Origin of the sequence: Microbacterium oleivorans (genome assembly GCF_001691565.1) — a bacterium.
Taxonomy (GTDB): Bacteria; Actinomycetota; Actinomycetes; order Actinomycetales; family Microbacteriaceae; genus Microbacterium; species Microbacterium oleivorans_B.
Map to the genome: position 1 here is coordinate 1266936 of NZ_MAYO01000003.1, position 55038 is coordinate 1321973.

59 protein-coding genes, 1 tRNA gene and 1 pseudogene (2 of these 61 running past the window's edge) are annotated in these 55038 nt (G+C 69.0%); 31 read left to right on the forward strand and 30 right to left on the reverse strand.

All coding sequences use genetic code 11. From position 1 onward, the window contains the following. The 3 genes from BBA86_RS08875 to BBA86_RS08885 form a co-directional block, all read right to left on the reverse strand. Nucleotides 1-940: the 5' portion of a YgfZ/GcvT domain-containing protein gene (locus BBA86_RS08875; protein WP_223247057.1), read on the reverse strand. 143 nt of this gene lie to the left of the window's left edge; 940 of the gene's 1083 nt are visible here — the first part of the coding sequence; the start codon lies at nucleotides 938-940; its stop codon lies off the left edge, out of view. Further along, nucleotides 937-1542: an FABP family protein gene (locus BBA86_RS08880; RefSeq protein WP_065571235.1), complete on the reverse strand. Its 606-nt coding sequence runs from the start codon at nucleotides 1540-1542 to the stop codon at nucleotides 937-939. Before BBA86_RS08880 ends, BBA86_RS08875 begins: the two co-directional genes overlap by 4 nt. A 171-nt stretch (nucleotides 1543-1713) precedes the next feature. Further along, nucleotides 1714-2007, reverse strand: coding sequence for a hypothetical protein (locus BBA86_RS08885; protein WP_065571236.1), 294 nt, complete (start codon nucleotides 2005-2007; stop codon nucleotides 1714-1716). A gap of 121 nt (nucleotides 2008-2128) precedes the next feature. Here BBA86_RS08885 and BBA86_RS08890 point away from each other — a divergent pair, with 121 nt between their 5' ends. The 8 genes from BBA86_RS08890 to BBA86_RS08925 all read left to right on the forward strand — a co-directional run bounded on the left by BBA86_RS08890 (nucleotide 2129) and on the right by BBA86_RS08925 (nucleotide 11262). Further along, nucleotides 2129-2815, forward strand: a complete 687-nt coding sequence (locus tag BBA86_RS08890) for a winged-helix domain-containing protein (RefSeq protein ID WP_065571237.1) — start codon at nucleotides 2129-2131, stop codon at nucleotides 2813-2815. 67 nt (nucleotides 2816-2882) lie between these two features. Then, nucleotides 2883-5051, forward strand: a complete 2169-nt coding sequence (locus tag BBA86_RS08895; RefSeq protein ID WP_065571238.1) for an RNA degradosome polyphosphate kinase — start codon at nucleotides 2883-2885, stop codon at nucleotides 5049-5051. Then, nucleotides 5048-5986 (forward strand): NUDIX hydrolase, encoded by a 939-nt coding sequence (locus BBA86_RS08900; RefSeq protein ID WP_065571239.1) that lies wholly within the window; start codon nucleotides 5048-5050, stop codon nucleotides 5984-5986. The genes BBA86_RS08895 and BBA86_RS08900 overlap by 4 nt, the downstream gene beginning before the upstream one ends. Before the next feature lie 136 nt (nucleotides 5987-6122). Further along, nucleotides 6123-7238 carry a phosphate ABC transporter substrate-binding protein PstS gene (locus BBA86_RS08905; RefSeq protein ID WP_065571240.1) on the forward strand — a complete coding sequence of 372 codons (1116 nt, stop codon included), beginning with the start codon at nucleotides 6123-6125 and terminating at the stop codon, nucleotides 7236-7238. Between the two features lie 82 nt (nucleotides 7239-7320). After that, nucleotides 7321-8283, forward strand: coding sequence for a phosphate ABC transporter permease subunit PstC (pstC, locus tag BBA86_RS08910; RefSeq protein ID WP_065571241.1), 963 nt, complete (start codon nucleotides 7321-7323; stop codon nucleotides 8281-8283). After that, on the forward strand, nucleotides 8283-9374 hold the full coding sequence (gene pstA / locus BBA86_RS08915; protein ID WP_065571242.1) for a phosphate ABC transporter permease PstA: 1092 nt from the start codon (nucleotides 8283-8285) through the stop codon (nucleotides 9372-9374). Before pstC ends, pstA begins: the two co-directional genes overlap by 1 nt. 30 nt (nucleotides 9375-9404) lie before the next feature. After that, nucleotides 9405-10184 carry a phosphate ABC transporter ATP-binding protein PstB gene (gene pstB, locus BBA86_RS08920; RefSeq protein WP_064003118.1) on the forward strand — a complete coding sequence of 260 codons (780 nt, stop codon included), beginning with the start codon at nucleotides 9405-9407 and terminating at the stop codon, nucleotides 10182-10184. Nucleotides 10185-10452: 268 nt separating this feature from the next. Next, nucleotides 10453-11262, forward strand: coding sequence for a type IV toxin-antitoxin system AbiEi family antitoxin domain-containing protein (locus tag BBA86_RS08925; protein WP_065571243.1), 810 nt, complete (start codon nucleotides 10453-10455; stop codon nucleotides 11260-11262). A 330-nt stretch (nucleotides 11263-11592) separates the two neighbouring features. On the opposite strand, the gene BBA86_RS08930 is transcribed toward BBA86_RS08925, so the two are convergent. The 4 genes from BBA86_RS08930 to sigK all read right to left on the reverse strand — a co-directional run bounded on the left by BBA86_RS08930 (nucleotide 11593) and on the right by sigK (nucleotide 14887). Beyond that, a complete protein-coding gene (locus BBA86_RS08930; RefSeq protein ID WP_065571244.1) occupies nucleotides 11593-12477 on the reverse strand; it encodes an aminodeoxychorismate lyase in 885 nt (294 codons plus the stop codon). 297 nt (nucleotides 12478-12774) lie between these two features. Continuing rightward, the gene (locus BBA86_RS08935; RefSeq protein ID WP_065571245.1) at nucleotides 12775-13413 is read right to left on the reverse strand and encodes a DNA-directed RNA polymerase subunit beta; all 639 of its coding nucleotides are present in this window, start codon (nucleotides 13411-13413) and stop codon (nucleotides 12775-12777) included. Between the two features lie 71 nt (nucleotides 13414-13484). After that, nucleotides 13485-14303, reverse strand: coding sequence for an anti-sigma factor domain-containing protein (locus BBA86_RS08940; RefSeq protein WP_065571246.1), 819 nt, complete (start codon nucleotides 14301-14303; stop codon nucleotides 13485-13487). Further along, nucleotides 14300-14887 carry an ECF RNA polymerase sigma factor SigK gene (gene sigK, locus BBA86_RS08945; RefSeq protein ID WP_065572238.1) on the reverse strand — a complete coding sequence of 196 codons (588 nt, stop codon included), beginning with the start codon at nucleotides 14885-14887 and terminating at the stop codon, nucleotides 14300-14302. Before sigK ends, BBA86_RS08940 begins: the two co-directional genes overlap by 4 nt. A gap of 215 nt (nucleotides 14888-15102) precedes the next feature. On the opposite strand from sigK, the gene BBA86_RS08950 reads away from it, so the two are divergent. The 4 genes from BBA86_RS08950 (at nucleotide 15103) to BBA86_RS08960 (ending at nucleotide 17409) form a co-directional block, all read left to right on the forward strand. Continuing rightward, the gene (locus BBA86_RS08950) at nucleotides 15103-15777 is read left to right on the forward strand and encodes a fasciclin domain-containing protein (RefSeq protein ID WP_065572239.1); all 675 of its coding nucleotides are present in this window, start codon (nucleotides 15103-15105) and stop codon (nucleotides 15775-15777) included. Between the two features lie 119 nt (nucleotides 15778-15896). After that, nucleotides 15897-16073: a hypothetical protein gene (locus BBA86_RS14580; RefSeq protein WP_189318445.1), complete on the forward strand. Its 177-nt coding sequence runs from the start codon at nucleotides 15897-15899 to the stop codon at nucleotides 16071-16073. Between the two features lie 39 nt (nucleotides 16074-16112). Next, a tRNA-Lys gene (locus BBA86_RS08955) sits at nucleotides 16113-16185 on the forward strand. Nucleotides 16186-16299: 114 nt separating this feature from the next. Then, nucleotides 16300-17409, forward strand: a complete 1110-nt coding sequence (locus BBA86_RS08960; protein ID WP_065571247.1) for an acyltransferase family protein — start codon at nucleotides 16300-16302, stop codon at nucleotides 17407-17409. A gap of 632 nt (nucleotides 17410-18041) precedes the next feature. On the opposite strand, the gene BBA86_RS08970 is transcribed toward BBA86_RS08960, so the two are convergent. From BBA86_RS08970 to BBA86_RS08985, 4 genes are all read right to left on the reverse strand, one after another. Next, entirely contained in the window at nucleotides 18042-18992 is a 951-nt protein-coding gene (locus tag BBA86_RS08970; protein ID WP_065571249.1) for a manganese catalase family protein, read from the reverse strand. Nucleotides 18993-19096: 104 nt separating this feature from the next. Next, nucleotides 19097-19807 carry a glycosyltransferase gene (locus BBA86_RS08975; protein WP_065571250.1) on the reverse strand — a complete coding sequence of 237 codons (711 nt, stop codon included), beginning with the start codon at nucleotides 19805-19807 and terminating at the stop codon, nucleotides 19097-19099. After that, nucleotides 19804-21153, reverse strand: a complete 1350-nt coding sequence (locus tag BBA86_RS08980; protein ID WP_083199517.1) for a PIG-L family deacetylase — start codon at nucleotides 21151-21153, stop codon at nucleotides 19804-19806. Before BBA86_RS08980 ends, BBA86_RS08975 begins: the two co-directional genes overlap by 4 nt. Further along, the gene (locus BBA86_RS08985) at nucleotides 21147-22217 is read right to left on the reverse strand and encodes an acyl-CoA dehydrogenase family protein (RefSeq protein ID WP_065572241.1); all 1071 of its coding nucleotides are present in this window, start codon (nucleotides 22215-22217) and stop codon (nucleotides 21147-21149) included. The genes BBA86_RS08980 and BBA86_RS08985 overlap by 7 nt, the downstream gene beginning before the upstream one ends. A gap of 154 nt (nucleotides 22218-22371) precedes the next feature. Between BBA86_RS08985 and BBA86_RS08990 the strand changes: the two genes are divergently transcribed. Further along, nucleotides 22372-22974 carry a hypothetical protein gene (locus BBA86_RS08990; RefSeq protein WP_065571251.1) on the forward strand — a complete coding sequence of 201 codons (603 nt, stop codon included), beginning with the start codon at nucleotides 22372-22374 and terminating at the stop codon, nucleotides 22972-22974. 28 nt (nucleotides 22975-23002) lie between these two features. Here the strand turns inward: BBA86_RS08990 and moaA are convergent, their stop codons facing one another. Beyond that, complete coding sequence (moaA, locus tag BBA86_RS08995; RefSeq protein WP_223247058.1) at nucleotides 23003-24088, reverse strand: GTP 3',8-cyclase MoaA; 1086 nt, start codon at nucleotides 24086-24088, stop codon at nucleotides 23003-23005. A 138-nt stretch (nucleotides 24089-24226) separates the two neighbouring features. On the opposite strand from moaA, the gene BBA86_RS09000 reads away from it, so the two are divergent. Then, nucleotides 24227-24616 carry a hypothetical protein gene (locus tag BBA86_RS09000; RefSeq protein ID WP_065571253.1) on the forward strand — a complete coding sequence of 130 codons (390 nt, stop codon included), beginning with the start codon at nucleotides 24227-24229 and terminating at the stop codon, nucleotides 24614-24616. Between the two features lie 65 nt (nucleotides 24617-24681). Here the strand turns inward: BBA86_RS09000 and BBA86_RS09005 are convergent, their stop codons facing one another. Both BBA86_RS09005 and BBA86_RS09010 read right to left on the reverse strand, forming a co-directional pair. Then, complete coding sequence (locus BBA86_RS09005; RefSeq protein ID WP_065571254.1) at nucleotides 24682-25020, reverse strand: hypothetical protein; 339 nt, start codon at nucleotides 25018-25020, stop codon at nucleotides 24682-24684. Nucleotides 25021-25056: 36 nt separating this feature from the next. Further along, entirely contained in the window at nucleotides 25057-25533 is a 477-nt protein-coding gene (locus BBA86_RS09010) for an SRPBCC family protein (RefSeq protein ID WP_065571255.1), read from the reverse strand. A 68-nt stretch (nucleotides 25534-25601) separates the two neighbouring features. On the opposite strand from BBA86_RS09010, the gene BBA86_RS09015 reads away from it, so the two are divergent. Continuing rightward, nucleotides 25602-26390, forward strand: a complete 789-nt coding sequence (locus tag BBA86_RS09015; protein ID WP_065571256.1) for an NAD-dependent epimerase/dehydratase family protein — start codon at nucleotides 25602-25604, stop codon at nucleotides 26388-26390. Between the two features lie 9 nt (nucleotides 26391-26399). On the opposite strand, the gene BBA86_RS09020 is transcribed toward BBA86_RS09015, so the two are convergent. Genes BBA86_RS09020 through BBA86_RS09035 form a run of 4 tightly spaced genes read right to left on the reverse strand, consistent with a single transcriptional unit; the run spans nucleotide 26400 to nucleotide 29365 of the window. Further along, the gene (locus tag BBA86_RS09020; protein WP_083199641.1) at nucleotides 26400-27440 is read right to left on the reverse strand and encodes an ABC transporter ATP-binding protein; all 1041 of its coding nucleotides are present in this window, start codon (nucleotides 27438-27440) and stop codon (nucleotides 26400-26402) included. Continuing rightward, nucleotides 27437-28219, reverse strand: coding sequence for a molybdate ABC transporter permease subunit (locus tag BBA86_RS09025; RefSeq protein WP_065571258.1), 783 nt, complete (start codon nucleotides 28217-28219; stop codon nucleotides 27437-27439). The genes BBA86_RS09020 and BBA86_RS09025 overlap by 4 nt, the downstream gene beginning before the upstream one ends. Beyond that, complete coding sequence (gene modA, locus BBA86_RS09030) at nucleotides 28216-28971, reverse strand: molybdate ABC transporter substrate-binding protein (RefSeq protein ID WP_065571259.1); 756 nt, start codon at nucleotides 28969-28971, stop codon at nucleotides 28216-28218. Before modA ends, BBA86_RS09025 begins: the two co-directional genes overlap by 4 nt. Nucleotide 28972: 1 nt before the next feature. Further along, nucleotides 28973-29365, reverse strand: a complete 393-nt coding sequence (locus BBA86_RS09035) for a molybdopterin-binding protein (protein WP_065571260.1) — start codon at nucleotides 29363-29365, stop codon at nucleotides 28973-28975. Nucleotides 29366-29479: 114 nt separating this feature from the next. Between BBA86_RS09035 and BBA86_RS09040 the strand changes: the two genes are divergently transcribed. Genes BBA86_RS09040 through BBA86_RS09055 form a run of 4 tightly spaced genes read left to right on the forward strand, consistent with a single transcriptional unit; the run spans nucleotide 29480 to nucleotide 32203 of the window. Further along, nucleotides 29480-30262, forward strand: coding sequence for a HesA/MoeB/ThiF family protein (locus BBA86_RS09040; protein WP_065571261.1), 783 nt, complete (start codon nucleotides 29480-29482; stop codon nucleotides 30260-30262). After that, a complete protein-coding gene (gene glp, locus BBA86_RS09045; protein ID WP_065571262.1) occupies nucleotides 30259-31488 on the forward strand; it encodes a gephyrin-like molybdotransferase Glp in 1230 nt (409 codons plus the stop codon). The genes BBA86_RS09040 and glp overlap by 4 nt, the downstream gene beginning before the upstream one ends. After that, on the forward strand, nucleotides 31488-31973 hold the full coding sequence (gene moaC, locus BBA86_RS09050; protein WP_065571263.1) for a cyclic pyranopterin monophosphate synthase MoaC: 486 nt from the start codon (nucleotides 31488-31490) through the stop codon (nucleotides 31971-31973). Before glp ends, moaC begins: the two co-directional genes overlap by 1 nt. Continuing rightward, entirely contained in the window at nucleotides 31970-32203 is a 234-nt protein-coding gene (locus BBA86_RS09055) for a MoaD/ThiS family protein (RefSeq protein ID WP_065571264.1), read from the forward strand. Before moaC ends, BBA86_RS09055 begins: the two co-directional genes overlap by 4 nt. A gap of 15 nt (nucleotides 32204-32218) precedes the next feature. On the opposite strand, the gene BBA86_RS09060 is transcribed toward BBA86_RS09055, so the two are convergent. The 4 genes from BBA86_RS09060 to BBA86_RS09075 form a co-directional block, all read right to left on the reverse strand. Next, on the reverse strand, nucleotides 32219-32647 hold the full coding sequence (locus BBA86_RS09060; protein ID WP_065571265.1) for a molybdenum cofactor biosynthesis protein MoaE: 429 nt from the start codon (nucleotides 32645-32647) through the stop codon (nucleotides 32219-32221). Further along, the gene (locus BBA86_RS09065; RefSeq protein WP_065571266.1) at nucleotides 32644-33132 is read right to left on the reverse strand and encodes a molybdenum cofactor biosynthesis protein B; all 489 of its coding nucleotides are present in this window, start codon (nucleotides 33130-33132) and stop codon (nucleotides 32644-32646) included. The genes BBA86_RS09060 and BBA86_RS09065 overlap by 4 nt, the downstream gene beginning before the upstream one ends. A 23-nt stretch (nucleotides 33133-33155) precedes the next feature. After that, nucleotides 33156-34715 carry a molybdopterin-dependent oxidoreductase gene (locus tag BBA86_RS09070; protein ID WP_065571267.1) on the reverse strand — a complete coding sequence of 520 codons (1560 nt, stop codon included), beginning with the start codon at nucleotides 34713-34715 and terminating at the stop codon, nucleotides 33156-33158. A 145-nt stretch (nucleotides 34716-34860) separates the two neighbouring features. Further along, on the reverse strand, nucleotides 34861-35688 hold the full coding sequence (locus BBA86_RS09075) for a MerR family transcriptional regulator (RefSeq protein ID WP_223247059.1): 828 nt from the start codon (nucleotides 35686-35688) through the stop codon (nucleotides 34861-34863). A 143-nt stretch (nucleotides 35689-35831) separates the two neighbouring features. Here BBA86_RS09075 and BBA86_RS09080 point away from each other — a divergent pair, with 143 nt between their 5' ends. Continuing rightward, the gene (locus tag BBA86_RS09080) at nucleotides 35832-36818 is read left to right on the forward strand and encodes an endonuclease/exonuclease/phosphatase family protein (RefSeq protein ID WP_065571268.1); all 987 of its coding nucleotides are present in this window, start codon (nucleotides 35832-35834) and stop codon (nucleotides 36816-36818) included. Between the two features lie 27 nt (nucleotides 36819-36845). Then, nucleotides 36846-37700, forward strand: a complete 855-nt coding sequence (locus BBA86_RS09085; RefSeq protein ID WP_065571269.1) for a PhzF family phenazine biosynthesis protein — start codon at nucleotides 36846-36848, stop codon at nucleotides 37698-37700. Here the strand turns inward: BBA86_RS09085 and BBA86_RS09090 are convergent. Further along, nucleotides 37697-38629, reverse strand: a complete 933-nt coding sequence (locus tag BBA86_RS09090) for an alpha/beta fold hydrolase (protein WP_065571270.1) — start codon at nucleotides 38627-38629, stop codon at nucleotides 37697-37699. The two genes, BBA86_RS09085 and BBA86_RS09090, sit on opposite strands and share 4 nt — an antisense overlap. Nucleotides 38630-38683: 54 nt before the next feature. Next, a complete protein-coding gene (locus BBA86_RS09095) occupies nucleotides 38684-39880 on the reverse strand; it encodes an NAD(P)/FAD-dependent oxidoreductase (RefSeq protein ID WP_223247060.1) in 1197 nt (398 codons plus the stop codon). Nucleotides 39881-39967: 87 nt separating this feature from the next. On the opposite strand from BBA86_RS09095, the gene BBA86_RS09100 reads away from it, so the two are divergent. Both BBA86_RS09100 and BBA86_RS09105 read left to right on the forward strand, forming a co-directional pair. Beyond that, nucleotides 39968-40480, forward strand: coding sequence for an adenylyl-sulfate kinase (locus BBA86_RS09100; protein ID WP_065571272.1), 513 nt, complete (start codon nucleotides 39968-39970; stop codon nucleotides 40478-40480). A 106-nt stretch (nucleotides 40481-40586) separates the two neighbouring features. Beyond that, entirely contained in the window at nucleotides 40587-41909 is a 1323-nt protein-coding gene (locus tag BBA86_RS09105) for an HNH endonuclease signature motif containing protein (protein ID WP_065571273.1), read from the forward strand. Nucleotides 41910-41963: 54 nt separating this feature from the next. On the opposite strand, the gene BBA86_RS09110 is transcribed toward BBA86_RS09105, so the two are convergent. Next, nucleotides 41964-42380, reverse strand: coding sequence for a YciI family protein (locus BBA86_RS09110; RefSeq protein ID WP_065572243.1), 417 nt, complete (start codon nucleotides 42378-42380; stop codon nucleotides 41964-41966). A gap of 92 nt (nucleotides 42381-42472) precedes the next feature. Further along, nucleotides 42473-43114: a TetR/AcrR family transcriptional regulator gene (locus BBA86_RS09115; protein WP_065571274.1), complete on the reverse strand. Its 642-nt coding sequence runs from the start codon at nucleotides 43112-43114 to the stop codon at nucleotides 42473-42475. Between the two features lie 180 nt (nucleotides 43115-43294). Between BBA86_RS09115 and BBA86_RS09120 the strand changes: the two genes are divergently transcribed. From BBA86_RS09120 to BBA86_RS09150, 7 genes are all read left to right on the forward strand, one after another. Beyond that, nucleotides 43295-44956, forward strand: a complete 1662-nt coding sequence (locus tag BBA86_RS09120) for an ABC transporter substrate-binding protein (protein WP_065571275.1) — start codon at nucleotides 43295-43297, stop codon at nucleotides 44954-44956. An 87-nt stretch (nucleotides 44957-45043) separates the two neighbouring features. Beyond that, on the forward strand, nucleotides 45044-45868 hold the full coding sequence (locus BBA86_RS09125; protein WP_065571276.1) for an ABC transporter ATP-binding protein: 825 nt from the start codon (nucleotides 45044-45046) through the stop codon (nucleotides 45866-45868). Beyond that, a complete protein-coding gene (locus BBA86_RS09130; protein ID WP_065571277.1) occupies nucleotides 45865-46674 on the forward strand; it encodes an ABC transporter ATP-binding protein in 810 nt (269 codons plus the stop codon). Before BBA86_RS09125 ends, BBA86_RS09130 begins: the two co-directional genes overlap by 4 nt. Beyond that, nucleotides 46671-47750, forward strand: a complete 1080-nt coding sequence (locus BBA86_RS09135) for an ABC transporter permease (RefSeq protein WP_065571278.1) — start codon at nucleotides 46671-46673, stop codon at nucleotides 47748-47750. Before BBA86_RS09130 ends, BBA86_RS09135 begins: the two co-directional genes overlap by 4 nt. Before the next feature lie 2 nt (nucleotides 47751-47752). Continuing rightward, nucleotides 47753-48766: an ABC transporter permease gene (locus BBA86_RS09140; protein WP_065571279.1), complete on the forward strand. Its 1014-nt coding sequence runs from the start codon at nucleotides 47753-47755 to the stop codon at nucleotides 48764-48766. Continuing rightward, nucleotides 48763-51003 (forward strand): glycoside hydrolase family 3 N-terminal domain-containing protein, encoded by a 2241-nt coding sequence (locus BBA86_RS09145; protein ID WP_065571280.1) that lies wholly within the window; start codon nucleotides 48763-48765, stop codon nucleotides 51001-51003. The genes BBA86_RS09140 and BBA86_RS09145 overlap by 4 nt, the downstream gene beginning before the upstream one ends. Nucleotides 51004-51065: 62 nt before the next feature. Next, on the forward strand, nucleotides 51066-51857 hold the full coding sequence (locus tag BBA86_RS09150; protein WP_065571281.1) for a DNA polymerase beta superfamily protein: 792 nt from the start codon (nucleotides 51066-51068) through the stop codon (nucleotides 51855-51857). On the opposite strand, the pseudogene BBA86_RS14780 reads toward BBA86_RS09150, so the two are convergent. From BBA86_RS14780 to BBA86_RS09165, 4 genes and pseudogenes are all read right to left on the reverse strand, one after another. Next, nucleotides 51853-51945: pseudogene (locus tag BBA86_RS14780) on the reverse strand (carbohydrate ABC transporter permease); the annotation flags it as partial. The gene BBA86_RS09150 and the pseudogene BBA86_RS14780 sit on opposite strands and share 5 nt — an antisense overlap. Before the next feature lie 55 nt (nucleotides 51946-52000). After that, nucleotides 52001-52474 carry a hypothetical protein gene (locus BBA86_RS09155; RefSeq protein WP_065571282.1) on the reverse strand — a complete coding sequence of 158 codons (474 nt, stop codon included), beginning with the start codon at nucleotides 52472-52474 and terminating at the stop codon, nucleotides 52001-52003. A 34-nt stretch (nucleotides 52475-52508) separates the two neighbouring features. Next, nucleotides 52509-53222, reverse strand: a complete 714-nt coding sequence (locus BBA86_RS09160; protein ID WP_065571283.1) for a response regulator — start codon at nucleotides 53220-53222, stop codon at nucleotides 52509-52511. Continuing rightward, entirely contained in the window at nucleotides 53219-54484 is a 1266-nt protein-coding gene (locus tag BBA86_RS09165) for an ATP-binding protein (RefSeq protein WP_223247061.1), read from the reverse strand. Before BBA86_RS09165 ends, BBA86_RS09160 begins: the two co-directional genes overlap by 4 nt. Nucleotides 54485-54620: 136 nt before the next feature. Between BBA86_RS09165 and BBA86_RS09170 the strand changes: the two genes are divergently transcribed. Further along, on the forward strand, nucleotides 54621-55038 hold the 5' portion of the coding sequence (locus BBA86_RS09170) for a tripartite tricarboxylate transporter substrate binding protein (protein ID WP_065572244.1). 599 nt of this gene lie beyond the right edge of the window; 418 of the gene's 1017 nt are visible here — the first part of the coding sequence; it begins with the start codon at nucleotides 54621-54623; its stop codon lies beyond the right edge, outside the window.

Genomic DNA, 55038 nt, shown 5'->3' on the forward strand with positions numbered 1-55038 from the left:
TCACGATGGCGAGGGCGATGGGCCCCTCCTCGTGATGACGGGCGACGGAGGTGACGGCGCCGACCTCGGCCCCGTCGAGCCGGACCGCGGCGCCGGGCGCCGGGAGTTCGGCATCCGATCCGTCCAGCTGCAGCGACACGAGTCGCCGCGGCGGATGACCGAGGTTGTGGACCTTCGCGACCGTCTCCTGCCCGCGGTAGCACCCCTTGTCGAGGTGCACGGCGGTGCGGAGCCAGTCGACCTCGTGCGGCAGCGTCCGCCCGTCGGCCTCGGTCGCGGCGCGGGGACGCCACGCGGCGACGCGGAGGGCGTCGGCGGCGAGGTATCCGGCGAGGCGCGCCTCGCCACGGCTCGCAGCGACGGCCAGCCCGTCGAGGACGGCTCGAGGCACGACGGCCTCCGCCCAGTCGAGGTCTGCTCCGGGGTGCGGGTCGACGGCGGCGTACCCCCAGCCGCCGATCCCGACGTTCGGCCACGGGTCGCGCCAGACGACCTCGCCACCGAGCGCGTCAGCGGCCGTGCTCGTTCCGGCGACGACGGCGAATTCCTCCGACACGTTCTGCGGATCGACGCGGAGGCGGAAACGCATGCGGGTCAACCAGGTGAGGAGCCCCTCGGCCCGGTCGCGATCGACGATGAGCCACGTGCGCTCCCCGTCATCGACGACGGATGCAGCATGCTCCACGTGCCCTTGCGGGTCGAGGACGAGAAGCTCGGTGCCCACGCCCGGAGCGAGCGCCGTGAGGGCCTGGGAGGTGATCGAGTCCAGCCACGAGAGCCGGTCCTCGCCCGCGACGGTGAGCACCGCACGGTCGGCGAGGGGCGCGACGGCCGATCCTGCGGCGAGGTCGCGCTGCTCGCGCACCGGGTTGCCGAGATGCGCCAACCCGCGCTCGTCGACGACGGCGCCCGGGACGGACGCGAAGCCGTCGGCGGTCACTGGACCCTGGCCAATCGGGCGGAGGCGTGCGATGACAGTGCGGTTCCCAACGCGGCGATGTCCCATGCCCAGAGCAGGTGGCCGTCGACGAGGCCGTACATCCGCGTCGCGGACGAGTATTCCTTCGCGCCGGCGGGGCGCACGATGGCGTCGGTCGCGATGTCGATGCGGGGGCCGCGAACCTGTCCGAGGTAGAGCTCGCTGATGCCGTCGGAGTGGACGAGTGCCACTTCGATCTCGAAGCCGCCGCCGTCGGCGCGCAGCGCCTCGACGTCGTCCACGGTCCGAGGCTCGTCGCGGGGAGCGAGGGCGGGCAGGAGCGCCGGCCCCGCATCCTGCTCCGTTGCGGGGCGCGCGAGGCGCCAGTAGCCGGTCTCGGCGACGAGGTCGTTGCGGTTGCCGTCGGCATCCTCGAACCAGGCGGACGCGGCGTAGTTGAGTGCGTTACCGCCGTCGTGACTGAAGCTCACCCGGTGCGAGAACTCGCCCGACATGGTCCGACCCTGCGCGTCGTACTCGAGGACTCCGGTGCCTTCCCAGACGCCGAGGAGCCAGGAGAGCGGGACCAGATCAGCCGGAAGGTCGGTCGGCAGATCGATCACGATGTCAGCGCTGACCGCGGTAGAGGTTCCACACCACGACGCCGGACACGAACGCGATCGCGAGCGATGCGAGGCCGAGCAGCCCGACGAAGAAGAGTTCGAGTGCGACGAGATCCATGCGGTCCACTTTAGCGGCCGCGGACGCGGGTGCGGTCGACGGATGCCGCCGGCTCAGACGGCGGCGAGGAGCTCGGCGAGCCCGAAGCCCGCACCGAGCAGGCCCATGACGACCAGGGCCCCGAGCACACTGGCCGAGATCCGCACGATGAAGCCCTGCGAGCGCCCCGAGGCGAGCTGAACGGCGAAGGCGACGAAGAAGCAGAGGCCGAGACCGACGAGCAGCCACGCACCGCGCCAGTCCGGGTCGACGAAGACGCCGACGGCGAGCGCGGCGAGAGCAGCGACGACCCAGACGGCCACGACACCGGCGATCCGACGACGGGGCAGGAGCTCGGGCGCGGTCATGCTCCCATTGTTGCGCACCGCCCGCGGACATGCGCGGGACGCGCACGGGCGGCGACACGGCGCGCACCGGGGCTACCCCTAAGATGAAACGGGTTTCCGAGTCTGCACCGGAGGGTTCTCCTTGGCACAGCTGCTCGTCTTGAGCTCCGCCCCCGGCGGCGACTCCGTCCTGCCCGCCCTGGAGCTCCTGAGCCACCGCGTCCGGCAGATCCCCGCAGAAGCCGCGCAGCTGGTCAACGCACCGAGCGCCGATGTCGTCTTCGTGGACGCCCGGAGGGATCTCGTCGGAGCGAAGTCCCTCTGCAAGATCCTCACGACGACCGGGCTCGACTCCCCGCTCGTGCTCGTGGTCACCGAGGGCGGTCTCACCGCCGTCTCCCCCGACTGGGGCATCGACGACGTCATCCTCGTCACCGCCGGTCCCGCGGAAGTCGACGCCCGCATCCGTCTCGCCGTCGGCAGGGTCGCCAAGGAGCAGGTGTCGACCCGCATCCAGACCTCCGGCATCAGCATCGACGAGTCCTCGTACTCGGCCAAGGTGCACGGCCGACCGCTGGATCTGACGTACAAGGAGTTCCAGCTCCTGCACTTCTTCGCGACGCATCCCTCCCGCGTCTTCACCCGCGAGCAACTGCTCAGCGAGGTGTGGGGATACGACTACTTCGGCGGCACGCGCACGGTGGATGTCCACGTCCGACGCCTCCGCGCGAAGCTCGGCGATCTCGAACAGCTCATCGGGACCGTTCGCAACGTGGGCTACCGCTTCAACGTGTACGACGACGATCAGCTGCCGGGCTCGCCCGCCTGAGGCCGACACAGCGGCATCCGTCCGTCGCGTTCACGCACGCGACACGTCCCCCTGCAATGATGTGGGGATGATCGACACCCAGGTTCACGACTCCGGACTGGGCGACGCGGACGACGACGACTTCGACGATGTCGTCGAGGCGTACGACTCGCAGCTCCCCGACAACCGCTACCTCGACCGCGAGCTCAGCTGGCTCGCCTTCAATCAGCGCGTCCTGGAGCTGGCGGAGGATCCGAACCTCCCGACCCTCGAACGCGCGAACTTCCTGGCGATCTTCGCGAGCAACCTCGACGAGTTCTTCATGGTGCGGGTCGCCGGGCTGAAGCGCCGCATCCTCACCGGACTCGCGATCCCCACCAACGTGGGGCGCGCACCGCTCGACGTGCTCACCGACCTCGCGACCGCCGCACACGCCCTCCAGGAACGCCACGCCGCGGTCTGGTCGGAGCAGGTGCGTCCCGCGCTCGCCGAGTCCGGCATCGAGGTCGTCTCGTGGGCCGACCTGTCGGACGAGGAGCGCGAGATCCTCTACGACTACTTCTCCTCGCAGGTGTTCCCGGTCCTCATGCCGCTCGCGGTCGACCCGGCGCACCCGTTCCCGTACATCTCGGGGCTCTCGCTCAACCTCGCGATCCGCATCCGCAACGCGCGCACCGGCCGCCAGGAGTTCGCGCGTCTGAAGGTGCCCCCGATGATGCCGCGACTCGTCGAGGTCAGGAAGGACGGGCACAGCGTCCGCTACCTGCCCCTGGAGGAATTGATCTCCGAGAACCTCGGCGACCTGTTCCCCGGCATGGAGATCCTCGAGCACCACACGTTCCGCCTCACCCGGAACGAGGACGTGGTCATCGAGGAGGACGAGACCGAGAACCTCATCCAGGCCCTCGAGGCGGAACTGCTGCGCCGCCGATTCGGGCCGCCGATCCGCCTCGAGATCACCGAGGACATGGATGACGTCACGCTCTCGCTGCTCCTGGACGAGCTCGACATCACCGAGAACGACGTCTACCGGCTGCCCGCTCCGCTGGACCTCCGCGGCCTGTTCTCGCTGTCGCAGATCGAGCGCCCGGACCTGCGCTACCCCGCGCATGTTCCGAAGACGGCGACGCCCTTCCAGCCCGCGGAGCAGAACGGCCGCGCGGACCTGTTCGCGGCCATCCGCAAGGAGGACATCCTCGTCCACCACCCGTACGAATCGTTCACGACGAGCGTCGTCTCGTTCCTGCAGCAGGCCGCGCGCGACCCGCACGTGCTCGCCATCAAGCAGACCCTGTACCGGACGTCGGGCGACAGCCCGATCGTCGAAGCCCTCATCAACGCGGCCGAGAACGGCAAGCAGGTACTCGCCCTCGTCGAGGTCAAGGCGCGCTTCGACGAAGCGGCGAACATCGGCTGGGCGCGCACACTCGAAAAAGCCGGCGTGCACGTCGTCTACGGCCTCGTGGGCCTGAAAACCCACTGCAAGCTGCTGCACGTGATCCGCGAGGAGGACGGCGCCCTCCGGAGCTACAGCCACATCGGCACGGGAAACTACAACCCCAAGACGAGCCGCATCTACGAGGACTACGGCCTGTTCACCTCGAACGAGCAGGTCGGTCGCGACCTCACGCGCCTGTTCAACGAGCTCAGCGGATACGCCATCGAGAAGAAGTTCAAGCGCCTCCTCGTCGCTCCTCTGCACCTGCGCAAGGGACTGCTCCGCCTGATCGACGCCGAGCGCCGCAACGCCCTGAACGGGAAGCCCGCCTACGTGCGGATCAAGGTCAACTCGATGGTCGACGAGCAGATCATCGACGCCCTGTACCGGGCGAGCCAGGCCGGCGTGAAAGTCGACGTGTGGGTCCGGGGCATCTGCTCGCTGCGCTCCGACCTGCCCGGGGTGAGCGACAACATCACGGTCCGCTCGATCCTGGGCCGCTACCTCGAGCACTCCCGCATCTTCGCGTTCGCCCACGGCGGCGAGCCCCAGGTCTTCATCGGCAGCGCCGACATGATGCACCGCAACCTCGACCGCCGCGTCGAGGCGCTCGTGCGCGTCACGGAGCCCACCCACGTGAGCGAGCTGCTCTCGCTGTTCGACCTCGCGATGGACGATGGCACGAGCTCGTGGCACCTCGGCGCAGAGGGCGAGTGGACGCGTCATCACCTGGCCGCCGACGACACGCCTCTCGTCGACCTGCAGGAGAAGACGATGTCCGACGTCCTGCGGCGGCGGCGCCAGCGGGCGGTGCGATGACGGAAACCGCGGTCTACGCCGCCGGCGGCGTGGTGTGGCGGATGCTCGACGGCAAGCTCCTCGTGCTCGCCATCCACCGCACCAAGTACCGCGACGTCACGCTGCCCAAAGGCAAGGTGGATCCCGGCGAGACCCTTGCCGAGACGGCCGTCCGCGAAATCCATGAGGAGACCGGCATCCGTGTGCACCTCGGTGTACCCGTCGGCATCTCGAACTACCGCCTGCCGAGCAAGCGGACGAAGATCGTCCACTATTGGAGCGCGCAGGCGACCGAGAAGGCGATCCGTGAATCCGCGTTCGTCCCGAACCGCGAGATCGCAGCGCTGGAGTGGATGCCTGCGCGCAAGGCTCTCGGGAAGCTGAGCTACCCGGTCGACGTCGAGATCCTGGAGCACTTCCTGCGCCTGGTCGACGACGGTGTGCTCGAGACCTTCCCCCTCGTGGTGCTGCGCCATGCGAAGGCGACGGCGCGGGAGGACTGGACGGATCAGGATGCCGCGCGCCCCCTGACCCCTCGCGGCAAGAAGCAGGCGAAGGCGATCGTCGGGCCGCTCCGGGCCTTCGGCGTGCGCCGGGTGTACTCGAGCGATGCCGTCCGCTGCGTCGACACGGTCGCTCCGCTCGCGAAAGCGCTGCGACGCGACGTCCGTCGTACGTCCGCGATCTCGCAGGATGCCTGGGATGCCGGGACCGCCGACGTCCGGACGCTCGTGGGCAAGCGCGTGCGCGCGCGCAAACCCGCCGTGATCTGTTCGCACCGGCCGCTGCTCCCCGACGTGATGCACGAGATCGCCCTGGCGACGGGCACCGTGAAGGGCTCGTACCTCGGCGATGCGTCGGCACTCGAACCGGCTGCCTTCTCGGTAGTCCACCTCTCGGCGACCAACCCCGGATCGGGGATCGTCGCGATCGAGACACACGTCCCCAAGGCGTGATCCGACAGACGAATCCGTTCGGACCGGGTTCGTTCACCTGTCGTTCACCTCCGGAGCGGAACCTGGTCACCGGCGGCTCTTAGCGTCGAGCCAGCCCCGCACCCGGGGTGTCCCGATCACCCGAAGGAAATCACACGTGAAGCTCAACCGCATCGCCCGCGTGGGCGCTGTCGCAGCAGTCGCCGTTCTGTCGCTCTCCGCTTGCGCGGCGAACGAGGGCACCCCCGCTGGCAGCAGCCAGCCCTCCGACGGCGGAACCGCTCTGTCGGGCACCGTCAAGGCCACCGGCGCCTCGTCACAGGGCGCTGCCCAGCAGGCGTGGACCGCCGCCTTCCAGAAGGCGAACCCGGACGTCACGATCAACTACCAGCCGACCGGATCGGGCACGGGCCGCGACAACTTCATCGCCGGCTCCAGCAACTTCATCGGCTCGGATCGCGCCTACACGGCCGACGAGATCGCCGCCGGCAAGTTCGGCGCCTGCGCGACCCCCGACATCATCGAGGTCCCCGCCTACATCTCGCCCGTCGCGGTCGTCTTCAACCTCGACGGTGTGAAGAAGCTCAACCTCACCCCCGAGGTCATCGCCGACATCTTCAACGAGAAGATCGAGAAGTGGAACGACCCGGCGATCGCCGACCTGAACAAGGACGTCACGCTCCCCGACCTCGCCATCACCCCCGTCTTCCGCGGTGACGAGTCGGGCACCACCGGCACCTTCACCTCGTACCTCGCCTCGGTCGCCCCGAAGGAGTGGCCGTACGAGGACGACGACGCCTGGCCCGTCAAGACGAAGCGCTCCGAGGCTGCGCAGCAGACTTCCGGCGTCGAGGCCACCGTCAACGGCGGCAAGGGCACCATCGGCTACATCGACGCATCGCGCGTCGGCGAGCTGGGCTCCGCCGCCATCAAGGTCGGCGACGACTTCGTACCGTTCTCCTCGGAGGCCGCCGCCGAGCTCGTCGCATCGTCGCCCCTCGAAGAGGGCCGCAACGGCGGCGACCTCGTCTTCCAGGTCGACCCCGCGAAGGCTCCCGCCGGCTCGTACCCGATCGCTCTCGTGAGCTACCTCATCGGTTGCGCCCAGTACGAGAAGCCCGAGACGGCCGACATCGTCAAGGCGTACTTCTCCTACATCGTCAGCGAGGAGGGCCAGAAGGTCGCCAACGAGGCCGCCGGTTCCGCCCCGCTGTCGACCGAGGTCGCCGAGAAGGCCCAGACCGCGATCGACATGATCAGCGCGAAGAAGTAAGACCCTCGCTGCTGGTGGCTCCCGCTCGTCGGGAGTCACCAGCAGCACTCACGTCCGCCCCGCTTCCGACCCGAGGACTGCGATGCCCCCCACCACCGAACTGGTCGCCGACCAGGACACCGCCCGGCGACCGATGCGTCGGCGCGGCGATCTCGTCTTCTCGAGCACCGCGCTGGGCGCGGGCATCATCATCCTCATCGTCCTCGCCGCCGTCACGCTCTTCCTCATCGTCGAGAGCGTGCCGGCCTTCACGGCGAACCCCGACGAGACCCAGTTCCTGAGCGGTGAGCCGTTCTGGCAGTACGTCTGGCCGTTCGTCTTCGGCACCCTCTGGGCTTCGGTGATCGCGCTCGTCGTCGCGACACCGCTCGCCATCGGGATCGCCCTCTTCATCTCGCACTACGCGCCGCGCAAGCTCGCCGCGGCGCTCGGGTACGTCATCGACCTCCTCGCCGCGATTCCTTCGGTGGTCTACGGCCTGTGGGGCGCCCTCGTGTTCTCTCAGCTCCTGCAGCCGTTCTACGTCTGGCTGAACGAGAACTTCGGCTGGATCCCCTTCTTCGCCGGTGCGGTCTCCCCCACCGGGCGCACGATCCTCACCGCATCTCTCGTCCTCGCCGTGATGATCCTGCCGATCATGACCGCGATCACCCGCGAGGTGTTCCTGCAGACCCCCGTGCTCCACGAGGAGGCGGCCCTCGCCCTCGGCGCGACGCGCTGGGAGATGATCCGGATGGCCGTCTTCCCCTTCGCCCGCGGCGGAATGGTCTCGGGCGCGATGCTCGGCCTCGGCCGCGCGCTCGGCGAGACGATGGCCGTCACGATGGTCCTCTCGGCCACGGGTGCGGTCACGTTCCAGGTGCTCAACTCGAACAACCCCACGCCGATCCCCGCGAACATCGCCCTGAATTTCGGTGAGGCGTACGGCGACGGCGTCAACGTTCTCATCGCGACGGGCCTCATCCTCTTCATCGTGACCTTCGCGGTCAACGCGATCGCCCGGTGGGTCGTCAACCGCCGTGCCGAGTTCTCTGGAGCGAACTGATGACCACCCTCACCCGCTCCGAGACCCGCACGCCCGTGGGCAACTCGCTCACCGCGGGACAGCTGCCCAAGTGGATGCCGTGGGTGCTGCTCGCCGGCGCGCTCGTGCTGTCCGGCATCCTGTTCGCCATCATGAACAGCGGCAGCGATGTGGCCGACTTCAACATCGCCGGTGCCACCTTCGTGGGCGTCGTCCTGTTCGCGATCGTCCTCGTCGTCCTGTCGGGCGTCGTCGAGACGCGGCGCCGCGCCGCCGACCGGCTCGCGACCGTGCTGGTGTCGATCGCCTTCACGATCGCCCTGCTCCCGCTCATCTCGCTGCTGTTCACGGTCATCGTCAACGGCGTCGCCCGGTTCGACCCGACCTTCTTCTCCAACTCGATGCGCAACGTCGTGGGCGAAGGCGGCGGCGCCGTCCACGCGATCTGGGGCACCCTCATCGTGACCGGCTGGGCGACCGTCATCTCGGTGCCGATCGGTCTCATGACCTCGATCTACCTCGTCGAGTACGGCCGCGGCCGGGTCGCGAAGCTCATCACCTTCTTCGTGGACGTGATGACCGGCATCCCGTCGATCGTCGCGGGTCTGTTCATCGTCGCCGTGTGCGCGCTGCTGTTCGGTCCGGGGCTCAACACCGGCTTCATGGGCTCGCTCGCCCTGTCGGTGCTGATGATCCCGGTCGTCGTGCGTTCCAGCGAGGAGATGCTGCGACTGGTTCCGAACGAGTTGCGCGAGGCGAGCTACGCCCTCGGTGTGCCGAAGTGGCTGACGATCGTGAAGGTCGTCCTCCCCACCTCGATCGCCGGCATCACGACGGGCATCATGCTGTCGATCTCGCGCGTCATCGGCGAGACCGCCCCGCTGCTCCTGACAGCCGGGTTCACCCAGTCGCTCAACATGAACGCGTTCGACGGCCCCATGATGACGCTCCCGGTGTTCGTCTACGACCAGTTCCAGAACCCCGGCACGAACATCCCCGCCGCGCTCGAGCGCGCCTGGGCCGGAGCGCTCACGCTCATCATCATCGTCATGGCGCTGAACCTCATCGCACGCTTCGTCGCGAAGAAGTTCGCCCCCAAGTTCGGCCGCTGACCCGCGGCATCCGACAGAAAGCACCCCGAAGTGTCCAAGAGCATCGAAGTCAACGACCTCAACGTCTACTACAGCGACTTCCTCGCCGTGGAGGGCGTGTCCCTCGACATCGAACCCCGTAGCGTCACCGCCTTCATCGGCCCGTCCGGATGCGGCAAGTCCACATTCCTGCGGACGCTCAACCGCATGCACGAGGTCATCCCCGGCGCCCGCGTCGAGGGCGAGGTGCTGCTCGACGGCGAGGACCTGTACGGTCCCGGCGTCGACCCCGTGCTCGTGCGCCGTCAGATCGGCATGGTCTTCCAGCGGCCGAACCCGTTCCCCACCATGTCGATCCGCGACAACGTGCTCGCCGGCGTGAAGCTCAACAACTCGCGCATCTCGAAGTCCGACGCCGACGCGCTCGTCGAGAAGTCGCTGCGCGGCGCGAACCTCTGGAACGAGGTCAAGGACCGGCTCGAGAAGCCCGGCTCCGGGCTCTCGGGCGGTCAGCAGCAGCGTCTGTGCATCGCGCGTGCGATCGCCGTCTCTCCCGACGTCCTCCTCATGGACGAGCCCTGCTCGGCCCTCGACCCGATCTCGACCTTCGCGATCGAGGAGCTCATCCAGGAGCTCAAGAGCGAGTACACGATCGTCATCGTCACGCACAACATGCAGCAGGCGTCGCGCGTCTCGGACAAGACCGCGTTCTTCAACATCGCCGGTACCGGCAAGCCCGGCAAGCTCATCGAGTACGACGAGACCGGCACCATCTTCACCAAGCCGTCCGTGCAGGCCACCGAGGACTACGTCTCGGGCCGCTTCGGGTGAGTCGGCTGTAGGGAGCGAGGGATGCTGTGCGGGAGCGCGGTGTCCCTCGTTCTGGTTTGTGGGGGTGTGCGGTGTGGGGTGGCGGGGGTGCGCGGTGGCGGATGCAATAGATCGCGGGCGACACGCGGCATCCCGAGCCTGAACGGCGGGGTGTCGCGGCGGGACTATTGCATTCACGGACTTCTCCCCCGCGGGGATGGGATGCCGGTTGTCCCCGGCATGAGCCAGGGCGGCTCGTGAGGGCCGAGAGCGGACGAGGCTCGCGGGTATGTGCGAGCTCCGGCATCCGATCGTCCGTCTGCGGCAGTTGTTCGATGCGGGGTGGTCGCAGCGGCGGGTGCAGCGGGCCCTGCGGCGCGGCGAGCTGGAGCGAATGCGGATCGGGGTCTACGCATGGCCTGAGACGTGCGCCGAGGCGCGACTCGCCGCGAAGCACGGCGGCTCGCTGGCGTGCGTGAGCGCGGCACGGCACCGCGGCCTCTGGGTGATGGCGGATGCTCGGATGCCGCATGTCTGGATGCGGCCCGGGCAGCGCACGTACGACCATCCGTGCGAGTGCACCGAGCATTGGGATGCCGCCGGCCCCGGAGAGGATCGTCGGGAACCGTCACTCGCTCGAATCCTGCGACAGATCCTCACCTGCTACGGCGGCGAGGCGTTCTTCGTCGCGCTGGAATCCGCGCGGCGTCAGGACCTGCTCGACGGCGACGACATGCGCTGGCTGAGCCGGAATGTGAATCAGGAGGGGCGCGATGCACTCGGGCTCAGCAGGGACGACGCCGACAGCGGACTCGAGTCGATGCTGCGGTGGCGGCTGCGCGACCTCGGACTGCGCGTGCGGACGCAGATGCGCATTGCCGGCGTCGGGGTCGTCGATGCGTTGATCGGCGACCGGCTGATCATCGAAGTCGATGGGCGCGACAACCACGATGGACCGTCGCTGCGACACAAGGACCTTGTGCGCGACGCCAACGCGGCCATGTGGGGCTACGTCACCCTCCGCTTCGACTACGCGCTCATCGTTCACGACTGGGACATGGTCGAGCGTGCGATCCTCGGGGCGCTCGCGCGGATGTGAGGGCTGGGTCGCGCGCGTGCGCGGATGTGAGGGCCGCGGCGCGTGCGCGGATGCAATAGTTCGGCGGCGACACGCGGCATCCCGAGGCAAACGGGCGGGGTGTCGGGTCGGGACTATTGCATCGGGCTACGGGGCGAGGGATGCCGGGGCGGTCCTGGGTCGCCGCGCGTCGATCCCCTGGCGCGTGCGCGGACGCAATAGTTCCACGGCGACACGCGGCATCCCGAGGTGGTTGGACGGCGTGTCACGGCAGGACTAGTGCATCCGCTGACGGGGCGAGGGATGCCGGGTGTCGAGCTCGTTGCGCCGCGCGCGAACGCCCGCCACAGGTCAGTCGCGCGGGCTGAGCAAGTACTGGTTGAAGGATGCCGTGAGCTCGGCGTCCAGGGCCAGGGGACGCTCGTCGACGGCCGTGATGGGCGCGGCGAGACGGACGCTCGAGACGAGCCAGGCGGCATCCGCTTCGCGGAGGGCCGACACGGGCAGGGTCTCGTAAGCGGTCTCGAAACCGCGATCGGCGAGGTGATCGAACAGGCTCAGCTGGGTGGTTCCGTGGAGGATGCCGCCGTTCGGCGCCGGGGTGACGAACGTGTCTCCGCGACGGATGATGAGCGACGCGGTCGGCGCCTCGAGCACGAAGCCGTCGGAGCTCACGAACACCGCGTCGTCGGCACCACGGCGCTTCGCCTCGCGGATCGCGGCCATGTTCACTGCGTACGACAGCGTCTTCGCGCCCAGGAGCAGCCACGGCGCACGCCCCGGCAGATCGATGCTGTATCCGCGGTCGAGGACGGCCACGGCGACGCCCTCGGTGCGCGCCTTCGTGAAGTCCGCCGCCGGCGCGACCGTCACCCACGCGGTCGGCGTCGGGCCGTGCTCCACGCCACGGCTCAGGATCAGCTTGATGACCGCCTCGCCCTCCCCCGACGAGGCCTGCGCGCGGATGATCGCCTCGCGCCACTGCTCGAGGTTCGGCGCCGGCAGCTCGCAGATCTCCGCGGAGTGAGCGAGCCGGGCCAAGTGCGGCTCGACCTCCTGCGCGTGACCGTCCACGACGCCGATCGACTCGAAGATCCCGTCGCCCCGCTGCGTGCTCAGCTCCCCCACCGTCAGCGCGGGGGTGGCGGGATCGATCTCGCTGAAGGTGTCGAGGAAGTCGGTACGCGGATCGTCGGATGCCGCGGGGTCGATCATGAGTGCGAAGCGCCAGGCCATGCCACGAAGCCTACGCGGCGGCATCCGTCGTCATCGGATGCAAGAGTCCGAGCGCGACACGCCGCCTGCCAGCCCCGGGATGCCGCGTGTCGCCATCGATCCATTGCATCCGCGCACGCGCCCCAAGACCCACACCCGACACGCCCGGCCGCAACGAAATCTCCGCTCGACCGGAATACCTCCGGAGCCCCTCCGTTACACTTTTCTAGCCGGGCCGCAGTAACCCCGGGCTCCATCTTCAGCCGCTGCGAGCGGCCACGCGCCGAGAGGCGTTCTGCGGTCCGGCACTTTTTATGCCTACGTGAGGCCGTCGCGTCGCCACAGCGCTGCGGCCGCGACGAGATCCCCCGCGTAGGTGTCGAGGCGCAGCGCCCGCGTCGTGAAGGTCGACGCCCGCACCGGTTCGCTCTCGTCGTAGTCGTCGGCGAGGTCGGTCGCCCCCGCCGCCACGACCCGGGAGAAGGATGCCGCCCGCTCGAGCGCGAGCGCGAAGTCGCCCGCGAACACTCCGCGCAGGATCAGGTCGATGAGCGAGACGAGCTCGTCAGGGCTCGCCGGAGCCGGCGCACCGGCGATCACGACATCCGCCGATGACAGACGTGTCCGTCCACGCTCGTAGAGCAGCGCCGCCGTCGCCGCGTCGTCATGGATCATCAGCTGCAGCAGGTACAGCCGCCACAGTGCGCCCGGCAGCGACCGCGCGGGCGAGTGCGCCCACAGCTCCGCGATCGTCGCGATGCCGTGCGCGTCGGTGAACGTGACGAGCCGGTCGATGACGTCGTCGTGAGGCTGCTCGCGAACGCGCGAGAGAAGAGCGGATGCCGTGGCGTGCGCTACGCGGCTGGCTTCAGCGGGATCGTCGGCGGCGAAGTTCCGGTCGAACGAGTCGGGTGAGCGGCGGACCGGCTTGTGGAAGTCGCGGGACGCGTCAGACATCGTTCCAGGCTACTCCGGGAGCAACGCACCCCGACCGGCCGGAGCCGAAGCGGGGTGCGGAGCGAAAGCTGTCAGGCCGTGGGGATCGCGACGATCGGCTCGGTGGTGGGCTTGCCGTCGGGCGACCCGCCCGCCTGCTCGACCGTGATCGCGATGACGTCGCCCGGCTTGAAGTCGCCGTCGAGGAGCGCGGTGACCTCGTCGGACGGATCGAATGTGCCCGCCGCGATTGGTTCGTCGCCACGGACGAACCAGAGTTCGAACGTGCGACCGTCCGCGATCTTCGGTGCGTCGTCGGTGGTCAGGACGACTTTCCCGAGCGAGGGCGACCAGTGCACCTCGGCCTCGCCACCGTCGGTGAACTGCCCCGTGGCGCTCTGCCCGTCGGGCGCCGCCTCGATCTGCTCGAGCGCCTGCACCTGAGCGGGCGTGCGCACCTGCTCCATGATCGAACCGACGCCCCAGCCGATGCCCACGAGGAGCGCGGCCGATGCGACGAGAGCGAACAGTCCGCGCGTCCAGTTGCGGCGCTGGACCGCCTGGATCGCCTCGGTGGGGGGTCCGGCGACGATCGGCTCGCGCTCCACGACGGGCTCAGGCGCGAAGGCGGATTCGGGCTGGACGACGTCTTCGGGAGTGGACGCGGCGGCCACCGGCATCCGCTGCGGGAGAGAGCCGATCTGCGCGAGGAGCCGGTCGCGGACGTGTGCGGGTGGGACCTCTTCTCCCGCACCTTCGGCGAGGAAGCCGGCGACCTGTGCGTCGGTGTCGACGAGCTCCTCCCATTCGGGGTGAGCGGCGAGGGCCTGCTGGTACGCCTGCTCGTCGTCAGCGGACAACGCGTCGAGCGCGTGCCCTGCCGAGAGTTCGGCGAAATCCTTCTCGTTCACAGCGTCACCCCCATTTCCTGTCGTAGGCGGTTCAATCCATCACGCATCCGTGTCTTGATCGTTCCGAGCGGCGCTCCGAGGAGTGCCGCGATTTCACTTTGGCTGTATCCCCCGAAGTACGCGAGGGTGATGGCTTCGCGCTGCGCGTCGGGCAGCGAGCGAAGCGCGCGTACGACGCGACGGCCTTCGATCCGCAACTCGACCTGCTCGGCGATGCCCTCTTGTTGTGTGTTCGCATCGCGAATGCCGACGCGAACGTCCCGGTCCACGCTGGACTGCGATGCGCGAACCCGGTCCACTGCCCGACGATGAGCCATCGTCAGGATCCAACTTCTTCCTTGCCCCTTGTTCGGAGCGAACCCAGAAGCGGATTGCCAGATCTCCAAGAAGACCTCTTGCAGCACTTCCTCGCTTTGGGAGGGGTCGACGAGGACCCGTCGGATCAGTCCGAACACCCGCGAGGAGAGCATGTCGTACAGCTCTGCGAAGGCCACCTGATCGCCGTCGGCGATGCGGACGAGCAATTCGCCGGCGTGATCCGCCGACTCCTCGTCCTCAGGGACGTCAACACCGTCGATAACCATTGCCCCCAGCATGCCACTCCCGCGCGCACGAACACGGATCACGGGGCGGGAATCCCTGGTGAGCAGGCCGGATCGAAAGGGATTTGTGACCCGCGTGACCCCCGGGAGATCGCCGATCCAAAAAAATCTCGACAGATGTGCAATCCGTTTGGCTAGCGGTTCCGAAGACCTGTCATCGCCGCCGCAGAGGGCGGTCCGAACACATGGAGGAAATCATGTTCAGCACGAAGAAGAAGATGACCGCAGCACTCTCTCTGACGCTGGTCGGTGCCTTCGCACTCGCCGGATGCTCGTCGAACTCGATGGACAGCGGCAGCGGCAGCGGCTCGAGCGAGGCTCCGTCCTCGCAGGCTCCCATGGAGTCCCCCGAAGCCTCGGACGGCGGCATGGACACCGCGTCGAACCTCGTCGGCCCCGGCTGCGCGGACTACGCGAAGGCTGTGCCGGACGGCGCAGGCTCGGTCGAGGGCATGTCGAAGGACCCGGTTGCGACCGCGGCATCCAACAACCCGCTGCTCAAGACGCTCACCGCTGCCGTCAGCGGCCAGCTGAACAAGGACGTCAACCTCGTCGACACGCTGAACGGCGACAAGTTCACCGTCTTCGCTCCCGTTGACGACGCGTTCGCCAAGATCCCGGCCGCCACGATCGACGGCCTCAAGACCGACTCGAAGACGCTGACGAAGATCCTCACCTACCACGTGGTCCCCGGTGAGATCGCTCCGGCCGACATCGACGGCACCCACAAGACCGTCGAGGGCCAGGACCTGAAGGTCACCGGCTCGGGCGACGAGCTCATGGTCAACGACGCCAAGGTCATCTGCGGTGGCGTCGAGACCGCGAACGCGACTGTGTACCTCATCGACACGGTGCTGATGCCCCCGATGTAATTCACGGTCTTTCTGACCGGCGGCGTCGTCGAAGCTCTGCGGGCTTCGGCGGCGCCGCCTCCTTTTGTTTCCGCCTTACGGGGGATGCCGATGGCCGACGCCCTGCGTAGCGTCGAGGGATGGCGAACAACAACATGCGGGGAATGTCGTTCGGTCTGTGGATCGCGTTTGGGATGCTCGGCGGCGCGATCGTCGGGATGCTCTTCCTCGACAACATCGGCCTCGGCGCTGCCTTCGGCCTGTCCTTCGGGATCATGTTCGGCATCGTCTTCAGCGCGCAGAAGAGCACGAAGTAGCGGATGCCGCCACCCTCGCCCATTAGGCTGGGTGGCTGAGGGCCTCTAGCTCAGTCGGTAGAGCATCGGACTTTTAATCCGCGGGTCGTGGGTTCGAGCCCCACGGGGCCCACCTCTGATGTACTGGGTTTGGACGTATTTCCGCGATCCTGGTCGACGACTTGCACCTCGCCGTGACGCACTCGTAAGTACATGTGCGCGGCTGCCACACAAGTAATATGCTCAGGTGACCGCACTGCCTCCTGACCCGATCACCCCCCCAGTGCGCGCGAACGCAGGGCGCCTCCGATTCTCGATGTTGGATGGTTTACGGTTCACCGCGGCGTTGGGAGTCGTCTTCTTCCACTTCACCGCTAAGCAGCATCAAGCCTGGGGTAGGCCGGTTGATGATGTATTTCCGACCCTCCATGTTCCCACGGCTCTGGGCTATTACGGCGTCCACCTTTTCTTCGTGATCTCCGGATTCGTCATCCTCATGACAGCGTGGGGAAAGGATCTCCCTTCCTACGTGTCCTCGAGGGTCAGCCGCCTGTACCCCGCCTACCTCGTTGCGGTCCCAGCCGCAGCGCTTCTGCTCGGAGTTATCTGGCTCAAGCAGAAGGAGATAACTCTTGAGCAAGTTGCGGTGAATCTCACGATGATGCAGGGAGCTTTTGGGGTGGACCACATCGACGGCGTGTATTGGACGCTGTGGGTCGAACTGCGGTTCTACGTGCTGATTGCGATCTTCATGCTGGTGGGGGTCACCAGACAACGCGTTCTCGCCTTCGCCGCCCTGTGGCCCACTGCGGCGGCCCTCGCACGAACCGCTAACGAGCGATTGGTCTCTGAAGCCTTGATCGCCGATTACGCACCGCTGTTCGCGGGGGGTATGGCAATCTACCTCCTTACGCGGGACCGGCGAGATCGTGCTGCCTGGGCGGTGCTCGCATTGTCGGCGATGCTGGCAGTCGTCGTTCCCGGCGAGCACAGCCAGGCGATTCTCAAGAGTTCTACAGGCGTCAGCTTCTCTGACTCAACGACGGCTGTAGTCATCCTCTGCTGCTTCGGCGCAGTCGCAATCGCAACGCTGACCCCTCTCGCTCGTGTACACCTCCGGTGGCTAACCGTCCTCGGATTGCTCACTTATCCTCTGTACCTTGTTCACCAGTGGTGGGGATGGTGGGTCATTCACCTCCTCTCCGGAAAGCTGCCCGACCTCATAGTCCTGGCTATCGCCATCGGTTTCGTTGTGTGTTTCGCGGCTCTGATCTACCGCTTCGTAGAGCGGCCGGTCGCCCCACGCGCGCGACGAGCCATCGAGAAGTCGCTCCGCCTTGGCGCCGGTCGAAGTTGATTCCCTGCTGAATTCGACGAGCAGCGCGTCCGAGGTGTTGGTACCGGATGGGCATATCACCGGCACTCTGCGCACGACCCTGGTCATGAGCCGAAGAGTAGCCCCGCGCATCTGCGCGCTCGTCGGAGTGAAGGAGGCTGCGTCGGAGGGGCCTGCGCAGCTATCAGAGGCAATGCCGCTCGAGTCGACGCTTTTCTCGTTCCAGTTGGTGCCTAGCGTCACCAACGTGCACACGAAGGACGAGATCGCGCGTTGAGTGGGATATCCGCCGGAGGCGGATCCGCACTTCTGTTGACAACCGCGGTGAGAGCGTTCCCCGAATCGACGACCTCGGTGGGGACCCTCCACCGAACGGCTGGGCGACAGCTCCCCCAACCTCATGGCCGGGGCGATCAAGAGATAGTCGACCGACCGAGCCAAATCCGCGAGCGCGATCCCTAGCCGACCGTCGAGCTAGTCGGGTTAGCAGCGCTTGACTACGTTTCGAGGCGGAACAACATCCGCGTTCACGGCGAGCCCGACATGCACACCCCAATCGAGTCCGAAACCCAGATGGCGCGATTGTCGCCCGGGCAGCGCATGTGTGATGTGCACGGGCTACCCGGGCTCGAGCTGCGTTTCGTCCCGTCGGACTACGCCATCCGGCCGAACGTAGCCTCGATGTCGGCCATCTCCATCGCAGCCGTCGCTTCGATGAGGGCCCGGAGCTCCTTGTCGGCTCCCGGCGAGAACTCTTCCGGACGCTCCGGCGAGATGGTCATGGGTGAACCTGCCGGTGCCTGCTCACTGGCATCCAGCTGCGTCCCGTCATTCGACGGCGACGCGCCCTGGAAGATGCGACCGGCTTCGGACTGGTTGCCCAGATCGAACGAGTACTGCTTGCTCTGCAGCCCGAGGTCGACGAGACGCTTGACCTCGGGGAACTGCTCGGCGTTCGTCTTCGGGATCGGGAGCGACGTACGCCAATTCACCCCCAGGGTCTCGAGAGCCTTGGCGTAGGCGTTCTCATGCGCCTGGTCCCGCACGATGAGGTACGAGATCGTGCTGCGCGCCATCTTGTTGTCGGTCATCTCGTAGAGGCGGCACTTCTGCAGGCGTCCCGTCGACTCGAGCATGAGGTTGTAGAGCAGGTCGAGCACGAGGTTGCCCGAGTTGTAGACGTAGCTGCCCATCCACGGGTTGCCCGCGGCATCCACTGGCAGCGCACCCTGCGCGCCGACGAGGTAGTGATGGATGTTGCTGTGGTCGACGGCGATGCTCAGCGGCGTCGCACCGCCCGCGCCAGGCTCGTCGACGGGATCGGTGGGCTTGCCCTTGTACCTGGGCGAGCCATCCAGCAAACGGGAGATCGTCGTGCCGATGAGCTCGACGTGGCTGATCTCCTCGGTGCCGATGCCCTGGATGAGGTCCTTGTACGGCTTCCCGGACGGGCCGCGGAAGTTGATGCTCTGGAACAGGTACTGCATCATCGTGCGCATCTCGCCGAACTGTCCGCCGAGACCCTCCTGCAGTGCGTTGGCGGCCGCGGGATCGGGCTCGTCCTGTGCGATCTCATTGATGAACTCTTGAACGTGGAAGTACATGGTTCCTCCGGGGGTTGGGAGCCCGACGATCCGCCTGTCTCCCCGCCCCGCCGCGCCCCTTGCCGACCTAGACGACACCCGCTACCTTCCGCCCGTGAGTCGATTCAGCCGACCCCGGCGATGCGTTCGTGGGTTGCGCGGACGAACGCGGCGTACCCTCCGGGTGTGCGCCCCCAGAGACGGCCGGACGTGACCACCTCGTTCTCGTCCGTCGCGACTACGCGTGCGCCGAGCGACCGTGCGGCGCGAACGAGCGCGACGTCCTCATGCTCGTCGAGATCGGGGAACTCCCCCGCCGCGACGTACACATCGGCACGCAGTCCGAGGTTCGCGCCGTGCACGTTGCCCGCAGGACGACCCCGCGGATGCGTCTGCAGCCAATGCTCCGCATGATCGAGAGTGAGGTCCGCGAAATCCGGACGGACGGTGCCGAGGACGACGTCGGCCCCCGCCGCGCGGAGGTCGAGCTGATGGCTGAGCCAGGTGCCGGGGACGACGGAGTCTCCATCCGTCGTACCGATCCAGACGTCGTCGGACGACCCGAGTTCGGCGAGGGCGGCGGCCACGCCGAGGCGTCGAGCCGTCCCCACATTTCGTGCGTCGATCTCGATGGTGCGCACCGGCCAGGACAGCGCGATCCGGGCCGAGGCATCCGTGCACGCATCGAGGACGACGACCGTCACGATCCGCGCTCCCGGGTGCGTCCGCCGAGTGTGCTCGACGGACGCGGTGAGCGCAGCGAGGCAGTCGTCGAGGAGCTCGGCTTCGTCGTGCACGGGGACGACGATCGCCACCGTGGGGCTGCCGGGCGTCACGGGACGAGCCGTGTCTCTGCGGCGACCGACCGGGCGCCCTCGAGTCCGTAGACCTCGAGGACGAAGTCCTCCTCTTCGTGCAGCACCAGGCGGACCAACCCCTTCGCCGCGCGCAGCGCCGCGTGCACGTCGTCGCCGGACTGCGGATATTCCGTGACGGGATGCCGCCAGTGGCAGGCGATGAGGTGGCCACCGGCATCCATGGCACCTCGTATGCGGTCGATGGCGACAGTCAGGTCAGCGGGGTTCCAGTAGTAGCCGACCTCTGAAAGGACGACGAGGTCGAACGTTCCGGCGGGCCACTCCCCCGGCAGCCCGAGGCGCTCGAGACGAACGTCGTCCCGACTGCCGAGGCGACGGCGTGCGATCTCGAGCGGAGCATCCGCGATGTCGACCGCGAGCACGGCGTCGCACCGGTCGACGAGGAGGTCGGTCAGGACACCCGTCGAGCAGCCCAACTCGAGGGCGGAGGCGTATCGTTCGCGGGGCAGGCTCGCCAGCGTCACGGCGCGCTTGCGCTGCTCGTACCAGCGCGACTCGAAGCCCCACGGGTCGTCGCCGTTGCGACGGTAGAAATCCTCGAAGAAGCCCTCCGCGAGGCTGGGCGCCGGTCGGACGAAGACCTCGAACGGGCGGTCGAAGTGCGCCTGCATCCTCTCGTGGAGCATCACCTCGTCGCCCGGTGCCGACGACAGCGGGGTGATCTGGCTGCGATGGTGACGCATCGCCGTGCGCTTGAGCTCGGCCGTCCACTCATCGAGCGTGACCACCTCGAGGTCGTCCCACGGCACGTCGTCCGTCGATCCCCAGTGCCAGAGCCAGATCGGATACTCCCGCCACGGGACGCCGAGCTCCGTACACACCTCGGCTGTCACTTCCGCAGCGACGCGGTGATCGCGGTGACTGTCGCCTGCCCAGGGCACGACGACGAGGTGCGCTCCCTGTCCCTGCAGCAGCGCGCGGAGTGCCTCCGCGATCGCGTCGCGATGGTCGTCCGTGCCGCCGTCCGGCAGACCGAGGAACCGAACGTCGATCGACGGGCTCAGGTGATCCAGCGCTGCGGCGACCTCGCGCCGTCGCACCGCGGCCAGGTCGGCGGGAGTATGCGACGGCGAGTCGGGGTGAGATCCCTCGCCGTCCGTCGCGATGAGAACCGTCACCTTCGCGTCACGGCTGACAGTGCGCGCCATCAGCCCCGCGACGCCGAGGGTCTCGTCGTCGGGGTGCGCCGCGACGACGACGAGGTGCTCGAAGGTCTCATCCAACGACGGAAGCGCGCGATCGGCGAACGCCTCACGCCAGACCTCTTCACCTGTTCCTGGATCGCGGTGACTGAAGCTCACCATGCGCCGCGCCCCTCCGCGATGTCGGCGCCGATGCGCGCCAGGTCGCGTTCGCCGTGGTGCTGACGCACATAGATCTCGAGGTCGGCCACCCGGCGGGCGTGAGCATCGTCAGCCACGAGGGGCAACGGTCCGAGGGCTCGGGCGGATTCGGCGAGCGCCGTCTCGACCGCACCCGCGACGACAGCTCGGACGCGTGCGGCGATTGCGCCGGGGTGGGATGCCGCCGGCAGCCCTTCCGTCTGATGCGCGGCCGATCGCAGTGCCAACCTCGCGGTCCACAGCGCGGCATCCACCCTGCCGAGGTGGACGCGCGACAGCTGATCGGCGCCCTCGCGCTGCGCTGCCTCGACGAGGGCGTCGCGGATCGGCAGGACGCCGCCCCACCAGCACGCGGCGACTCCAATGCCGCCGGCCGCGAACCCGGGGCGACGTAGGTACCACCCCGGTTCACCGACGGGCACGGCGGGAGCCGCCGCGAAGTCAACCGGCGCGCTGACGACCTGCGGGAGCCCTCGCGCGTGCCAGGGCCCCGTGCGAGCTGTCACCTCGGGGGTCTGCAAGGCCACGGCGAACAGGCGACGCTCATCGCCGACCCACGCGGTGACGAGCGCGTGGGTCAGGTGCTGCGCCAGCGAGCACCACGGTTTGGTCCCCGTCAGCCGCCACCCGGAACCGTCGTCGCGCGCCTCCAGCCGAGTCCCGGCACCCTCGGCGGCGAACACCCCCCACGAGGATCCGGAGTCCGCCTGGATCGAGGCGAGGTCGAGGTCGTACCCGTCGCGACGGGCCTGGTCGAGGATGTCGAGCGCGTCGAGGTGGGGTTCGAGGATGCGTGCCGCACCGACATCCCGGCTCGCGACCGCAGCGAGGAACGACCAGTCGTCGGCGAGCGAGCGCTGGTTTCCGCGCGCGTCGCCTGCGCCCACCGCCCAGGCGAGCGTGGCGGCAACGTCTGTCCCGAACGCGTCGACCCGGTCAGCCTCGTCGAGCGACCCTGCGGCCGCATCACCGAACGGGCCAGCGCTGAGGTGGAGGTCGGACGAGTGTTCTCGCAGGCGGGTCACCCCCGCAGTGTGCGCGCGGAGCGAGCTGTGAGGCAGAGCCTTGCGGTTCCGGCGACGTGTCAGGTACGGGACGCCGTCCGATTCCGCGACAGCCATGTCCGCTGCAGCCGTTAGGCTCACCCAGGCCGGATATCCGGCGATCACTGGGGGGAAAATGAAGATTCGTCACGCGCTCATCTCGTTCACTGCCGCTGGAGCACTTCTACTGGCGGGTTGCGCGGCTGTCGACGGTGAGGCGACAGCCAGTCCACCCGCCACGCCCGCCGCGGTCGAGGTCGACGAAAAACTGACGACGGTCGACGTCCGCGTGGCGAAGTCGATGCTCGACCCGGAAGGCGCGCTGTCCGACGATGAAATCATCGCGAGCGCGAAGGAGAACGGCCTCTCCGCGGTCGTCGAGGGCGACACGGTCGTCTACACGATGACGAAGTCTCAACGCGACGAGATGCTCGCCGGCATGCGGTCTTCAGCGCGGGAATCCGCCGATGATCTCGTCGCCGACGACGCAAACTCGGTCACCGCCGTCGACTTCGACGATGAGATGACGTCCTTCACGGTGTCGGTCGATCCCGCGAAGTACAGCGCGATGGAAGGATTCCTCGTGCTCGGCTTCTACATGCAGGGCGCGCTCTTACAGCAGTTCCAGGGAATCTCCGCCGACGACATCGACGTGACCGTCGACTTCGTTGACGACTCGACGGGCGAAGTGCTCGACTCTGGCTCGTTCCAGGACATGCGCAAGAACCTCGACCAGTAGGTCACCCCGTACGCCGGTCCGCCAGCGCTCAGCCTCCGATGGCGTTCATCCCTCGCGCGGGTTGCAGGAACGACGGGTCGTTGATCGCGTGACCCGGCAACTTGCCGAGCACGCACGCGTGAAGCGTCTCGGCGATGACACGGCGACGGTCGTCGGGCGCGGCGGCCACCGGCATCCCGCGCACAGCGCTCGTGACGTCGTACTCCGTCAGCGAGAAGAGGCAGTTGCGGAACTGACCGTCGGCGGTCAGGCGCAGGCGATCGCACGCTCCGCAGAAGGGTGCCGTCACCGACGCGATGACGCCGACCTCGTGCGGGCCGCCGTCGATCCGCCACTTCTCGGCGGGAGCACCGCCGCGGCCGGGGACCGGCTCGAGCGTCCATCGCTGCGACAACGCCTCGAGGATCTCCTCGCGCGTCACCATCGCGCTGCGGTCCCAGGTGTGCCCGGAATCCAGCGGCATCTGCTCGATGAAACGCAGCTGGGCCCCGACCTCCATCGCGAACGCCACGAGGTCCGCGAGCTGGTCGTCGTTCACGCCGCGCATCGCGACGGCGTTCAGCTTCAAAGGCTTCAGGTCGGATGCCGCGGCTGCCGCGATTCCCTCGAGCACGTCGTCCAGCCGGTCACGACGCGTGAGCGCGGCGAACCGCTCGCGGTCGATCGTGTCGATGCTGATGTTCAGCCGCGTCAGACCCGCATCGATCAGGTCGGGAAGCACCTCGGCGAGACGGATGCCGTTGGTCGTCATCGCGACCTCGACCGGACCGTCGGGTCCCGAGATCGCGGCGACGCGGCGCACCACGTCGACGATGTCGGTGCGGAGCAGAGGCTCGCCGCCGGTGAGCCGGAAGGTGCGGATGCCGAGGCTCGCGGCCACCTCCGCGATCTCGACGATCTCATCGGTCGTCAGGATGCTGGTGCGCGCGAGCCACTCGTTGCCCTGCTCTGGCATGCAGTAGGTGCAGCGCAAGGAGCAGCGGTCGGTCAGCGAGATCCGGAGATCGCGGTGGACTCGCCCGTGGGTGTCGACGAGGCCGACGGCGGGATCCGGAACGGCGCCCAGCGGGATCTGCGGCGCGGCGCGACCCAGCGAGATCGGAACGGCCGTCACCGCTCTCTCCCCTCGTGGCATCCCATTGTCCGAGCCTAATCGCCGCCACCTGCAGCCGGGGTGAGGAGGGCAGTCGCGGGCTGTGAAGTCGGCACCAATCCCCGGCTCAGTGCCAGATCGCACGCTAGTTTTCGGCACATGAGCCTCCGCCGCACCGCGCTACCACTCCTCGCGGCGACTGCACTTCTCCTGACCGCCTGCTCGCCGGCGGAGTTCGGCCGAGAGCAGACCGCCGCGGACCGACCAGACTCCGTCGTCACCGGAGCGGAAGGAAAGCTCGACGTCGCGACACTGCGCTACGTCGGCAAGGCCGACGCTTACGACGTCTACCTCTCGCGCGCGGCGGATGACGGAGACGCCTTGTGCCTGTCGCTCACCCTCGACGACGTCTGGCAGACCACCGAGTGCGAGAAGGACTACGTGTCCATCCCGATCAGCGACAGCGCCAGTGTCGCCGCCGACCTGAGCTACCGCAGCGGGGAGGTCCGAGACATGATCTCCGACAACGTCTGGGTCACCCGCAAGTAGCCGCGCGCCTCATCGCCACGAACAGCTTCGTAACAGCTCCCGACGTCTCACCGCCGCTCCAGCCGTCAGGGCCGGATGCTGAAGAAGAGAACGAAGGTCGTCGCACTCGCGATGATCGCAACGCCGAGTCCGAGAATCGTCCAGACCGCGATGCGACTCGCGCGCGACGGACGCTGCCCGCCCAGACCTGCATACGCCGCGGCGCACGAGAGGCCGACCCAGCCCAGGAGGCCGCCCACACCCATCGCTATCCCCAACGCACGTTCTGTGTCATCCGAATCGGACAGCTGCGCGACGACGAGACCGCCGTCCCAGTGGACGCCCGCCAGACCGAGCATGAGAACGCCGAGGAGCCCGACGATGGTGGCGACGAGAGCGAGGAAGAGGCTCCCGATGATGCGCATGACTCCATCCTTACGGACCGAGCGCTGCACGGAAGCTCAGCGCGCTGCGGCGAGGACGACCGGGTCCTCGCACCCCCTCGCGAAGCCTCGGATGCGCCGGTCCATGTCGAGCTGCAGCACGAACGCGCCGATCCGTTCGGCGAGCGGAGCGAGCCAGGCGGGGCGGCATGCGAAGTTGTACCGCCAGACGGCGAGCGTGCTGCCGGGCTCTTCGGCCACCGGCGTGAACTTCCACCCGCCGGCGAGACGCTCGAAGAACCAGGAGCCCTTCGTCATCTTCATCCCGACGTTCGACGGCGGGTTGTAGGAGACGTACTCGCTCTCCATCCGGAAGCCGAAGCGCTGCACGGTGAACGTGCGGACGCCCTTCCCCGGGGCGGTCGCGCCGTCGACGAAGTACTGACGGCGGATGAACGGATCCCAGCGCTTGCGGGTCTCGCCCGTGGTTTGCGACACCGCGAAGGCGACCTCCACCGGGACCGGCACGACGCAACGGGACTCGATGACGCGCATGGACTCATCGTTGCAGGTTCGACGGGCATGCCGGGACCGACGTCGTCACCCCCTGCCAGGATGAGCGCGTGAACACACTCGCGGGGTCTCGATGGGTCGTCACCGGCGCTGCCGGCACCATCGGAGTCGCCCTCCGCCGAGAGCTCCGGGCCGCAGGCGTCGAGCTCGTCTCGACCGACGTCAGAGACGTGGAGCCCGTCGACCGGACCGGCGATCGCGTCACCGTCGCCGACCTGGCCGACCTCGCCGCGCTCACGGCGATGTTCGAGGACGCCGACGGCGTGATCCATCTGGGCGGGTTGTCCGATGAAGCCGACCTCCACGACCTCGCGCAGGTGAACGTCGTCGGCACGTATCACGTGCTCGAAGCCGCTCGTCGGTCAGGCGTCCGCCGGGTCGTCTACGCGAGTAGCAACCGGGTCACCGGAATGTATCCCACGGACGCACTCGTCGACCCGGACATGCCCCCGCGACCCGACGGCTTCTACGGTGTGTCGAAGGTGGCGGCCGAGGCCCTGTGCCGCCTCTACTCCGACAAGTTCGACCTCAGCACGATCGCGCTCAGGATCGGGAGCTACGAAGAGGAACCCCGAACCCCCCGCGAGCGTGCAACCTGGCTCAGCCATCGAGACGCGATCGCCGCGTTCACCGCCGCGATGACGACCGACGAGCATTACGCCGTCTTCTACGCGGTATCGGCGAACTCGGAAGTCTGGTGGGATCGGGCGGCCGGGGAGCTCGTCGGTTTCCGACCCACGGACGACGCCGCGGAGTGGAACCTCCCCGGCGCCACCGTTGAGCCGCAGGGTGGGCCGTTCGCGACGCCGTCGTACTCGCTCGACCGGATGCGCGACTGACGCCCCTACTCACGACAGCGGCACGAACCGCACCCGCGACGGGTCGACCTGCAGCCAGACCGACTCTCCAGGCGACCACGACACAGTCGCGTCTGACACGTCCACCATCCCAGCCGAGGTGTGCACCCGCATCCCCGCCACCGTCGGCTCCACACGGACGACAGTCGCAGCCCACGCGTTCGACCCTGCCCCACCTACGATCCGCACGTCGCCCGGCCGGAACACGGCGGCGAGCGCGACGCCCTCGCGCGCGGCGGGTGCGGCCTCCGCCCCCGTCAGCACCCGGCCCGCGGCATCCGTCCACCCGCCGCGGGCCGAGACTCCCGGCATCCGGTTCATGTCGGCAACCGATGCGACGAAGGCGGATGCCGGAGCGCCCAGCACCCGCCGCACCGGACCGCTCTGCACCACGGCACCCGCCTCCAGGACGAACAGCCGCTCCGCCAGCGCGATCGCATCGCCGGCATCGTGCGTCACGGCGACCGTCGTCACCCCGGCGAGTTGATCCCGCAGCATCCCCCGGATCTCGGATGCCGTTACGGGGTCGAGCGCGACCAGAGGCTCGTCGAGCAACACCACCCGGGGCGAGGCCGCCAGCGCCCGCGCGATCGCGACGCGCTGCTGCTCTCCCCCCGACAGCTCGCGCGGCATCCGAGATCCCAGCCCTCCCAGGCCGACCCGGTCGAGCCACTCGTCGGCGTCGGCGCGCGCCTGCGGGGCGGGCGTTCCGCCGGCGCGCGGCCCGAAGGCGACGTTCTCACGCGCGCTCAGATGCGGGAACAGACGAGGGTCCTGGCCGAGCAGGACGACTCCGCGATGCATCGGCGGCGTGTGCACCCGGGGCGCGGTCGCACGCTCCACGGTCTTCCCGGCCACGACGACCTCGCCGCCGTTCAGGGGCACGAGCCCGGCAAGCGCGTCCAGCAGCGTCGACTTGCCCGCCCCGCTCGGACCCATGACCGCGACGGTCTCTCCCGCGCCCGCGTCGATCGCGACGTCCACGCGGAACCGCGGCCGGGCGACGACGACGTGCGCCTGCAGCCCGCTCATCGCGCCGCCCCGGGTCGCCACCCGCGCACCAGCATGAGGACGAGGACCGCGGTCGCGAGAAGCAGCAGGGCGAGGGCGACCGCGGTCCCCTGCGTCACCCCTGCGCCGTTGAACGCGGTGTAGATCGCGAGCGGCATCGTCTGTGTCACGCCGGGCCGATTGCCGGCGAACAGGGCCGTCGCACCGAACTCGCCGATCGCGCGGGCGAAGCACAGCACGACACCGGCGACGATGCCGGGTGCCGCGAGCGGCAGGGTGATGCGCCGCAGGATCGTCCAGCGCCCCGCGCCCAGGGCGGCGGCCGTCCGCTCGAAGTCCACTCCGGTCGACCGCACCGCGCCCTCGACGGCGAGCACGAGGAACGGCAGCGCCACGAACGTCTGCGCCACGACGACCGCCGGTGTGGTGAACGACAGCCCCCATCCGCCGAGCCACCCCTGACGACCGAACAGATACAGCAGGGCGATCCCGCCGACCATCGGCGGCAGCACGAGCGGAACGGTCACCGCCGCGCGCAGCACCGCCGCCAGCCGCGGACCCGACCGGGCGATCAGCAGCGCCAGCGGCACACCGATCAGGATGCACGCGACGGTCGCCGTCGCCCCGGTGCCGAACGACAGCCCGAGGGCCTCGAGGGCCGCGGACGAGGTCACATCGGCGACGAACGTCGACCACTCCACCCGCGCGATGAGGGCCAGCAGCGGCAGGATCAGGAAGGCGAGACCGACAAGCGCAGGGAATGCGAGGCTTCGCGGGACGTATCCCCGTGCGGAGCTCACGGCGCCCCGAAGCCGTGTCGCGCGAGGATCTTCTGCCCGGCCCCGGACCGCACGAACGCGATGAACGCGGCAGCCGCGTCGGGATTCGCGGCATCCTTCAGTGCGGCGATCGGATAACGGTTGACGACCTCATCGGCCCCCTCGGGCGCGATCGACGCGACGTCGCTGCGCCCGACGACATCGGTCGCGTACACGAGGCCCGCATCGGCTTCGCCCGCCGCGACCTTGGTCAGCACCGCCGTGACGTTCTGCTCGAGGCTCGCGGCGTCGACGGTCACGCCCGCTGCGGAGAGCAGCTTCGCGGATGCCGCGCCGCACGGCACTTCGGGAGCGCACAGCACCGTGACGAGATCCGCGAGGTCGGCCAGCGTCTCGACCTTCTTCGGGTTGCCCGCCGGCACCGTGATCACCAGCGTGTTAGAGGCGAACACCGCGGGGTCGAGCGCGAACGGCGACACCTTCGCCATCGTGGCCTCGTCGGCCGACGCGAACACGTCAGCCGGCGCACCCTCGGCGATCTGCGTCGCCAGGGTCGACGATCCGTCGTAGACGGGGCTGATCTCCACCTCCGGATGCTTCGCCGTGAACGCCTCAGCGATCTCGTCGAACGAGCCCTTGAGGGATGCCGCGGCATAGACCGTCAGCGAACCGCCGAGCTGGTCGCCGGAGGGCGACGGCACGGACGCCGCGCACCCGGTGAGGAGGAGCGCGAGCGCGCCGAGGGCGAGCGGCCGGAGCAGGGCACGACGCATCTCACTCCCCCGCCAGCTCGACGACGACGTTCGTCGCCTTGACCGAGGCCCGCGCGAGGGTGCCGACGTCGAGCTGCAGCTCGCGCACCGCCTCGGCGGACAGAAGCGAGACGACGCGATGGGGACCGGACTGGATGTCGACCTGCGCCATGACGCCGTCGATCTGCACGCGCGTCACGATCCCGACGAAGCTGTTGCGCGCGCTGGAGCGGTGCTCGTATCCGTCACCCGGGTCGTTCGCCACCGAGACCGCGAAGGCGGCGAGCGCCTCGCCGGGGATCTCGGCGGGCACGGCATCGGTCACCGGCAGCAGCCCCTGGTCGATCCAGCGACGCACCGAGTCGTCGCTCACGCCGAGAAGACGAGCGGCTCGCGCCACACGGTAGGTCGTCATGCGTCGATCATGCCGCATGCGCGGGTTGTGGAGGCGTTTGAAATCCGCATCCGCGGATTTCGAGCCGGGCGCGGATCCGATCCCGCGGCATCCACATCGCCGTAAACTCGGGACATGCGCCCCCTGGTCGATCCCGTGTCAGAGTTGGATCCCGACGAGCGCAGGCGGACCGCTCGCCACACGGTGCTCAAGGGCATCGGCGACGAGGGGCAGCGGCGTCTCGCGAACACGCGCGTCGCCGTCGTCGGCGCCGGCGGCATCGGGTCGCCCGCGATCCTGGCCCTCGCCGCCGCGGGCGTCGGTGCCATCACCGTGATCGACGACGACACCGTCGAGCTCCACAACCTGCAGCGCCAGATCGCGCACCGCATCGAAGACATCGGCGTCCACAAGACCGAGAGCACCGTGCGCGCCGTCGCGGCACTGTCGCCCGTCACCGTCGTCACCCCGGTCACGGCACGCCTCGATGACGACAACGCGCAGGAGTTCTTCGCGGGTGCCGACATCGTGATCGACACGAGCGACTCGTTCGCTACGCGTCGCGCCGTCGCGGCCGCCACCGAGGCGATGGGGCTCCCCCTCGTCTGGGGAGCGGTCCGCGAGTGGCACGCGCAGGTCACCGTGTTCTGGTCGCGGCCGTCCGAGGGCGACCCGGTCGTCCTGAACGATCTCTTCGCCGTCGGCACCGAGGGCGACCCGCCCACCTGTGCGCAGGTCGGGGTGCTCGGCGCCCTGTGCGTGCAGGTCGGCGGCATCCTCGCCACCGAGGTCGTGAAGCTCGCGATCGGCGTCGGCACGCCGCTGCTCGGCCGCATGCTCGTCCTCGACGCGCTCTCGAGCCGTCAGCACGAGATCCCGCTGCGGTCGGCCGCAACGGCTGCGGCGGCGAGCGCATGAGCGGGCTCCGCAGCGTCGAGGAACAGCTCGCGCGCGTCCTGGCCGCGGTCCGGACGCTTCCCACCGAGGTCGTCCCCGTCGGGACATCCGCCGGCCGCACGCTCGCGGCACCGGCCGTCGCCGCGCACGACATCCCCCTCTTCGACAACTCCGCGATGGACGGTTTCGCCGTGCGCGCCGCGGACGTGGCGGCGGCTGGGCCGGGGCATCCCGTCTCGCTGCGGGTCGTCGCGGACCTTCCCGCTGGGGTGTCGGACGACCCCGCGCTCTCGGAGGGCGAGGCGGCCCGGATCATGACGGGATCACCCACGCCCACCGATGCAGACGCGATCGTGCCGTTCGAGAACACCGCCGGCGGGCTCGCCGAATCGCTCGACGTCGTCGAGGTGCTCGAGGCTCCCGCCGCCGGCGCGTTCATCCGTCGCCGCGGCGCGGACCTGCGCGCCGGTGACGTCGTCATCGCCGCCGGCGAGCGGATGGGACCGTTCCAGGTCGCCGCTGCCGTCGCCGCCGGGATCGACGAGGTGATGGTCGCCCGCGCGCCTCGTGTCGCGGTCGTCTCGACCGGCAGTGAGCTGACGGGCCCGGGTGAGCCTGTCCGCCGCGGGCTCATCCCCGATTCGAACGGGCCGCTCCTCGAGAACCTCCTCCCCGGGGCCGATGCCGAGGTCGTGATGGTCGCCCGCGTCGCGGACGACGGCGACGCGGTCGCGGAGGCCACCGCCGATGCTCGCGCCGCAGGGGCCGACGTCGTCGTCTTCACCGGCGGCGTGAGCGCAGGAGCCTACGAACCCGTGCGGGCCGCGTTCGACGGGCACGGCGAGGTCGAGTTCGCGAAGGTTTCGATGCAGCCCGGCAAACCGCAGGCCTTCGGCACGGTGGGAGACGGATGCCTCGTCTTCGGCCTTCCGGGAAACCCGGTCAGCGTCGCCGTGTCGTTCGAGGTGTTCGTGCGCCCCGCACTCTTGGCACTGCAGGGCCGGTCGGTCATCCACCGCGCCCACCTGACCATGACGGCGGCGGAGTCGTGGACCACCCCGCTCGGACGGCGCCAGTACCTGCCGGCCGTGGTCGATCTCGCGGCGCAGACCGTGCGCCCCGCGACGGCGGGCGGCTCGGGCTCGCACCTGGCCGGCGGGCTGGCACAGGCATCCGCTTTCGCGATCATCCCCGCCGACGTCGCGAGCGTCGCCGTGGGCGACGCCGTGGATGTCATGCTGGTCTGATGAGCTTCCCCCACCTCGATTCGGCCGGCCGCGCGCACATGGTCGACGTCACGGCGAAGGCCCCGACGGTCCGCACGGCCACCGCGCGCGGGTTCGTGCGGTGCAGCGCCGACGTCGTCGCCGCCCTCCGCGACGGCACCGCCCCGAAGGGCGACGTGCTGGCCGTCGCACGCATCGCCGGCATCCAGGCGGCGAAGTCGACGGCGACGCTCCTGCCCCTCGCCCACGTCATCGGTGTGCACCGGGCATCCGTCGAACTCGACATCGTCGACGACGGCGTCGAGATCGAGGCGACCGTCGGCACTGCCGACCGCACCGGTGTCGAGATGGAGGCGATCACCGCGGTGTCCGTCACCGCCCTCGCCGTCGTCGACATGATCAAGGGCCTCGACCGCGCTGTGGTGATCGAGAACGTCCGCATCATCGCGAAATCGGGCGGCCGGTCGGGCGACTGGGTCCGGCCCGGCGAGGAGGACCCGTCATGACGCTCGTGCGCTACTTCGCAGCCGCCGCCGAGGCTGCCGGGACCGAGAGCGAGGAGCGCCCCGAGGCGACCCTCGCCGAGCTCCGCACCGCGATCCTCGACGAGCACCCCCAGCTGTGGTTCGTGCTGCCCGACTGCGCCGTACTCGTCGACGGCGTGCGGACCGACGGCGACACTCGGCTCGACGACGCACGCCTGATCGACGTCCTGCCGCCTTTCGCCGGCGGCTGACGCAGCGGCCGAGCCTCAGCCGCCGATGCCCTTCCACGCCGTCGTACCGTCGACCTCGAGCTGACGCTTCCAGACGGGCAGATCGGTCTTGATCGTCTCGATGACGGCGCGGCAGACCTCGAATGCCTCGGCCCGGTGCTCGGACGCGACGGCGATGACGACCGCGGCGTCACCGACGGCGAGGTTTCCGACGCGGTGGCTGACCGCGACGACGGCGCCCGAGGCGCCCGCCGCCTCGGCGGCGATACGGTGCAGGGTCGACTCGGCGTCGGGGTGAGCGCTGTACTCGAGCCCGATGACGGTGGTCGCGGCATCCGGATCGTTGTCGCGCACCCGGCCGACGAACGTCGTCACGGCACCGTACTTCGGGTCCTCGACGGCACGCAGGTGCGCATCGACGTCGAGGGCGGTCTCCTCGAGCCGGGCGATCCGAACGATGTTCACGAGTGGTCTCCGCCTCTCACCTGGTCGACCACGTGCGTGGCGACCGACACGATCACAGGGATGCCGGAGCTCACCGCGCGCGGCGACCCCGGCAGATTGACGATCAGGGCTCCCTCGGGGTCGACGACACCCGCGATGCCGCGGGAGATCACCGACAGCGGGGTGTCTCCCAGGCCGACACGACGGAGCTCCTCGGCGATGCCCGGGAGCGACCGGGTCACGACGCGTCCGGTGCCCTCGGGCGTCTGGTCGCGGGGACCGACGCCGGTGCCCCCGGTCGTGACGACGAGTCGGGCGCCGGTGGCGACGGCGCGGCGCAAGGCAGCCTCGACGGAATCGGCACCGTCGGGGACGACCTCGAGCCCGGCGACCTCAATGCCCGCGGCTTCGAGCAGCTGCACGGCGAGCGGGCCGCCGCGGTCCTCGCGCTCGCCCGAGGCGGAGCGGTCGGACACCGTGATCACGACAGCGCGAAGGGACGTCACGTGCTCACCCTAGGCCGTGTGGGTCACGACACGGTGACGAGCGAACGCTGCCAACCCGACGAGCCGTTCGGGGCGATCGCGGCGCGCTCCTCGATCTGCATGTCGCCGTTCTTGTTGATCGCGCGGACCGCCACGTAGTGCGTGCCGGGCTCGGCATCCCATTCGAGGACCCACTGCACCCAGGTGTCCTCGTTGATGGGGGTGGACAGCTTGGCCGGCATCCACTCGCCGTTGTCGATGCTGACCTCGACGCGTTCGATGCCGACGGTCTGCGCCCAGGCGACGCCTGCGATCGGAACCTTGCCGGCTTTCACAGGGCTGCCGCTCTTCGGGGTGTCGACGCGCGACGAGAACTTGATCGGCGCTTCGGCGCTGTAGCCGCGCGGGGTCCAGTACGCCTCGTCCTCGGCGAACGTCGTGATTTTGAGCTCCGTGACCCACTTCGTCGCGGAGACGTAGCCGTAGAGACCGGGGATGACCATACGGACGGGGAAGCCGTGCTCTGGCGGGAGCGGCTCGCCGTTCATCGCGACGGCGAGGATCGCATCGAGATTCTCGTCCGTTCCGGCCGAGAGCGGGGTGCTCGCGGTGTAGCCGTCGACGCTGGTCGAGAGGATCATGTCGGCGCCCGCCTTCGGGCCCGCCATCTTGAGGACCTCTCGGAGCGGCACGCCCTGCCAGATCGCGTTGCCGACGAGGTTGCCGCCGACCTCGTTCGAGACGCAGGTGAGCGTGATCGCGTACTCGTCGAGGCCCATGTCGAGCAGGTCCTGGAAGCTGAGCTCCACGCGCTTCTCGACCATGCCGTCGATGACGAGGCGCCAGGTCGAAGGGTCGACGTTGGGAACGGTCAGCGCCGTGTCGACGCGGTAGAAGTCGGCGTTCGGGGTGATGAGCGGGCTGATGCCCTCGACGTCGAGCTCCGCGCCCGACGGGATCGTCACCTTCGACTTCGGGGCGGGCAGCTTGAGGGCACGACGGATGGCGTCGGCGGATGCGGTGGCTGCGCTCACCGTGCGGGCGGCGATGCCGACGATGACGGCGGATGCCCCCGCGATGCCGGTCATCAGCAGGAAACGCCGACGATCCAGGCCGTCGTCACGGGTGTCGGCCGTCGACGTGCGCGCGTCTCGCCAGGCCCGCAGCCTGCGGCCCAGGAGGAACAGGATGGCCGCGCCGCCGATCGTGCCGAGCAGCGGCGGAAGGAAGGCGAGCGCAGTCGCTTCGGCGCGGGTGATGATGGCCGCGCCCGACAGGACTCCTGCCAGCACCAGCGCGATCGCTCCGAGCGGGGGCCGGACGTACTCGAGAATGCCGGCGATCGCCGAGGCGATCACGACCGCGAGGCCGAGCCCCGCGAGGAGCGCGATCTTGTCGTATTCGCCGAACGTCGAGATCGCGAACTCCTTCAGCGGACGCGGGACGATGTCGATCACGAACGCGCCGACGGCGAGGATCGGACTCGCCGTGCTCGCGAAGATCAGCGCGGCCAGCTCGGCGATCGCGAGGAAGACGGCGCCCCCGACCAGACCCGAGACGGCCGCCCAGAAGAAGAACCGCTTGCCTGTGATGTGAGTGCTCATGTCATCCCTTCAGGGTTTGTTCGTAGCGAACACCGATTCGGATGCACCGGGCTGCGGCGATGACATGCGTGACGGGCTTGCGCGTCTCACTCTGACGCAGATGGCGGCCTGAAACTCCCTCTTGCGGATGCGGGACGGATGACCTTCACCCCGCGAACGGCCACGCCACCGTCAGCCGCAGCGGCTCGTCGTCGCGCGGTGAGTTGTGCCAGATCTCCCGCGGCGGGCCGATGGGGGTGCGACCCGCATCCGTGATCCAGGCGTGCACCTCGTCGTAGAGGGCGAGGATCTCGGGGAAGTCGGTCTCGCGACCTTCGGCGTGACGGAGCGCAACCTGGCCGCCGGTCATCCGGTAGCTGCGCACGTCGTCGGCGCCGTCGATGAGCCCATCGACGGGCAGGACGATCTCGAGTGGGCCGTTCGAGTCGTCGGTGACGGGCGCGTGGAAGACCCCGAAGGCATCCCCCGTCACCTGCAGGCCCGCCCCCGCGGCGACCTGGCGCAGGTGGTGGACCTCGTCGTGAATGATCCAGTCCATCTCGTGCGGCGCCATCCGGCGCATCACGCTCAGGACGGGGCGATCGCCCTCGATGGCGGTGTCGACAGCGGACATCTGAGTCTCCTTCGTGAGATGAAGCCGCGCCCGAGCGAGCACGACATGGTGAGCCTGCGTCCGACTATCCATCGCCGCTTTCGCCTCGTCGAGCATGGCGACAGCGGCATCCGGATCCTCCTCGGACAGGCCGACGATCGCCGCGATCCGATCCAGCGACAGGTCGGCCGAGCGCAAGAGTGCGATCAGCCACCCCGTCTGAACCTGGTCCGCCGAGTAGTAGCGATACCCGGTGTCCGCATCCACCCGGCGGGGAGCCAGGAGCCCCCGCTCGGCGTAGATCCGGAGCGCCTTCGCCGACAGCAACGTCGACGCGCCGAACCGGCCGGCGGTCATCCACTCGTCGTCTTCTGCAGTCACAGGTTCACCTTCAGCCCTGCCCCAAGGGCGAGGTCAAGCGCCCGTTCGACACTCGGAGCATGGCACAAGGCCCCGCAGGCGCGCTCGGGTAGCGTGGATCTTCGGCGAACTCGCCGAGAGGTACCGCGCGGGGGGCGTAGGACATGCACACGGACGAACGACGTGCCCGAAGAGACTGGCTGACACGACTTCTGCTCGTCGGCGCGGGGCTGATCGCGGCCGTCGCGATCGTCTACATCGCCGGCCGCGAGCTCGGCTTCCTCGCGCGCTGGTGGCTGTTCAGCGGCGCGCTCGCCTTTCCCGGGTTCGTCTTCGCCGGGATGCTCGTCGGTTCTCTCGTCCTGACTCTTCTCGCACTTCTCCTCCGCCGACGCCGGAAGGTCGCGGTGCTCGGCACCGGGGGCGTGAGCCTCGGCCTTCTCGTCGCGCTCCTCGTGGTGGCGGTGTCGATGCCCGCCACCCTCACGCGCGACGCCGTCCCGGCTCGCCAGGACGGTCAGCTGCGAGTGCTCGGGTGGAACGTCCTGCAGGGCGCGGAGGATGCGGCATCCCGCGGTTTTCTCATCGCGACCCTGCAACCCGACGTCGTCGTCCTCAGCGAGCTCTACCAGGGAAACCTGCAGGCCGGCGACGTGCCGCCGGGGTATGTCAGCTACGGCGTGCGCGGCATCGCCGTGACCGTCCTCGTCGCCGAGGACCTGCCGCGCTACCGCGTCGTGGACGCCGACGAATCGGGCATGACGTCGGGCTTCGTCCTCGCGCCCGAGGTCGACGGCGCCGCACCCCGCATCGTCGCAGCTCACCTCGTGGCGCTCAGCTTCCGCGGCGACGCAGCCCCACGGGACTTCGGACTCGACTGGATCGCCGCGCACTGCGAATCCCCCGACACGATCGTCGCCGGCGACCTCAACGCCGTGCCCGCCAACATGCCCGGCGGCCGGCTCGGCACGTGTCGCACGGTCGGCACGTTCGCGCCGACCTGGCCGTCGATGGTGCCGCCCCTGTTCGGCGCTGCGATCGACAACGTCCTCGCGACATCGGAATGGGATGCCGCCAGGGTCGCGACCCTCGACATCGCCGACATCGCGACCGATCACCGCCCCATCGTCGCGGACCTCGTCCGCCGCTGACCGCCCGGACGGGCTTAGCCTCGAACGGTGCCCAACCCCGAGATCCTCCGCTACGCCGCCTTCACCACGCACCCGGACGGCGGCAACCCCGCCGGTGTCGTGCTCGACGCGTCCGCCCTCGACGATGCGTCGATGCAGCGGATCGCCGCGGACGTCGACTTCTCCGAGACGGCTTTCGTGACCGGCACCGACGTCGACGGCGCCCTGACGATCCGCTACTTCTCCCCTATCGCCGAGGTGCCGTTCTGCGGACACGCAACGGTCGCCACCGCCGTCGCCCTCGCCGATGTCGGCCGTGTCGACACCGGTGCCATCCGGTTCGCGACAGCCGTGGGCGTCGTCGAGATACGGGTGAGCACGGATGCCGCGGGTACGCACGCCTCGTTCACGAGCGTCGAGCCGTCGGTGTCACCGCTCTCCGCGGACGACCTCACCGCCGTTCTCGACGAGATTGGACTCGACCCGTCGGTCCTCGATGCGGAACTGCCGCCTCGGATCGCGCACGCCGGCAACCCGCATCCGGTCATCGTCGTCGCCGACCGTGCGGCGTTCGACGGCTTCACGTTCGACGCGGAGCGCATCCGCGCCCTCATGGACGACCGGGCATGGCCCGCGACGATCACGATCGCCCACCGTCTGGCACCGGACCGCTTCGTCGCTCGCAATCTCTTCCCCGTGGGGCGCATCACGGAGGACCCGGCGACGGGCTCGGCGGCGGCCTCGTTCGGCGCGTACCTGCGATCGCTCGACACCGTCGCACCTCCCGCGCGGATCGTGATCGAGCAGGGCGCGCACGTCGGCCGGCCCGGCGAGCTCACCGTCGACATCCCGGCATCGGGCGGCATCGTCGTCACCGGCGACGCGGTCCGTATGGACGTCTAGACGGACGCGCGGCGCAGCAACCGCAGGACGTCATCCGGCTGCTCAACTGCGGCGAAGTGCCCTGCACCCGGCAGCACCGTCTCCTCGACATCCCTGATCAGCGTCGAGAGCCCGGCTGCGTCATCTGGGCCCACGAATACGTCGCGAGCGCCGCGGACCGACCGCACCGGACAGCGGATGCCGCGCCACGACGACTCGTCGTAGGCGGCAGCCGCCCGCGAGGCGGCGAGGAAAGCCCGTGGCCGGATCTCATCGGCGAGCGTGTGCACGACCGACGGGTCGATCCGCCGAGGGGACGCGAAGAGGGGTGCGCTCAGGGGCCGCAGGAGACCGCCGCGGTCGAGCGCGCGCAGCAGCGGAGCGGACGCGTCGCCGAGGGCGCGGAGGATGCGCATCGCCAGCAGCATTCCCGCGAAACCGGGCAGGCGCAAGCCACCGCGCAGCGGCCGGCGCACCGCGTCGAACACGGCGGGTCCGGACGGCGAGACGAGGAACACCGACTCGGTCCGATCGGGGAAACGCGCGGCCAGGTCGAGGGCGAGCGCGCCGCCGAGTGAGTGCCCGATCACATCCCATCTCTCGTACCCCAGCTGCGTGACGACCTCGCGGATCGCCTCGCTGAACCGCCCGATGTCGACCCCATCGGACGGGAACGGGCTCTCGCCCCAGCCGGGCAGGTCGAGGGCCACGATGTTGCGCACCGGGTCGTGGCGCCGGGCGGCCGCCCGCAACAGCGGGGTCCAGGTCGTCCACGATCCCGCCGCGCCGTGCAGCAGGACGGTGGCCACCGGGCTCGCGGCGACGCCGACGCGGGCGATGACCGTCCCGACGGCCGTGGGAATCTCGATGCGGCGCAGGCCCAGGGCAGCGGCATCCGTCTCCAGTCGCGTCCGAGCGTGCGCGGATTCGGGTTGCCAGGTGATCGTCACGGAGGGTGTTCGGTGCCGACGCGGCTTCGGATCGGTCAGTCGACGCCGGTCGAATCACCCGATGCGCGTGCGGAGGGCGTCGGCATCCGTCTCGCCGTCGACGAGGACGGCGCGCGCGAGGTCGCGGGCGTCCTCGACGTTCCAGAGCAGCACGCCGACCGGCGCGCCGGATTCGTCGCGATAGTAGACGACGGTGCGGTCCTCGTCGAGGTCGACGACAAGGGGGTCCTTGTCGGGATCCAGCGCGCCGACGGCCTCCCATCGCACACCGAAGACGGCTGAGTAGAAGTACGGCGTGTGGGTGTACGGCAGCCGCTCCCCCGCCATCGACCGGCCGACGGCGGCGCCCATCTCGTTCGCGTTGTCGACGTGCTCGACGCGCGTGCGTCCGAGGATCGGGTCGGGGTACGAGGCGATGTCGCCGGCTGCCCAGATCGAGTCGTCGCTCGTGACGAGGTGCTCGTCGACGACGACACCCTCGTCGACCTGAAGACCCGCCTGCTCGGCGAGATCGGTCACGGGGTCGACGCCGAGACCCAGCACCACGATGTCAGAGGGGCGCTCCTCGCCGCCTTCCAGCACGACGTGCAGACGGTTGCCGGCGGTGCGCACCTCGTCGACGCGCGCGCCCGGCACGAGCTCGACACCGCCGTCGCGGAACAGCTGCTCGTATCGCTTCGCCAGCTCGGGCGGGAACGTGCCATCGCCGAGGACCTCGGACGGGAAAACGAGCTCGGTCTCGACACCGTTCTGCACGAGCGCTGCCGCGATCTCGGCACCGATGTAGCCGCCGCCGACGACGACCGCGCGCCCGCCGTTCGCCGCGAGGTCGCGGAGGCGCCGGTAGTCGTCTGCGGAGCGGAAGAACAGGATGCGGTCGTCCTCGGGAGCCGGGATCTCGCGGGGCTTCGAGCCGGTCGCGAGCAGCAAACGCCGGTAGGCGAGGTCGTTGCCCTCGCCGATCGACACGGTCTTCGCCTCGCGATCGACCCCGGTCACGAAGGTCTCGAGGCGGATCTCCGCGCCCGTCTCCTCGGTGCCCAGCGGCACCTGATCCCACGTGAAGTCCGGGTCGGTCCACAGCTTCTTCGACAGCGCCGGACGCGTGTACGGCGGGTCGACGTCCGCGCTGAGGATGCCGATCGTGCCGTCGGGATCCAGTTCTCGGATGCCGCGGGCCGCCGCATCCGCCACCATTCCGCCACCCACGATCAGATAGTCGTACGTCCGCATCACACGCTCCGTTCGCATCGTTTCGGCCACGGTATGCGCCTGCGGGTGGGCGCTGCGCGGGGTTGCGGGATGCGGCGAGGGGAGTTAGGTCGGGAGGATGAGCAGATGCACACCGACGTGATCTTCATCGGCGGGCGCTCCGGGGTGGGGAAGTCTTCCGTCGCCGCCGAGGCGTCTCGCCTGCTCGGACTCGCTGACATCCGGCACGCCGTGATCGAGGGCGACAACCTGGATCAGGCGCATCCGCAGCCCTGGCGCAGCGGCATCCCGCTCGCGGAGCGGAATCTCGCCGCGATGTGGGCCAACTATCGCGAGATCGGGTACTCGCGACTCATCTACACGAACACAGTCAGCGTGCTGCAGATCGCGGAACTCTCGGCCGCCCTGGGCGGTGAGGTCCGGTCGACCGCGGTGCTGCTGACGGCGACGGATGCCGCAGCCGCGGCGCGGCTCGCGAAGCGGGAGATCGGGACGGCGCTCGCGGCGCACGTGACGCGGAGCGCCGCGGCTGCTCGGCGCTTGGACGAGGGGGCTCCGGATGCCGTACGGGTCGCGACGGACGGGCGAGCGGTGGCCGAGATCGCGCGTGAGGTGCTGGAGCGAGCGGGGTGGATCTAGGAACCTCCGACGGGTGAGAGGTTTCTCATCTGCAGGCCTGTTCGCGACGTGTGATCTCGGTGGTTTTCGGGGTCTGGATGTCGGAGGCTGGTGCGATAGTGCAGGTATGACGGAAGCGATGGAAACCCCCGGTGGCGAGGCGTATCTCACCGCCATCACGGGGATCATTGCGGATGTCGAGGACGTGGCCCTTGAGCTCGCTCGGGCGCAGATCCGGGAGTTGCGCGTGCTCGCTGCCGCGGGCCGGTTGGCGGAGGAGCAGGGCGCGCCCCCGAACGCGAAAGTCACCCTGCACGACATGGTGCTCCGGTCGATTTCGGCCGAGGTCGCCGGGGTGATGCGGACGACCGATCGGACGGTGCAGCGTCGGATCGGCGAAGCGCGGCTGACGATCGAAGGATTCCCCGCGGCGGTCGCTGCGTGGGAGGCGGGGCGGATCGTGCAGGCGCACGTGAGGGCGATCGTCGACGCTGGGGTGAACCTGCCGGCTGAGTTGTGGGCGGAGTTCGAGAAGGTCGCGATCGAGCGGTGCGACGGTGAGACGCCGAATCGGGTTCGAGGTGAGCTCGAGATCCTCGCACATCGGATGCACCCGCGGGCCTTCGCGGAACGACACGAGGAAGCTGCGGCGGGGCGGTGCGTGCGGTTGATGCCCGGGCGGGATGGGATGAGCGATCTCATCGCGACCCTCCCGACAGTGATCGCCGAGGGAATCCAGGACCGGCTCACCCAGCAGGCTCGGGCGATCATCGACACCCGGGACGAACGCAGCACGGGCGAGAACGCCGACGCCGTCGCGACCGATGCGCGCTCGACCGATCAAGTGCGGGCTGATGTGTTCGCCGACCTGCTCCTAGCGGGAACCCCGGCGTTGGATGACACGCGCGACACCACCGCCGGGCCGCTCGGCGCGATCCGTGCGCGGGTTCAGGTGCTGGTTCCCGCGGCGACGTTGTCGGGTGCCGACGACGGACCGTGCGACCTGTCCGGCCGCTCCCCCATCGATCCCGCCACCGCCCGGATCCTCGCCGGCGACACCGGGGTCTGGGAGCGCCTGTTCCACGACCCCACCACCGGGGTGACCGTGTCGACGGATTCGTACCGCGTGCCCTCCGGGATGCGACGATTTCTGCAGGCCCGGGACCAGCATTGCCGGTTCCCCGGATGCCGGGTCGCCGCCATCCGGTGTGAGGTCGACCACACGCACGATCATGCGCTCGGCGGGCGGACAGAACTGTCCAACCTCGCCCACCTATGCCAACGGCATCATTCGATGAAGCAGTTCACCGCCTGGAAAGTGCGACAACTGAAGGGTGGTGTCCTCGAATGGACCTCACCCCTCGGCAGGATCTATCGCGAAGACGCACCCACCCCGGCCGTCGCCTTCACACCTGCCGCCACACACCCCGGCGACCCCGCACCCTTCTGAACCGCTCCGCCGCGCCCCGGATCGCATGCGCGGACCGGCGACCAGGTCGCACGCTCACGCGCCCTGCTCTGCGCGCCAGCCCTTCTCCTTCTCGATGTACTCGTTGTCGGCCAAGTCCGCGAAGTCGCTCTCGTCGGTCACCCGCCGCACCTCGAGCTTGCTGCCCGGCGTCAACGGTGCACGCTTCGCCCACTCCAGCGCCTCTTCGACGGTCGCCGTCTGCACGATCCAGAACCCGTTGAAGAGCTCGTGGATCTCGCCGTACGGGCCGTCGCTGACGACCGGCGTCTCACCGTCGAAGTCGACGACGAAACCCGGCTCGGGCGCGAGGCCGTCACCACCGACGAGGACACCGGCGGTCATCATCGACTCGTTGTACGCGCCCATCGCGTTGATCGCCGCCTCGACATCGGTCTCGGCGAACGTCTCGGCCGCAGCCTGGGTGCTCCGCATGATCAGCATGTGCTTCATGGTCATCTCCTGAGTTCCGGGGACGTTTCTCGTCCCTCTCACTATCGCGTCGAACAGGCGCGACCGGAATCGACATCGAGACCGAAAGAATCTCAGGCGGGCTCCGCCAGCACTGACGGGCGCGGCTCGATGACCGCAGCCACGATCGCCTCGATCGCGAACTCGGACGCCCGTCCGAGATCGACCGCCGTCGGGTCGAGCAGCCACTGCACCTGCAGGCCGTCCATCACGGCGAGGATCGCCGCCGAGCCGTGCTCGATCGAGCCGGGGTCGCTGATCCCGCGCTCCTGACACACCCGCTCGAACGCCTCGCGCAGGTCCTTCCGCAGCACGGTGTACCGGTGCACGAAGTACGGCCGCCCCGGATGGTCGTCGGTGACCGACTCCGCTGACAGCACGGCGTATGCCTGCACGATCCCGGCTCGCTGCATGTTCATGATCGCCGTGTGCACGAGGTGGCGGAACAGCTCCATTCCCCCCGGGATGCGACCGCCGTCGAGATCGACGACGTCCGTCTGATCCCGATGCTCGAGCACGTCGAGCAGCAGCTGATCCTTCGACCCGAAGTGATGGAGGATGCCGGCGTGCGTCATCCCGACCTGCTCGGCGATGTCCTGCAGGGTGCCGTTCGCGAAGCCCTTGGAGCCGAAGATCTCCTGCGCCGCGTCGAGGATCTCTCGACGACGGACGAGGGTCGCTGGACGCGACTTCGTCCGGTGTCGGCTATCGACCATGATCTGCCTTCTTCCCCAGATGCGGATCAGATCTTACGCAGATCGCGTCGCCCGCATCACTGGAGGGTTGTGAACTTACTTACTTGATTGTAAGTTTTCCCATGCAATCACACTCAGCGCCGAGTGGCACTCCTTCGGAGGTCTTTTCGCGGCGCCGGGACCACACATGAAGGAGAAGCAATGAGGCTGAAGACCTCCCTCGCCGCCGCCGGTCTCACCGCGGCACTCATCCTCACCGGCTGCGCCGCCGGTGGGGGCAACGACAACTCCAGTGGCAACGGTTCTGGAGCCGCTCTGACGATCGCGAAGCCCGACGGCGCGATCACCACCGAATCGCACAACCCGTACCTCACCGACTCGGCCGGCCAGCGCTACGGCTATGCCAAGGTCATCTTCGAGCCCCTCGCGCTCGTCAACCCGACCGGCGACCTCGGCACCACCCCGTGGCTCGCCGAGAAGGTCGAATGGAACGACGACTACACGCAGCTCACCGTCACGCCTCGCAGCGGCGTGAAGTGGAGCGACGGTGAGGACTTCACCGCCGACGACGTCGTCTTCACCTTCAACCAGTACCTCAGCGGAAAGCTGACCGACACCGGCGCGCTCGGCGTCACGGACGTCAAGGCCGACGGTGACACGGTCGTGCTGACGTTCGCCAACTCGAAGTTCACGGCGCAGGGTCGCGTCCTGCACACCCCGATCGTCCCGGAGCACATCTGGAAGGACATCGAGGACCCGAACACCGACCCCCTCACCGACGAGGGCAAGCTCGTCGGCACCGGCCCCTACGTCATGTCGAACTGGTCGACCGAGTCGGTCTCACTCAAGGCGAACCCCGACTACTGGGGCGGCGACCTCGCCGTTCCTCAGCTAAACTACGTCTCCTACGGCGACAACGCCGCCCTCACCACGGCGCTCGTCTCGGGCGACGCGGACTGGGCTCAGGCCTTCATCCCGCAGGTCGAGGAGAGCTACCTTTCGGCCGACCCGGACAACGTGTTCCTGGTTTCGCCCACGCCGGGCGCCGGCACGCTCTTCATGAACCTGCAGAAGAAGCCCTTCAACAACCCCGCGCTCCGCGAGGCGCTCGCCTGGACCATCGACCGCGAGGCCTACGTCGACATCGCCCGTGAAGGCGCGAGCGAGCCGATCTGGAACAAGACCGGCCTCAGCTCCGTGCTCGAGGACGAGATCATCGACGAGTACAAGGACGACAACTACTCCGTCGACGTCGACAAGGCCAAAGAGGTCCTCACCGAGGCCGGGTACACCTGGAACAGCGGGAAGCTGACCGACCCCGACGGCGAAGCCGTCGAGTTCTCGGTCTCGGTCCCCGCCGGCTGGAGCGACTGGAACACCGAGCAGGCCCTCATGTCCGAGGAGCTCGAGAAGGCGCTCGGCATCAAGGTGAACGTCGACCAGCCCGACTTCGGCGGCTGGGACGCCGGCAAACAGGAGGGCAACTTCGACGCGATCATCCACTGGCTCGAGGACACTGGGAACGCGTACGGCCTGTACACGTCGACCATGGACCCCAAGTGGATCGTCGACGGCAAGGCGTCCTTCAACTTCGGTCGGTTCGACGACCCGACCGTCACCGAGGCGCTGAACACCTACGCAAACGCGGCATCCGATGATGAGCGCGCCGAGGCCGGTGCAGTGCTGCAGAAGGCGTTCGTCGAGAACGTGCCCGCCATCCCGCTGGGCGCGCACCCGCTCCTCGGCGAGTTCAACACCCGTAACTACGTCGGCTGGCCCTCGGAGGACGACCAGTACGCCGCGGGTGACCCGACGCAGGCCGGCGTCGTTCAGATTCTCACGAAGCTGAAGCCCAAGGAGTAACCCGACCGACGATGGGGCGGATGCCGCATGGCCCGCGGCATCCGCCCCACCACCCCTGCTCCCCTCCACGAAAGCGAGCACGCACCGATGCGCGATTCGTTACTGTCCATCGACGACTTCTCGGTCGTCTACGACGTCGACCCCCCGGTCGAAGCCGTCACCCACGTCAGCCTCGAACTGCGCCGCGGCGAGATCCTGGGGCTCGCCGGCGAAAGCGGGTGCGGCAAGACCACCCTCGCCTACGGCGTCCAACGCCTGCTCAAGGCCCCCGCTGTCATCTCCAGCGGATCCGTCACCTTCCGCGACATCTCCGGCGAGGACATCGACGTCAACTCGCTCGGCCAGGAGGAGATGCGCCGGTTCCGCTGGGACAAGATCTCCATGGTCTTCCAAGGGGCCATGAACGCCCTCAACCCCGTCGCCACGATTGGGTCGCAGCTCGCCGACGTCTTCGAGGTGCACCGGCCCGACATGAACCGGGCCGCGCGTCGCGACGCCGTGAACGAGCTGCTCGAGATCGTCAAGGTCGGCGCCGCCCGTAGCCGCTCGTACCCCCATGAACTCTCCGGCGGCATGCGCCAGCGCGTCATGATCGCCATGGCGCTCGCCCTCCGCCCCCAGCTCATGATCATGGACGAGCCCACCACCGCGCTCGACGTCCTCGTGCAGCGCGAGATCCTCAAGCAGATCTCGCAGCTGCGTCACGAGTTCGGATTCTCCGTCATCTTCATCACGCACGACCTGCCGCTGCTGCTGGAGATCAGCGACCGCATCGCCATCATGCGCAAGGGCGAGATCGTCGAGATCGACACCGCCGAGCGCATCTGGACCGCCCCGCAACACGAGTACACGCGCACGCTGCTGTCCTCGTTCCCGCGACTCACCGGTGAAAGGGGGGTCGTCGTCCGATGACCACACTCGAATTCGACAGCGTCACGAAGGTGTACCACGTCCGCGGTGCCGGCCAGATGAAGGCCCTCGACGACGTCTCGTTCACCCTCTCGTCCGGCCAGACGATCGGCCTCGTCGGCCAGTCCGGCAGCGGCAAGTCCACGATCGCCAAGATCCTCACCCAGCTGGAGACGCCTACGAGCGGCGAGATCCGTCTCGACGGCACACCCATCCCGCGCCGCGGCAAGGGCCTGCGCGACTACCGGCAGCAGCTCCGCATGGTGTTCCAGGACCCGTTCGCCTCGCTGAACCCGTACCACTCGATCCGCCACCACGTCGAACGCCCCCTGCGGCTGGACAACGTCGTGCCGAAGAAGGAGGTCGAAGACGAAGTGCGGCGTCTCCTCGACCGCGTCCGGCTCGACCCCGACTCGGTCATCGACCGCCGTCCCCACGAGCTCTCGGGCGGGCAACGGCAACGCGTCGCGATCGCTCGGGCCCTGGCATCCCGCCCTCGGCTGCTCGTCGCCGACGAGCCGGTGTCGATGCTCGACGTGTCGATCCGCATGGGCGTGCTGAACCTCCTCGCCGACCTGCAGCGCGAAGAGGGCCTCGGGGTGCTCTACATCACCCACGACCTCGCGACCGCGCGCCACTTCAGCGACGAGATCCTGGTGCTCAACCAGGGCAAGGTCGTCGAGAGCGGCACCGCCGACGACGTGATCCTGCGTCCCCAGAACCCGTACACGCAGGAGCTCCGCGCTGCGTCGCCCGACCCCGAGAGCCACTTCGCCTCAGCTCCCGGACTCTCCGGAGGTGCCCGATGACCGCCGTCGAACCCCAGCTGCCCGTCGAGACGCCCGACGCGCTCGAGGTCGGCACGACCGCCACCACCGCCGTCAAGGGACGCTCCCGCATCCCGTGGCGCTTCCTCGGCAGCCGCGCCCTGTTCTACCTCTTCACGCTGTGGGCGGCCATCACGATCAACTTCTTCCTGCCCCGCCTCATGAAGGGCGACGCGGTCGACCAGTACCTCGCCCGCAACCGCAACGTCACGCCCGAGGCGGCCGACGCCCTCCGCGCGCTCCTCGGCATCGACACCGACAAGTCGATCTGGCAGCAGTACATCGACTACTGGGGCCTCATGCTCCGCGGCGACCTCGGCGTCTCGCTCCTGCACGGGCTCCGCCCCGTCGGCGAAGTCATCAGCGGCGCTCTGCCCTGGACGGTCGGGCTCGTCGGGTTCGCCACGATCATCTCGTTCCTCATCGGCACGATCGGCGGGGCCGTCATCGGCTGGCGTCGCGGCAGCCGCTCCGAGGTCATGATCCCGATCACGACCTTCCTCAGCACCATCCCGTACTTCTGGCTCGGCCTCCTCGCGATCGCCCTCTTCTCGGTGAACCTCAAGTGGTTCCCGATCGGGAAGGCGTACGGCGTCGGCTACTCGCCCGAATTCACCCCCGAGTTCATCGGGCAGGTGATCCACCACGGCACGCTCCCCGCGGTGACGATCATCATCGCCTCCCTCGGCGGCTGGATGCTCGGCATGCGCAACATGATGCTCACGGTCCTCGACGAGGACTACATCACGGTCGCGCAAGCCAAGGGCATGCCGAACTCCCGCGTGCTGTGGCGCTACGCCGCGCGCAACGCGGTGCTCCCCCAGATCCAGAGCTTCGCCCTGTCGATCGGCTTCATCGTCGGCGGCACGATCGTCATGGAGATGGTCTTCAGCTACCCGGGAGTCGGAAAGCTGCTGCTGGATGCCACCAACGGCAAGGATTACGCACTCATGCAGGGCGTCTTCCTGGTCATCACGCTGTCGGTGCTGGTGGCGAACATCCTCGCCGACATCGCCTACGCGTTCCTCGACCCGCGCACCCGCCAGACGGAGGCCTGACCATGACCACCACCGCCACCATCCGCATGGCCCGCACCGAGGACCCGACGCCCAACACGTTCTGGGCGCGCCTCGGATCGGCGTTCGCGATGTTCCGGAACGCCAAGTCGATCACGGGGCTCGCCATCCTCGGCTTCTTCGTCCTCATCGCGATCTTCGCCGACGTCCTCGCACCGTTCTCACCCACCCAGGTCGACAACACCGCACGGTTCCAGCCGCCGTCCGCCGAGCACTGGCTCGGCACCACCCACATCGGCGAGGACGTGCTCAGCCAGGTCATCTTCGGCACCCGCGGCGTCATCGTCGTCGGTTTCCTCGCCGCGATCCTGGCCACGGTCATCGCTATCGTCGTCGGGGTCGTCTCGGGCTACGTCCGCGGCTGGAAGAGCGAAGGCCTCTCGGCGCTGACGAACGTGTTCCTCGTCATCCCGGGTCTGCCGCTCATCATCATCGTCGCCTCGATGTTCGAGGAGCCGCCGCTCGTGCTCATCGCCGCTGTCCTCGGCATCACGGGCTGGGCCTGGGGTGCGCGCGTCCTGCGCGCCCAGACGATGTCGCTCCGCAACCGCGACTTCATCCAGGCTGCACGCGCCAACGGCGAGCCGCTTCGCCGCATCATCACCGTCGAGATGCTGCCGAACCTCATGGCGCTCATCGCCGCGAGCTTCGTCGGCACGGTGACCGCCGCGATCCTCGGCCTCACGACCCTTTCCTACATCGGCGTCATCCCGGTGAACACCTACAACTGGGGCACGATCCTCAACTGGGCGAGCGCGCAGGGCGCGTTCCGCCAGAACCAGTGGTGGTGGTACCTGCCCCCGGGGCTGTGCATCGCCGCCATCGGCGTGGCCCTGTCGCTCATCAACTTCGGCATCGACGAGTACGTGAACCCCCGCCTGCGCTCCGCCGGCGAGCGGGCCCGCGCGATGAAGAAGAAGGGTCTGAACGTCAACGACGCCGTCACCGTCGTCCGCAGCGTCGAGGTCCCCGCAACGCGCCGGGAGGCACGGGAATGACGAGGGTCGACACCGCCGAGGCCGCGTACCTGGATGCCACCCTGTCGGTGGACGAGCGGGTCGCCGACCTGCTGGCGCGTATGACGCTGCCCGAGAAGGTCGGGCAGATGATGCAGTTCGACGCCCGCGAGGAGCTCGAGCACATCGTGCTCGAGCGTCACGCCGGGTCGATCCTCCACACCTCCCCCGAGAAGGTGCTCCGCGCCGCGGATCTCACCGCGCAGACGCGGCTGGGGATCCCGCTGCTCGTGGCGGAGGACTGCATCCACGGACACTCGTTCTGGGAAGGCGCGACGATCTTCCCGACGCAGCTCGGCATGGCCGCGTCCTGGGATGCGGACCTCGTTCAGCGCGTCGCGAAGGCGACGGCCGCCGAGGTGGCGGCCACCGGCATCCACTGGACCTTCTCCCCCGTCCTCTGCATCGCGCGCGATCTCCGCTGGGGTCGCGTGGGCGAGACATTCGGCGAAGATCCGTTCCTCATCGGGGAGCTCGCCTCGGCGATGGTGCGCGGGTATCAGGGCGACGGCCTCGACGATCCCGACGCGATCCTCGCGACCGCGAAGCACTTCGCGGGGTATTCCGAGACGCAGGGCGGTCGCGATGCGAGCGAGGCGGACATCTCGCGCCGGAAACTCCGCTCGTGGTTCCTGCCGCCGTTCGAACGCGTTGCCCGGGAGGGATGCCGCACCTTCATGCTCGGCTACCAGACCACCGACGGCGTGCCGATCACGGTGAACGACTGGCTGCTCAGCGACGTCCTTCGTGGCGAATGGGGCTACACGGGCACACTCATCACCGACTGGGACAACGTCGGCCGCATGGTGTGGGAGCAGAAGGTGCAGCCCGACTATGCCAGCGCCGCCGCGGCGGCCGTGAAGGCCGGCAACGACATGGTCATGACGACGCCCGGCTTCTACGCCGGCGCCCTCGAGGCCGTCGAGCGCGGGATGCTGGCAGAGGCCGACATCGATCAGGCCGTCTCGCGAATCCTGTCGCTGAAGTTCCGCTTCGGCCTCTTCGAGAACCCGCGTCTGCCCGACCGGGAGCGCATCGCGAGCGTCATCGCCCAGAGCGAGCACTCGGACCTCAACCTCGAGGTCGCGCGGCGCTCCCTCGTCCTCCTCCGCAACGACGGCACGCTCCCGGTGGCGCCCGCGACGCAGCGGATCGCCGTCGTCGGTCCGCTCGCCGACGACGCGCAGACGCAGCTCGGCGACTGGGCGGGCTCGTCCGGACAGGTCGATTGGATGCCGCAGGGCCACCCGCGCGCGCAGATCACGACAATCCTCGACGGGCTGCGCGAACGCTCGAGCGCGGCGGTCGAGTACGCGCGGGGAGCGGAGATCCTCCGCCTGACCGACGACCCCGCCGGCGTCTTCCCCGACGGGCAGCCGCGACCGCCGATCGTCGCACCGAGCGAACCGGACGCCGAGCAGATCGCCGAGGCCGTCGCCCTCGCCGAGCGCTCGGACGTCGTCGTGGCCGTCGTCGGCGACCGCATCGAGCTCGTCGGCGAAGGTCGCTCGACCGCGACGCTCGACCTCATCGGCGGGCAGCGGGCTCTGCTCGACGCTCTGGCCGCGACGGGCACACCGCTCGTCGTCATCATGATGGCGTCGAAGCCGTTGATCCTGCCGGAGTCGGTCCGCGAGGCATCCGTCGTCTGGGTCGCCAACCCCGGCATGCAGGGCGGACGTGCGATCGCGGAGCTGCTGCTCGGCGAGATCGAGCCGTCAGGGCGCCTGCCGATCTCGTTCGCGCGGCATGCCGGTCAGCAGCCGACGTATTACAACCAGATCCGCGGCCAGCACGGCGACCGATACGCCGATCTCACGCAGGAGCCCGCATTCGCCTTCGGCGACGGCCTGTCGTACACGACCGCCGAGTACGGCGACGCAGAGGTCCTGACGCCCGTCGTCTCGGCCGGTGACACGATCCGCGCGCGGATCACGCTCCGGAACACCGGCGAACGCGCCGCGCACGAGGTCGTCCAAATCTACGTGCGCGACACGGTGACGTCGGTCAGCTGGGCCGACAAGGAGCTCAAGGCGTATCGTCACGTCGACGTCGCGGCGGGCGGCACCGCCACGGTCGAGATCGAGCTGGCGGCGTCCTCATGCACGATCGTGGATGCGGCGGGCCGCCGCATCGTGGAACCCGGGGAGTTCGAACTCCTCATCGGGCCGTCGTCCCGCGACGAGGTGCTGCGGGCGGTCTCGTTCGAGATCCGCTGACACGACGGAATCAGCGAGGGGCGGGTGTCGTGGTGTCACCCGCCCCTCGCTATCGTCAAGGCATGCGTGCCATCCCCGCCGACCTCGATCCGGACGTCGTCGCCGAGATCGACCGTCGACTCGCTGCGGTGTCGCGCGACCACGACGTCCGCATCCCCTGGGCGATCGAAAGCGGCAGCCGCGCGTGGGGGTTCCCCTCACCCGACAGCGACTACGACTGCCGATTCATCTTCGTGCGGCCACGTGAGCGCTACCTGTCCCTCTTCCCGGAGCGCGACGTGATCGAAACCCCGCTCGACGCCGTCTTCGATGTCAACGGCTGGGATCTCGCCAAGTCGGTGCGACTGATCGCGAAGGGGAACGCGACGGCCGTCGAATGGCTCCGCTCCCCCATCGTCTACGCAGGCGATCCGGCGTTCCGCGACGGCCTGCTCGATCTCGCCGACCGGATCGTCGAGCGCGGGTCCATCGGTCGCCATTATCTGCACGTCGCCCGTCAGCAGCAAGCGGGTACACGCTCGCTCAAGCGGTTCTTCTACGTCCTCCGTCCCGCTGCCGCCCTCAGATGGCTCGAGGTCCATCCGGCGCAGGCGGTCCCCCCGATGGACCTCCCGACCCTGATCGAAGAGGGGGACCTCGACGACGACGTGCGGATCGCGGTGCACGACCTCATCGCGCTCAAGGCGCAGACCCGTGAGCTCGGCACCGGGACTCCGCCGGCGGTCCTCGAGCGCTTCGTCACCGCGCAACTCGACCGGGCCGAACAGTACGAGAGCGTCGCCCCGGTCCGGGAGACCGACGACGTGCGAGCGATGGCCGACGAGTACTTCGTCTCGCTGCTCGGTTCTCCTTGAGGCCGGTCATCGTGATGCCCTGCACGAAGTAGCGCTGCAGGAAGAGGAACAACAGCAGGATCGGCGTGACCACGAGCACGGAACCCGCCTGCTCGAGATCCCGGCACCGCGTGAGGATGCCGCCGAGGAGCGCCGCTCTCCGGCTAGCCCTGAGTGAGCACCTCGGGTGAGGCGTCGTCGGACCCGTCCGACAGTTCGACGCGCGTCCACGGGACCGGTGCCTCCGCGAACACCGGCTCCAGCACGCGCCACATCTCGCCGGCGTCGTCGCCGTAGAAGAACACGTCGTAACCGCCGAGGCCCGCGCCACTGCCGTCCGTCTGACCGACACCGGCGTCGAGCAGCGCCTCGTCGGCGGCGAGCTCGGTCTCGAAGAGCGCGTTCATGAGGTCGACGTCGAACTCGCCTTCGGGCACCTCGAAGGAGACGATGACCCAGTCGTACTCGTCGGCTGTATCGATCTCCTCCTCGAGCTCAGCGGACGCGTCGGGTTCGGTCCGGCCGGTCACGTCCGAGAGCTGCATCTGGAGTAACGACATCGGCGAGCACGCGCTCAGCGCCACGCCCGCCGCCAGGAGCAGCATTGCGGCGGGCAGGGTGAGCGCGCGAGAGACCATGCCGCGATCGTATCGGCCACGGAGGCTCTCGCCCTCACCCCGGCGCGAGGCGATACAGCACCTCGGGACGACCCCGCTTGCCGTAGCGGTGCGAAACCGCGATCACGCCGGACTCCGCGAGGTGGGCGAGGTAGCGATGCGCGGTTGCCCGCGATATCTCGCAGGCCGCGGCGACCTCGGCGACGGAACGCCCGGCCCCGGCATCGAGCGCGGCCAGCACACGCTCCAGCGTCGGGGCGGCGAGTCCCTTCGGCAACGCCCGAGCCCCGCCGGCCGATGCCGCGACGGTGCGGATGCCGCCGGTCGCCAGCAGGCGGTCGATCTCCGTCTGTGCGAGGGGACGCTCACGCCCGGCGTCCGCTCTCGCGTCGCGCTCCTCGCGATACCGCTGGAGCCGCTCCCGCAGCGCAGGCTCGGTGAACGGCTTCACGAGATAGCCGACGACCCGACCGGCGAGCGCCTGACGGACGGTCGTCTGGTCCTGGGACGAGCTGATGACGAGGACGTCGGGACCGCCTCGCGCGACCGTCCGCAGCCGGTGCAGCACCTCGACGCCGCTGATGTCGGGCAGCCGCATGTCGAGGAGGACGAGGTCGACCCCCGAGGCTCCCTGCTCCAGAGCTTCGCGCCCCGTGCCGGCCGCGCCCGCCACGACGAACCCGGCCACCCCGTCGACGAACCGGCAGTGCAGCGCGCGGGCGCCGCGGTCGTCATCCACGACCAGCACGCGGATCGCCTGCCCGATCACACCCGCTCCATCTCGAACGCGAAGCGCGCCCCGCCCAGCGCGGACGCTCCGACCTCGATCGTGCCGCCGCGGGATGTCACCGTGCGCCGTACGGTATCGAGGCCGTACCCCCGGCCGAACCCGGTGGTGTCCGCTTTCGTCGAGAACCCCTGACCGAAGATCCGACCGATCACCGCCGGATCCACTCCGGGACCGTCGTCATCGACGGCGCCGATGAGGCGACCGTCGACGTCGCGCAGGACGCAGCGCACCCGCCGAGCCCCCGCCTCGCCCGCGTTGCGGCACAGGTTCGCGACGACCGACACGGCGCCGTCGTCGAGGTCCCCGTCGAGCGAGAGGTCGAACTCCGCCTGGGCACCGAAGTCGAGGAGCTCGGCGCGCACGGCGTGCACGGTTGCGGCGGCGACCGGCTCCCCCGCATCGTCGAGCCCGGCAGCGGAGCGGACCGGAGCGACCTCCTCGATGTAGCCGAGCGCCTCGGCGGTGTCGCCGCGCGAGACGAGCCCGTGGACGACGTGCAGTCGCGTACCGAACTCGTGCGCCTGCTCGCGGAGGGCCGCGGTCGTCCGCCGCATCTGCGCGTTCTCCGCCAGGGCGGCATCCGTCCGGCGGAAACGACGCTCGACCGCCGCGGTCAGTGCGGAACTCGCGAGCGACGCCACCACGAGCGCGCCGATCCCCCACGGCAGGAGCGCGGCGAGTGCGGCATCCCTGTCGGCGGCGATGCTCGACTCGAGCACGCCGACGGCGACCATGCCGACGACGACACCCCCGTCATCCCGCACCGGCACCTTCGCGCGCAACGACGGACCCGACGCTCCCCGCTCCGTGCCGAGGAAGGTCTCGCCCTCGAGCACGGGGCCGTTCGTGGTCTCGACCTGCACGCCGCGCTCCGACGCGAGCGGATGAGTGATGCGGACCCCTTCGTCATCGGTGATGACGACGTAGTAGACGCCGGCGGACTCCGCGACGAGTTCGGCGAGCGGCTGCAACGCCGACGTCGCGGCAGCGAGGTCGGCGGCGTCGGCGAGATCCTCCGGCCGACCGGCATCCGTCACGGTCGACAGGGTCGTCCGCACGTCGGCGAGGTCGGCGAGGCTCTGCGCGACGTCCATGACACGCTCGGCCGTCGCGTCGCGGATCGTGCGCTCCTGCACCGTCATCGCGACCGCGACCGTCCCCGACAGGGCGGCGAGCGTCACGACGGAGGGCAGGACGATCAGCACGAGCCGAAGCGCGCGGGGCCGCCGCGGAGACGCCATCGTTCACCACTCCCGTCTGTGCACGGTGCGTGAGCGTTTAAGAGAACAAAAGCCGGAGGATGCCGCTGCAGCACCGCGCGCTGTCATCCTATTTCGATCTCGCGGAGACGACGATGTCCGCGCGAATGGAGCAATGATGACCCAGACAGATACCCCTGCACCGCCGCCGAGCAGGCGACGGACCGTGATCGGCCGCGTGGTCGGCGGGGTGATCGCCGCCGCCGCGATCGGAACCGCGGCTGCCGGCTCGATCGCCTCGGCGAGCACCGGCAACGACATCAATGCGTCGATGACGATCGTCGCCCCCGCCGCCGCCGGCGGCGGCTGGGACGGCGTCGCCCGTGAACTGCAGCAGGCGCAGAAGGCCAACGGCCTGGTGAACAACGTGCAGGTCGTGAACATGCCGGGCGCCGGCGGCACGATCGCCCTCGGCAACGTCTCGGTCCTCGAAGGCCAGCCGAACAACATGCTCGTCGGCGGCACGGGTCTGCTCGCCGCCACGATCCAGTTCAACTCCGCCGCGACACTCGACGACGTCACCCCGCTCGCAGTGG

Bases quoted from the DNA above. Each gene is read 5' to 3' on its own strand.
- sigK (WP_065572238.1), bottom strand. From the start codon at position 14,887: ATGGTTATCGACGGTGTTGACGTCCCTGAGGACGAGGAGTCGGCGGAT.
- BBA86_RS08935 (WP_065571245.1), bottom strand. From the start codon at position 13,413: ATGTCTGACGCGTCCCGCGACTTCCACAAGCCGGTCCGCCGCTCACCC.
- BBA86_RS09070 (WP_065571267.1), bottom strand. From the start codon at position 34,715: ATGAGCACTCACATCACAGGCAAGCGGTTCTTCTTCTGGGCGGCCGTC.
- BBA86_RS09000 (WP_065571253.1), top strand. From the start codon at position 24,227: ATGAGCCTCCGCCGCACCGCGCTACCACTCCTCGCGGCGACTGCACTT.
- BBA86_RS08970 (WP_065571249.1), bottom strand. From the start codon at position 18,992: ATGTACTTCCACGTTCAAGAGTTCATCAATGAGATCGCACAGGACGAG.
- BBA86_RS08925 (WP_065571243.1), top strand. From the start codon at position 10,453: ATGTGCGAGCTCCGGCATCCGATCGTCCGTCTGCGGCAGTTGTTCGAT.
- pstA (WP_065571242.1), top strand. From the start codon at position 8,283: ATGACCACCCTCACCCGCTCCGAGACCCGCACGCCCGTGGGCAACTCG.
- glp (WP_065571262.1), top strand. From the start codon at position 30,259: ATGAGCGGGCTCCGCAGCGTCGAGGAACAGCTCGCGCGCGTCCTGGCC.
- BBA86_RS08885 (WP_065571236.1), bottom strand. From the start codon at position 2,007: ATGACCGCGCCCGAGCTCCTGCCCCGTCGTCGGATCGCCGGTGTCGTG.
- BBA86_RS09125 (WP_065571276.1), top strand. From the start codon at position 45,044: ATGCGCGATTCGTTACTGTCCATCGACGACTTCTCGGTCGTCTACGAC.
- BBA86_RS09040 (WP_065571261.1), top strand. From the start codon at position 29,480: ATGCGCCCCCTGGTCGATCCCGTGTCAGAGTTGGATCCCGACGAGCGC.
- BBA86_RS08895 (WP_065571238.1), top strand. From the start codon at position 2,883: ATGATCGACACCCAGGTTCACGACTCCGGACTGGGCGACGCGGACGAC.
- BBA86_RS09080 (WP_065571268.1), top strand. From the start codon at position 35,832: ATGCACACGGACGAACGACGTGCCCGAAGAGACTGGCTGACACGACTT.
- BBA86_RS09145 (WP_065571280.1), top strand. From the start codon at position 48,763: ATGACGAGGGTCGACACCGCCGAGGCCGCGTACCTGGATGCCACCCTG.
- BBA86_RS08990 (WP_065571251.1), top strand. From the start codon at position 22,372: ATGAAGATTCGTCACGCGCTCATCTCGTTCACTGCCGCTGGAGCACTT.
- BBA86_RS09165 (WP_223247061.1), bottom strand. From the start codon at position 54,484: ATGGCGTCTCCGCGGCGGCCCCGCGCGCTTCGGCTCGTGCTGATCGTC.
- BBA86_RS09095 (WP_223247060.1), bottom strand. From the start codon at position 39,880: ATGCGAACGGAGCGTGTGATGCGGACGTACGACTATCTGATCGTGGGT.
- BBA86_RS09120 (WP_065571275.1), top strand. From the start codon at position 43,295: ATGAGGCTGAAGACCTCCCTCGCCGCCGCCGGTCTCACCGCGGCACTC.
- BBA86_RS09130 (WP_065571277.1), top strand. From the start codon at position 45,865: ATGACCACACTCGAATTCGACAGCGTCACGAAGGTGTACCACGTCCGC.
- BBA86_RS08950 (WP_065572239.1), top strand. From the start codon at position 15,103: ATGTTCAGCACGAAGAAGAAGATGACCGCAGCACTCTCTCTGACGCTG.
- pstC (WP_065571241.1), top strand. From the start codon at position 7,321: ATGCCCCCCACCACCGAACTGGTCGCCGACCAGGACACCGCCCGGCGA.
- BBA86_RS08980 (WP_083199517.1), bottom strand. From the start codon at position 21,153: ATGGTGAGCTTCAGTCACCGCGATCCAGGAACAGGTGAAGAGGTCTGG.
- BBA86_RS09055 (WP_065571264.1), top strand. From the start codon at position 31,970: ATGACGCTCGTGCGCTACTTCGCAGCCGCCGCCGAGGCTGCCGGGACC.
- modA (WP_065571259.1), bottom strand. From the start codon at position 28,971: ATGCGTCGTGCCCTGCTCCGGCCGCTCGCCCTCGGCGCGCTCGCGCTC.
- BBA86_RS09005 (WP_065571254.1), bottom strand. From the start codon at position 25,020: ATGCGCATCATCGGGAGCCTCTTCCTCGCTCTCGTCGCCACCATCGTC.
- BBA86_RS08900 (WP_065571239.1), top strand. From the start codon at position 5,048: ATGACGGAAACCGCGGTCTACGCCGCCGGCGGCGTGGTGTGGCGGATG.
- BBA86_RS09010 (WP_065571255.1), bottom strand. From the start codon at position 25,533: ATGCGCGTCATCGAGTCCCGTTGCGTCGTGCCGGTCCCGGTGGAGGTC.
- moaC (WP_065571263.1), top strand. From the start codon at position 31,488: ATGAGCTTCCCCCACCTCGATTCGGCCGGCCGCGCGCACATGGTCGAC.
- BBA86_RS09155 (WP_065571282.1), bottom strand. From the start codon at position 52,474: ATGGTCTCTCGCGCGCTCACCCTGCCCGCCGCAATGCTGCTCCTGGCG.
- BBA86_RS09140 (WP_065571279.1), top strand. From the start codon at position 47,753: ATGACCACCACCGCCACCATCCGCATGGCCCGCACCGAGGACCCGACG.
- BBA86_RS09110 (WP_065572243.1), bottom strand. From the start codon at position 42,380: ATGAAGCACATGCTGATCATGCGGAGCACCCAGGCTGCGGCCGAGACG.
- BBA86_RS09150 (WP_065571281.1), top strand. From the start codon at position 51,066: ATGCGTGCCATCCCCGCCGACCTCGATCCGGACGTCGTCGCCGAGATC.
- BBA86_RS09100 (WP_065571272.1), top strand. From the start codon at position 39,968: ATGCACACCGACGTGATCTTCATCGGCGGGCGCTCCGGGGTGGGGAAG.
- BBA86_RS09135 (WP_065571278.1), top strand. From the start codon at position 46,671: ATGACCGCCGTCGAACCCCAGCTGCCCGTCGAGACGCCCGACGCGCTC.
- BBA86_RS09115 (WP_065571274.1), bottom strand. From the start codon at position 43,114: ATGGTCGATAGCCGACACCGGACGAAGTCGCGTCCAGCGACCCTCGTC.
- BBA86_RS08930 (WP_065571244.1), bottom strand. From the start codon at position 12,477: ATGGCCTGGCGCTTCGCACTCATGATCGACCCCGCGGCATCCGACGAT.
- BBA86_RS09105 (WP_065571273.1), top strand. From the start codon at position 40,587: ATGACGGAAGCGATGGAAACCCCCGGTGGCGAGGCGTATCTCACCGCC.
- BBA86_RS14580 (WP_189318445.1), top strand. From the start codon at position 15,897: ATGGCGAACAACAACATGCGGGGAATGTCGTTCGGTCTGTGGATCGCG.
- BBA86_RS09035 (WP_065571260.1), bottom strand. From the start codon at position 29,365: ATGACGACCTACCGTGTGGCGCGAGCCGCTCGTCTTCTCGGCGTGAGC.
- BBA86_RS09020 (WP_083199641.1), bottom strand. From the start codon at position 27,440: ATGAGCGGGCTGCAGGCGCACGTCGTCGTCGCCCGGCCGCGGTTCCGC.